This window comes from Candidatus Izemoplasma sp. (genome assembly GCF_982632705.1).
This window is the reverse complement of record NZ_CEXEES010000004.1, coordinates 1-55,665: the sequence shown is the minus strand read 5'-3', so window position 1 is coordinate 55,665 and position 55,665 is coordinate 1. Positions and strand designations below refer to the sequence as shown.

General features: G+C 32.1%; 50 protein-coding genes and 3 tRNA genes. 14 read left to right on the top strand and 39 right to left on the bottom strand.

What is annotated here, in order from left to right:
* Positions 1-1,280, top strand: a 1,280-nt coding sequence (locus AC2LE6_RS01230; protein ID WP_484477411.1) for a B12-binding domain-containing radical SAM protein, incomplete at its 5' end; no start/stop codon positions are given.
* 15 nt (positions 1,281-1,295) lie between these two features.
* Here AC2LE6_RS01230 and AC2LE6_RS01225 read toward each other — a convergent pair.
* From AC2LE6_RS01225 to AC2LE6_RS01180, 10 genes are all read right to left on the bottom strand, one after another.
* Positions 1,296-1,880 carry a TetR/AcrR family transcriptional regulator gene (locus tag AC2LE6_RS01225; RefSeq protein ID WP_484477410.1) on the bottom strand — a complete coding sequence of 195 codons (585 nt, stop codon included), beginning with the start codon at positions 1,878-1,880 and terminating at the stop codon, positions 1,296-1,298.
* The gene (locus AC2LE6_RS01220; protein WP_484477409.1) at positions 1,873-5,187 is read right to left on the bottom strand and encodes an efflux RND transporter permease subunit; all 3,315 of its coding nucleotides are present in this window, start codon (positions 5,185-5,187) and stop codon (positions 1,873-1,875) included. Before AC2LE6_RS01220 ends, AC2LE6_RS01225 begins: the two co-directional genes overlap by 8 nt.
* 132 nt (positions 5,188-5,319) lie before the next feature.
* A complete protein-coding gene (locus AC2LE6_RS01215) occupies positions 5,320-6,834 on the bottom strand; it encodes a DUF4097 family beta strand repeat-containing protein (RefSeq protein ID WP_484477408.1) in 1,515 nt (504 codons plus the stop codon).
* Complete coding sequence (locus tag AC2LE6_RS01210) at positions 6,827-7,147, bottom strand: PadR family transcriptional regulator (RefSeq protein WP_484477407.1); 321 nt, start codon at positions 7,145-7,147, stop codon at positions 6,827-6,829. Before AC2LE6_RS01210 ends, AC2LE6_RS01215 begins: the two co-directional genes overlap by 8 nt.
* Positions 7,148-7,273: 126 nt before the next feature.
* Positions 7,274-8,701: a pyruvate kinase gene (pyk, locus tag AC2LE6_RS01205; protein ID WP_484477406.1), complete on the bottom strand. Its 1,428-nt coding sequence runs from the start codon at positions 8,699-8,701 to the stop codon at positions 7,274-7,276.
* A 9-nt stretch (positions 8,702-8,710) separates the two neighbouring features.
* Positions 8,711-9,670, bottom strand: a complete 960-nt coding sequence (gene pfkA / locus AC2LE6_RS01200) for a 6-phosphofructokinase (protein WP_484477415.1) — start codon at positions 9,668-9,670, stop codon at positions 8,711-8,713.
* A gap of 66 nt (positions 9,671-9,736) precedes the next feature.
* Positions 9,737-12,754, bottom strand: coding sequence for a DNA polymerase III subunit alpha (locus AC2LE6_RS01195; RefSeq protein ID WP_484477405.1), 3,018 nt, complete (start codon positions 12,752-12,754; stop codon positions 9,737-9,739).
* Positions 12,755-12,818: 64 nt separating this feature from the next.
* On the bottom strand, positions 12,819-14,060 hold the full coding sequence (locus AC2LE6_RS01190) for a hypothetical protein (RefSeq protein WP_484477404.1): 1,242 nt from the start codon (positions 14,058-14,060) through the stop codon (positions 12,819-12,821).
* A gap of 51 nt (positions 14,061-14,111) precedes the next feature.
* Positions 14,112-15,296 carry an acetate/propionate family kinase gene (locus AC2LE6_RS01185; RefSeq protein ID WP_484477403.1) on the bottom strand — a complete coding sequence of 395 codons (1,185 nt, stop codon included), beginning with the start codon at positions 15,294-15,296 and terminating at the stop codon, positions 14,112-14,114.
* Positions 15,296-16,234 carry a class I SAM-dependent methyltransferase gene (locus AC2LE6_RS01180; protein ID WP_484477402.1) on the bottom strand — a complete coding sequence of 313 codons (939 nt, stop codon included), beginning with the start codon at positions 16,232-16,234 and terminating at the stop codon, positions 15,296-15,298. The genes AC2LE6_RS01185 and AC2LE6_RS01180 overlap by 1 nt, the downstream gene beginning before the upstream one ends.
* Before the next feature lie 113 nt (positions 16,235-16,347).
* Here AC2LE6_RS01180 and yidD point away from each other — a divergent pair, with 113 nt between their 5' ends.
* Together yidD and AC2LE6_RS01170 are read left to right on the top strand one after the other, a co-directional pair.
* On the top strand, positions 16,348-16,599 hold the full coding sequence (gene yidD / locus AC2LE6_RS01175; protein WP_484477401.1) for a membrane protein insertion efficiency factor YidD: 252 nt from the start codon (positions 16,348-16,350) through the stop codon (positions 16,597-16,599).
* On the top strand, positions 16,574-17,011 hold the full coding sequence (locus AC2LE6_RS01170) for a peroxiredoxin (protein WP_484477400.1): 438 nt from the start codon (positions 16,574-16,576) through the stop codon (positions 17,009-17,011). The genes yidD and AC2LE6_RS01170 overlap by 26 nt, the downstream gene beginning before the upstream one ends.
* A 35-nt stretch (positions 17,012-17,046) precedes the next feature.
* Here the strand turns inward: AC2LE6_RS01170 and AC2LE6_RS01165 are convergent, their stop codons facing one another.
* The 6 genes from AC2LE6_RS01165 to AC2LE6_RS01140 form a co-directional block, all read right to left on the bottom strand.
* Positions 17,047-18,411: a cation:proton antiporter gene (locus tag AC2LE6_RS01165; RefSeq protein WP_484477399.1), complete on the bottom strand. Its 1,365-nt coding sequence runs from the start codon at positions 18,409-18,411 to the stop codon at positions 17,047-17,049.
* Between the two features lie 2 nt (positions 18,412-18,413).
* Positions 18,414-19,736: an EAL domain-containing protein gene (locus tag AC2LE6_RS01160; protein ID WP_484477398.1), complete on the bottom strand. Its 1,323-nt coding sequence runs from the start codon at positions 19,734-19,736 to the stop codon at positions 18,414-18,416.
* A 162-nt stretch (positions 19,737-19,898) separates the two neighbouring features.
* Positions 19,899-20,225, bottom strand: a complete 327-nt coding sequence (locus AC2LE6_RS01155) for a DUF2188 domain-containing protein (protein WP_484477397.1) — start codon at positions 20,223-20,225, stop codon at positions 19,899-19,901.
* A 135-nt stretch (positions 20,226-20,360) separates the two neighbouring features.
* Positions 20,361-20,443, bottom strand: a tRNA-Leu gene (locus tag AC2LE6_RS01150).
* 6 nt (positions 20,444-20,449) lie between these two features.
* Positions 20,450-20,524 (bottom strand) — tRNA-Gln (locus AC2LE6_RS01145).
* A 3-nt stretch (positions 20,525-20,527) separates the two neighbouring features.
* Positions 20,528-20,603 (bottom strand) — tRNA-His (locus tag AC2LE6_RS01140).
* 178 nt (positions 20,604-20,781) lie between these two features.
* Between AC2LE6_RS01140 and AC2LE6_RS01135 the strand changes: the two genes are divergently transcribed.
* On the top strand, positions 20,782-22,695 hold the full coding sequence (locus AC2LE6_RS01135; RefSeq protein ID WP_484477396.1) for an LTA synthase family protein: 1,914 nt from the start codon (positions 20,782-20,784) through the stop codon (positions 22,693-22,695).
* Positions 22,696-22,709: 14 nt separating this feature from the next.
* Here the strand turns inward: AC2LE6_RS01135 and AC2LE6_RS01130 are convergent, their stop codons facing one another.
* Genes AC2LE6_RS01130 through AC2LE6_RS01120 form a run of 3 tightly spaced genes read right to left on the bottom strand, consistent with a single transcriptional unit; the run spans position 22,710 to position 25,164 of the window.
* On the bottom strand, positions 22,710-23,867 hold the full coding sequence (locus tag AC2LE6_RS01130) for a glycosyltransferase (protein WP_484477395.1): 1,158 nt from the start codon (positions 23,865-23,867) through the stop codon (positions 22,710-22,712).
* A 1-nt stretch (position 23,868) separates the two neighbouring features.
* Positions 23,869-24,558: a TMEM164 family acyltransferase gene (locus AC2LE6_RS01125; protein WP_484477394.1), complete on the bottom strand. Its 690-nt coding sequence runs from the start codon at positions 24,556-24,558 to the stop codon at positions 23,869-23,871.
* Positions 24,559-24,612: 54 nt separating this feature from the next.
* Positions 24,613-25,164 carry a uridine kinase family protein gene (locus tag AC2LE6_RS01120; RefSeq protein ID WP_484477393.1) on the bottom strand — a complete coding sequence of 184 codons (552 nt, stop codon included), beginning with the start codon at positions 25,162-25,164 and terminating at the stop codon, positions 24,613-24,615.
* A gap of 85 nt (positions 25,165-25,249) precedes the next feature.
* Here AC2LE6_RS01120 and AC2LE6_RS01115 point away from each other — a divergent pair, with 85 nt between their 5' ends.
* Positions 25,250-26,392 (top strand): DUF362 domain-containing protein, encoded by a 1,143-nt coding sequence (locus tag AC2LE6_RS01115; protein WP_484477392.1) that lies wholly within the window; start codon positions 25,250-25,252, stop codon positions 26,390-26,392.
* A gap of 24 nt (positions 26,393-26,416) precedes the next feature.
* Here AC2LE6_RS01115 and AC2LE6_RS01110 read toward each other — a convergent pair whose 3' ends face one another.
* The 4 genes from AC2LE6_RS01110 to AC2LE6_RS01095 all read right to left on the bottom strand — a co-directional run bounded on the left by AC2LE6_RS01110 (position 26,417) and on the right by AC2LE6_RS01095 (position 29,880).
* Positions 26,417-27,265, bottom strand: a complete 849-nt coding sequence (locus tag AC2LE6_RS01110; RefSeq protein WP_484477391.1) for a DegV family protein — start codon at positions 27,263-27,265, stop codon at positions 26,417-26,419.
* A 9-nt stretch (positions 27,266-27,274) separates the two neighbouring features.
* Positions 27,275-28,123 carry a DegV family protein gene (locus tag AC2LE6_RS01105; RefSeq protein WP_484477390.1) on the bottom strand — a complete coding sequence of 283 codons (849 nt, stop codon included), beginning with the start codon at positions 28,121-28,123 and terminating at the stop codon, positions 27,275-27,277.
* Positions 28,124-28,136: 13 nt separating this feature from the next.
* The gene (trhA, locus tag AC2LE6_RS01100) at positions 28,137-28,754 is read right to left on the bottom strand and encodes a PAQR family membrane homeostasis protein TrhA (protein ID WP_484477389.1); all 618 of its coding nucleotides are present in this window, start codon (positions 28,752-28,754) and stop codon (positions 28,137-28,139) included.
* Between the two features lie 112 nt (positions 28,755-28,866).
* A complete protein-coding gene (locus tag AC2LE6_RS01095) occupies positions 28,867-29,880 on the bottom strand; it encodes a glycosyltransferase family protein (RefSeq protein ID WP_484477388.1) in 1,014 nt (337 codons plus the stop codon).
* A gap of 76 nt (positions 29,881-29,956) precedes the next feature.
* On the opposite strand from AC2LE6_RS01095, the gene AC2LE6_RS01090 reads away from it, so the two are divergent.
* Positions 29,957-30,181 carry a (2Fe-2S)-binding protein gene (locus AC2LE6_RS01090; RefSeq protein ID WP_484477387.1) on the top strand — a complete coding sequence of 75 codons (225 nt, stop codon included), beginning with the start codon at positions 29,957-29,959 and terminating at the stop codon, positions 30,179-30,181.
* Positions 30,182-30,193: 12 nt separating this feature from the next.
* Here AC2LE6_RS01090 and AC2LE6_RS01085 read toward each other — a convergent pair whose 3' ends face one another.
* The 8 genes from AC2LE6_RS01085 to AC2LE6_RS01050 form a co-directional block, all read right to left on the bottom strand.
* Positions 30,194-32,197 carry an HD-GYP domain-containing protein gene (locus AC2LE6_RS01085; RefSeq protein ID WP_484477386.1) on the bottom strand — a complete coding sequence of 668 codons (2,004 nt, stop codon included), beginning with the start codon at positions 32,195-32,197 and terminating at the stop codon, positions 30,194-30,196.
* Positions 32,190-33,320, bottom strand: a complete 1,131-nt coding sequence (locus AC2LE6_RS01080) for a PAS domain S-box protein (protein WP_484477385.1) — start codon at positions 33,318-33,320, stop codon at positions 32,190-32,192. The genes AC2LE6_RS01085 and AC2LE6_RS01080 overlap by 8 nt, the downstream gene beginning before the upstream one ends.
* Before the next feature lie 81 nt (positions 33,321-33,401).
* A complete protein-coding gene (locus AC2LE6_RS01075; protein WP_484477384.1) occupies positions 33,402-34,037 on the bottom strand; it encodes a cyclodeaminase/cyclohydrolase family protein in 636 nt (211 codons plus the stop codon).
* A gap of 9 nt (positions 34,038-34,046) precedes the next feature.
* Positions 34,047-35,288: an imidazolonepropionase gene (gene hutI / locus AC2LE6_RS01070; protein WP_484477383.1), complete on the bottom strand. Its 1,242-nt coding sequence runs from the start codon at positions 35,286-35,288 to the stop codon at positions 34,047-34,049.
* Between the two features lie 14 nt (positions 35,289-35,302).
* Complete coding sequence (gene ftcD, locus AC2LE6_RS01065; protein WP_484477414.1) at positions 35,303-36,265, bottom strand: glutamate formimidoyltransferase; 963 nt, start codon at positions 36,263-36,265, stop codon at positions 35,303-35,305.
* Complete coding sequence (locus AC2LE6_RS01060; RefSeq protein WP_484477382.1) at positions 36,262-38,274, bottom strand: urocanate hydratase; 2,013 nt, start codon at positions 38,272-38,274, stop codon at positions 36,262-36,264. Before AC2LE6_RS01060 ends, ftcD begins: the two co-directional genes overlap by 4 nt.
* A gap of 1 nt (position 38,275) precedes the next feature.
* Positions 38,276-39,793 carry a histidine ammonia-lyase gene (hutH, locus tag AC2LE6_RS01055; RefSeq protein WP_484477381.1) on the bottom strand — a complete coding sequence of 506 codons (1,518 nt, stop codon included), beginning with the start codon at positions 39,791-39,793 and terminating at the stop codon, positions 38,276-38,278.
* A gap of 124 nt (positions 39,794-39,917) precedes the next feature.
* On the bottom strand, positions 39,918-40,853 hold the full coding sequence (locus AC2LE6_RS01050; RefSeq protein ID WP_484477380.1) for an aldo/keto reductase: 936 nt from the start codon (positions 40,851-40,853) through the stop codon (positions 39,918-39,920).
* 266 nt (positions 40,854-41,119) lie between these two features.
* Between AC2LE6_RS01050 and AC2LE6_RS01045 the strand changes: the two genes are divergently transcribed.
* From AC2LE6_RS01045 to AC2LE6_RS01035, 3 genes are read left to right on the top strand one after another with little or no spacing between them, the layout of a single operon-like run.
* Complete coding sequence (locus tag AC2LE6_RS01045) at positions 41,120-42,115, top strand: methionine ABC transporter ATP-binding protein (protein ID WP_484477379.1); 996 nt, start codon at positions 41,120-41,122, stop codon at positions 42,113-42,115.
* The gene (locus tag AC2LE6_RS01040; RefSeq protein ID WP_484477378.1) at positions 42,108-42,764 is read left to right on the top strand and encodes a methionine ABC transporter permease; all 657 of its coding nucleotides are present in this window, start codon (positions 42,108-42,110) and stop codon (positions 42,762-42,764) included. Before AC2LE6_RS01045 ends, AC2LE6_RS01040 begins: the two co-directional genes overlap by 8 nt.
* A 10-nt stretch (positions 42,765-42,774) precedes the next feature.
* Positions 42,775-43,593: a MetQ/NlpA family ABC transporter substrate-binding protein gene (locus tag AC2LE6_RS01035; protein ID WP_484477377.1), complete on the top strand. Its 819-nt coding sequence runs from the start codon at positions 42,775-42,777 to the stop codon at positions 43,591-43,593.
* A 12-nt stretch (positions 43,594-43,605) separates the two neighbouring features.
* Here AC2LE6_RS01035 and AC2LE6_RS01030 read toward each other — a convergent pair whose 3' ends face one another.
* The 4 genes from AC2LE6_RS01030 to AC2LE6_RS01015 all read right to left on the bottom strand — a co-directional run bounded on the left by AC2LE6_RS01030 (position 43,606) and on the right by AC2LE6_RS01015 (position 47,943).
* The gene (locus AC2LE6_RS01030; RefSeq protein WP_484477376.1) at positions 43,606-44,028 is read right to left on the bottom strand and encodes an acyl-CoA thioesterase; all 423 of its coding nucleotides are present in this window, start codon (positions 44,026-44,028) and stop codon (positions 43,606-43,608) included.
* Positions 44,025-44,795: an endonuclease/exonuclease/phosphatase family protein gene (locus AC2LE6_RS01025; protein ID WP_484477375.1), complete on the bottom strand. Its 771-nt coding sequence runs from the start codon at positions 44,793-44,795 to the stop codon at positions 44,025-44,027. The genes AC2LE6_RS01030 and AC2LE6_RS01025 overlap by 4 nt, the downstream gene beginning before the upstream one ends.
* A 48-nt stretch (positions 44,796-44,843) precedes the next feature.
* A complete protein-coding gene (locus AC2LE6_RS01020) occupies positions 44,844-46,403 on the bottom strand; it encodes a glycoside hydrolase family 5 protein (RefSeq protein ID WP_484477374.1) in 1,560 nt (519 codons plus the stop codon).
* Positions 46,404-46,491: 88 nt separating this feature from the next.
* Entirely contained in the window at positions 46,492-47,943 is a 1,452-nt protein-coding gene (locus AC2LE6_RS01015; RefSeq protein ID WP_484477373.1) for a M1 family aminopeptidase, read from the bottom strand.
* Between the two features lie 82 nt (positions 47,944-48,025).
* On the opposite strand from AC2LE6_RS01015, the gene AC2LE6_RS01010 reads away from it, so the two are divergent.
* Together AC2LE6_RS01010 and AC2LE6_RS01005 are read left to right on the top strand one after the other, a co-directional pair.
* Positions 48,026-49,417, top strand: coding sequence for a GNAT family N-acetyltransferase (locus AC2LE6_RS01010; protein WP_484477372.1), 1,392 nt, complete (start codon positions 48,026-48,028; stop codon positions 49,415-49,417).
* Positions 49,418-49,497: 80 nt separating this feature from the next.
* On the top strand, positions 49,498-50,118 hold the full coding sequence (locus tag AC2LE6_RS01005) for a glycerol-3-phosphate acyltransferase (protein WP_484477371.1): 621 nt from the start codon (positions 49,498-49,500) through the stop codon (positions 50,116-50,118).
* A gap of 20 nt (positions 50,119-50,138) precedes the next feature.
* Here the strand turns inward: AC2LE6_RS01005 and AC2LE6_RS01000 are convergent, their stop codons facing one another.
* From AC2LE6_RS01000 to AC2LE6_RS00990, 3 genes are all read right to left on the bottom strand, one after another.
* Complete coding sequence (locus tag AC2LE6_RS01000; protein ID WP_484477370.1) at positions 50,139-50,834, bottom strand: SGNH/GDSL hydrolase family protein; 696 nt, start codon at positions 50,832-50,834, stop codon at positions 50,139-50,141.
* Between the two features lie 51 nt (positions 50,835-50,885).
* Positions 50,886-51,647: an EFR1 family ferrodoxin gene (locus AC2LE6_RS00995; RefSeq protein ID WP_484477369.1), complete on the bottom strand. Its 762-nt coding sequence runs from the start codon at positions 51,645-51,647 to the stop codon at positions 50,886-50,888.
* 79 nt (positions 51,648-51,726) lie between these two features.
* On the bottom strand, positions 51,727-52,179 hold the full coding sequence (locus tag AC2LE6_RS00990; protein WP_484477368.1) for a GNAT family N-acetyltransferase: 453 nt from the start codon (positions 52,177-52,179) through the stop codon (positions 51,727-51,729).
* A gap of 125 nt (positions 52,180-52,304) precedes the next feature.
* Here AC2LE6_RS00990 and AC2LE6_RS00985 point away from each other — a divergent pair, with 125 nt between their 5' ends.
* Positions 52,305-53,009 (top strand): TMEM164 family acyltransferase, encoded by a 705-nt coding sequence (locus tag AC2LE6_RS00985; protein WP_484477367.1) that lies wholly within the window; start codon positions 52,305-52,307, stop codon positions 53,007-53,009.
* A gap of 64 nt (positions 53,010-53,073) precedes the next feature.
* On the opposite strand, the gene AC2LE6_RS00980 is transcribed toward AC2LE6_RS00985, so the two are convergent.
* Positions 53,074-53,619 (bottom strand): class I SAM-dependent methyltransferase, encoded by a 546-nt coding sequence (locus tag AC2LE6_RS00980; RefSeq protein ID WP_484477366.1) that lies wholly within the window; start codon positions 53,617-53,619, stop codon positions 53,074-53,076.
* Between the two features lie 243 nt (positions 53,620-53,862).
* Between AC2LE6_RS00980 and AC2LE6_RS00975 the strand changes: the two genes are divergently transcribed.
* Complete coding sequence (locus tag AC2LE6_RS00975; RefSeq protein WP_484477365.1) at positions 53,863-54,600, top strand: TMEM164-related integral membrane acyltransferase; 738 nt, start codon at positions 53,863-53,865, stop codon at positions 54,598-54,600.
* Positions 54,601-54,908: 308 nt separating this feature from the next.
* Positions 54,909-55,583 carry a lipoyl(octanoyl) transferase LipB gene (gene lipB / locus AC2LE6_RS00970; protein ID WP_484477364.1) on the top strand — a complete coding sequence of 225 codons (675 nt, stop codon included), beginning with the start codon at positions 54,909-54,911 and terminating at the stop codon, positions 55,581-55,583.
* Positions 55,584-55,665 lie beyond the last annotated feature (82 nt).

Genomic DNA, 55,665 nt, shown 5'->3' with positions numbered 1-55,665 from the left:
CTTTGATTCACGCATATAACAATAATGCTGATTTAGTGAATATACCAAGTATCTCCTATAATCTCAACAATATAGTAGTATCAAATCCTATCAAAGAAATCACAGACTTAAATACCGTTATACTGCCATATTACTACGATGAAGATAAAGAACATATCAAACATAAAATATCTTATATCGAATCTAGTAGAGGTTGTCCTTATAAATGTAGTTATTGTCTATCTAGTCTAGAAAAGACAGTTCGATTCTTTGACTTAGATAAGGTAAAGGAAGCGATACTTTACTTAATGAGCAATGGCAGTAAGATAATTAAGTTCTTAGATAGAACATTTAATGCGAATAAAAATACTCTTGAGTTATTAGACTTTATTATTAAAAACAACAATAGTAAAACAGTGTTTCAATTTGAAATAACAGGAGATGTTCTAGACCCTAAAATAATCGAGTATCTAAATCTAAATGCTCCAAAGGGACTATTCAGATTTGAAATAGGGATACAATCTATAAATGAAGCTACAAATCTGTTGGTAGATAGGTTTCAAGATACAAACAAACTATTTAGCAACATAAAAAAAATTCAAGATGGAAATATAATTGATCTCCACTTAGATTTAATTGCAGGGTTGCCTAATGAAGATTTAGATTCGTTTATCCATACATTCAATGAAGTGTTTAAATTAGGTGCTAAAGAGCTTCAACTAGGCTTTCTAAAAATGCTTCGTGGAACAAAGATCAGAATTCAAGCAAAAAAATATGATTACGAGTTTGATGAACTTCCACCATACCAGATAACAAGGAATAACGTATTGGACACTGAAGATATTGATGTAATCCATAATGTGGAGCACATGTTAGAAATCTATCATAACAAAGGGTATTTCAAAGAAAACATGCACAACATCCTATTAAACAAAAAAAATGTATTCATGTTCCTATCTTCTATTGATAGCCACTATAAAGAAAATAGTCTTGCCTTGAAGAATTATCAAATCGAGGATGTATACAAGAACATCTTCCCTTTACTAAGTGATCGAGAAACATTCCTAATAAAACAGGATTATCTAAGAAGATCTAAAATTAAACCAAAATTATTCTTCCCTGTCATTCGTGACAAGGACACTAGAAAGAAAGTATTCACCTATGTTGCAAAGAATAATAAGATAAACATAAATGAATTATATAAGAACAGTGTTGTCATTGAATTCGAGAATGAATACTTTGTAATAATTTATAAGAACGGATACCAACTTACATTCAAAATAAAAGAAGATATCAATTGATATCTTCTTTTTATATTAATTCCCTAATTTAATAATTGTTTCGTAAAGTTTATTAACTACATCTTCAGTTGGAGTTACTGTCTTAGGATCACTAAATGTAATGATTGATCCAACGATTAAGCTCATGAATATGTAACCATCTAAGAATGTTAATTGATTCGTCATTACTCCATCAGTGATTCCTTTTTCAAAGTAAGAAATAAATCTTTTTTGTAATTGAGCGCGTATTCGTTCCATCAATTCTTTCATTTCAAGTCTCATTTCGGGCGGGAACTTTTCAACAAAACCATGTTGCATAGCTTGTATTATAACTCTACTATTGCTTGCTGCATCTAAAAGTTTTGTCACTTGCCCTTTGAATAAATCTTCAAACGTCATACCTGTAACATCACCTTCTAAAGCAACATCCCTAACGTTATCTTGAATGAATTTCATTAACGAAGCTTTTAATACTTCATCTTTATTTTGGAAATACTCGTATATTGTGCTTTTACCAATGTTTACTCTTTTGGCAAGAGTAGACATTGAGAAATCTTCTCTAAAATTTGATTCTGTCAGAATATTTATAACTGCATCAATTATTTCGTCTCTTCTACTCATAAATTTCACTTCGATCACGAAGTAAGAAGTATGTAAGAACTCCAATTCCAAGTGCTACAAGTATTACCACAATACCGATAAGAACAAATCCGAAAGGAATTAAAGCGATACCAACAGCTAAGAATAATGCTGCTCCACCGAAACCAAATATTTGTTTTCCATATTCAGTAACTAAATAGTACATGATTGGTACTAAGAATAGTGTTAAAACAGTTGCGTATAGTAATCCACCAATAGTTGTTACAGCCATTGGTTGCATCATTTCTGCACCTTCACCAATACCAAGTGCCATTGTTGATAAGGCAAGGATTGTTGTTAATGCTGTCATAACGATTGGACGTAATCTAGTTTTTCCTGCTTCTAATAATGCTTCTTTTACACCCATTCCTTTTTCTCTTAACTGATTGGTGTAATCAACAAGTACGATACCATTGTTTACTACAACCCCGACCAGGATTATTAAACCAATAATCGCTACAACAGATACAGTCATATTTGTTAACCATAGTATTGCGAAACCACCAGTAAATGCTAGAGGAATTGTAAACATGATAATGAATGGATATGTTAATGATTGGAATTGTGATGCCATAATCATATAGATTAATAACACAGCAAGACCCATCGCTAATACGAGAACCATTACAGCTTCCATTACTTCTTCTTGTTCACCTAGAATTTCATATGTATAGCCCTCTGGTGCGATATATTGATCTTCTAGAATATCTTTTACTGCATTACTAACATCTGTAACATTCACACCATCTGCAAACCCTGCAGTTACCGTAAGTGTTCTTGATCCATTTACTCTGTTAATTGTTGTAGGTCCCCAATCTGGAGCAATATCTGCTACAGAACTTAATGGAACTTGGACTCCCATTGGAGTCATAATCAATAACCCAGCGATTTCAGATTCTGAAATTTCTACAGTGTTATCTATCGAATTAGAATCATAGATGTAGATATCATATAAACTACCTTTTTCATTAATTGTAGTTACAACTGATTCATGAGCAAATGCTTCAGCTACTTGACCTAATATCATTGCATTATTCAAGAATAGTGCTGCTGCATCATCTTTACGAACAGTTATTTTATATTCTAATGATTCTTTACCTACACCACTATCAATATCGATTAATCCATCAACATCTTGTAATAAGGTAACAATGTTTCCAGCTTCAGTTTGCAAATCTTCTAAACTAAATCCTTGTAATTGAATTTGAATACCTTCACCAGTTAGCATACTTGTTTGTTGCTGTGAACCTGATACAGTAAATTCAACTCTTGGATAATTTTCTGCTAATAGATTATGGATTTCAGCCATAATTTCAGATGTACTCATTTCTCTGTCATCACTTAGGATAATAGATGCACTGGCTGAATCTGAATTTGAAACTCCTAAGAACATGTTTTGAAGTGATCCTAGTGTAACACCAACAGTTTCTACATCATCAAATTCATCCATTACTTCTGCTGTGAACTCATCTAACATAGTGATGAACTCTTCGTATGAGTATGGGTTGACATTTGGATTTTCAATACTTACATTGATTTGTCCTTCATCACTCTCAGGGAAATACTCGAATCCGTTTTGCAGTGATAGTCCTATAGAACCAAAGAATAATACAACAACACCAGCAATAATGAATATTTTAAACTTCATTGCTAGTTTAAATAGTTTCTCATATCCTTTTTTAAATTTGTTTTCTTCAACAGGTTTCTCGTCTTCTGAACGTTCCCCATTTTCTTTTAATATTTTAGAACTGATCGCAGGAACTAAAGTTAATGCGATCATTAATGACGCAAACAAACTAAATGCGATTGTTAAAGCCATTTGAATGAAGATTTCTTTAATGAATCCTTCAATAAATATGATTGGTAGGAATACAGCAATCGTTGTAATTGTTGAAGCAATGATTGCTCCACTTACTTGTTGCGTACCTTTAATAGCTGCTTCTCTATTTGAGGCTCCATCTTTTTTAAGTCTGAATATGTTCTCCATAACTACAATTGAGTTATCTACTAACATACCAATACCTAAAGCAAGACCACCAAGTGATACGATGTTTAATGTAATACCTGATAAGTAGATCAATACTATCGCAAACATTAAACTGATAGGAATAGCAAGTGCAACAATCAATGTCGCTCTAGCTGATCTTAAGAATACAGCTAGTACAAGCATTGCTAGTAAAGCACCCCACATTAAATTCGTAGTTACTCCTCCAGTTGCTTGTTCAATATATTCACCTTGATCTAATAATATTGTAAAATCAACCTCTTCATCAGCGCTAATATCATCTAATAACGCTAAAACTTCTTTTGTAACGTCAGTTGTTGCAAAGTTCGAACTCTTTTGAATCGTAACGCTAATAGCTGCGTTACCGTTTAATTTTGAGTACTCTCTCTCATTTGCGTTAATATATCTAATTACTTCACCATCTCCATCAGGTAAAAGTATATCAGCCAATGTCACTGGTTCCATCATTGGTGATAAATCAAATAATATTAAGTCTTCTAATTCTGCTACTGTACCAAAGTCATCTCCAACACGTACAAGATAATTAGAACCTTCGATATTCAAGTAACCTATTGGGAATGCAAAGTTTTGTGCTTTTAATATATTAGAGATAAACTCTTTATCAAAATGCATTGCATCTTCCTCATCTAATAGTGGATTCTGCATCATTTGCATTGCTACGTACTGAGCATCAATACTAGCCACTTCGACTTCGTCTAAGACCAATCTAACTTCAGATTCATATCCGCCAGACATATCAACACTTGCTACACCGCTAAGACGTTCAAGCTGTGGTAGTACTTCTTCATTAACATATTCTGTTAATTCTAATTGTGTCATTCCTTCTGCTGAAGCCGAGAATTGAATAATTGGCATCATATCAGGATTTATTTTTATAATCATTGGATTACCTACTTGATCAGGTAATTGTGATAAAACCATATCGAGATTTTCTCTCATCTCAATTACAGCCGAATCCATGTTGGCATCGCTACCAAACTCAAGAATAATAATTGAAACATTTTCTTGTGAATTTGATGTCACAGTAGATATATTAGTCGTTGTACTAAGCACTTCCTCAAGTGGCTTTGTAACTACTTCCTCTACCTCATCAGGACTAGCCCCAATATATGTTGTTACTACGATACTAACTGGTATATTCATACTTGGGAATAAATCTGTACTTAATCTAGAATAAGATACAACCCCGAACACGATAACCAATATTACAGCCATGAAGACTGTAATCGCTCTGTCTACAGAGAATTTTGCTAAATTTTTCATGTTTTAACTTCCTTTCAATATATAAACCATTTCACTGGTTATTTTCATAAAAAAATGTACCCGACCGAACAGTCGGTCGGGTACTATAATATACCAGTTTAATAGGTTTGTCAACAATGTTGAACTAAGTTCCTAATTAACATTTCCTTCGATGTCACCATTTGAGGTGTTTCTTGAATAATCTACATCAAATGTTTGGTCATCGTTGTTGTAAATAATATCACCATTTGATGTATCTAAATCTACTTCACTTACATACACATTATGCAATGTGATTCTTCCATTACTTGTTTGAGCATCTAGTTTAACTCCATCTTTATTTAATACGTTTAATTCTTCTAATCTTATTTTACCATTTGAAGTTTCTAAATCATATCTGTTAAAGTCTGATTCTGTTACGTAAATCCTACCATTTGATGTATCTACACTTAACAGCCCAGATCCCGTTACATTTTCAATACTTATATTTGAATTAAACGATGTTATATTCACATTGCTATCTACCATAACATCTTCAACCCTAATATCTCCATTTGAATTTTCAACTATCAACTCTTCAACTGAAACACCTACAACTTCTATAGAACCATTCATTGTATATAAATTTGTAGCATTTATTACTAGTCCTTCAGGTACTTCTATTGTTAATATATCAGGTTTGATCATTCTTAGAATTTCCTCTAGGTTCCAATCGAAATTGAAATTCCATGATTCATAATCATTCTCTTGTTCAACAGTAATTGTGTTTGTGTCTTCGTTAATTTCCATTGTGAAACTTACAGGATCCTCTTGGTATTCTCTTGTAACAATAATTTCGTTTGTATCTGATACAACGAATACTATTTGCATATTATCAACGTCAACATCAATACTCCAAGGTGTTTCATCATTAATATCAGTTAATACATCAACTGTCTCTACATCTGTATAAGAAATCTGATTGACATATAATCCATAGATGTTATCCGCATTAATCGCTAATCTAAAACCAAAAATTCCAACTAACAATACAGCTGCCATAAATGTTAAGCGTTTTATCGACATTAGCTTTTTGCGTTTTTTAATAAAACTATCTACATTTATTCTATTCATTTTCTTATTAAACTCAGCTCTTCTTCTAACCTTAAATGTATCTAAATGGAATTTTAAAGATTTCTTTAAAGTCCAAATGAATAAATCTAGGATAACCAATGCAAAATTGAATAATAAGATAAACAATCCTGTTGCGAACCAGAATATCATAACGTCATATTGAGTCTTCTCACCAATGATTAATGTGAACATTGGGATATATCCTAATACTGATCCAAATAATGCAACTGTAATTCCGAATAATGTTGGAATCAACCAACTAAGGAAGAACAAGTCCACACAACCTAACCAAACAAGACTTCCTAATTTGACACCTTCATAGCGTTCTTCAGGTTTACTTACATGTTTTGGTTTAATTCCATATTGGTCTAATATGTTTTTAGCAATTACTCTAGGTGTTTCTAACTCCTCGACTACTTCTTGTTCTGATTTGTTTTCATAATAGATACCATTATAGAAACGTTCCTCATAGAAGTCCATTAATTCTTTTCTTTCTACTTTATCTAAAATACTCAACTCAATTTCAAGTCTTCTTAAAAATTCATTCTTATTCATATCGATCACTCCTTATTAATGTGTTTACTACATTTTCGAATTTCTTCCAATCTATTTTTAGATCACGAAGTCGTGTAATTCCTTGTCTTGTTATCTTGAAATACTTTCTTGGTGGTCCTTCGTTACTTTCTCGTAAGTATGTGCTACATAAACCCTCTTTTGTTAGTTTTCTTAGAATTGGGTAAATTGTGCTTTCACTTATTACCATGTAACTGTCTATATATTGATATATATCATATCCATAGCTATCTGCTTGTGCTATTTTACTTAATACAACCATTTCAAGGACACCTTTTTTTAATTGTGTACTCATATAATCGCCTCCTATACAATATGTGCTACTACACAATGTATACTAGCATACAAAATATAATAGTGCAAGAAAAAAGATGTGAAAGTTTTGTGAACAAAAAAAAGATTAGTATAAATACTAATCTTCTTATTTAATATCGATGATTCTCATACCGTTTGTTTTAGTACCAATTGGGAAACCACCAGTTATAATCACTCTGTTTCCTTCTACAATACCAAACTCTTTCTTAATCAGCTCAACTGCAGATTGGATTACTGTTTCAGTATCCGGCTCCAGTTTAAACACTACGGGTTCTACACCACTATGAAGCGCTAATCCGTGGGCTATAATCTCATTTGGACATAGTGCTAAAATACGCGCATTAGGTCTAAACTTAGATATATACTTAGCTGTATTACCACTCATTGTAGGTGTAATAATAAGATCAACTTTACTTTGGATCACTGTATACGCAACACTTATTGCGATACTCGTTTCAATTGCTCTGGTTTGATCACTATCTTTATTCGCTCTTTTTACAAGTGATTTTCTATCTAATTGGTTTTCAATTTTTGTAGCGATTCTATTCATTGTTTGAACAGATTCAATTGGATATTTCCCAATCGCACTCTCTCCACTTAACATTATTGCATCCGTTCCATCGTAAATTGCATTCGCAACATCACTCACTTCAGCTCTAGTTGGTCTTGGATGTTCAATCATAGATTCTAGCATTTGAGTAGCTGTTACACTTACTTTTCCTGCTTTATGGCATTTCTTAATAATCATTTTTTGGATGATAGGTACATCTTCTGCGGGTACTTCGACACCTAAATCTCCACGTGCTACCATAACTCCATCACTTACTTCAATGATTTCATCTATATTCTTCACACCCTCTTTATTCTCGATTTTAGAGATAATTTGAATGTGACAATCACCATGTTCTTTTAGTATTGCTTTGATTTCTAGTACATCGCTAGCTCTTCTTACAAATGATGCAGCAATGAAATCAACTTTTTGTTTGCAACCCCAAATAATATCTTCACGGTCTTTTTTACTAACAAAGTCTAAATGCAGTTTTACACCAGGTACATTAATCCCTCTTCTATCTTTAAGGGTATGAGTATTCAAGGCAAGTGCGATAATTGCATTGTCTTCAATGTCTACAACTTGTAATCCTAGGTATCCATCATCTACTAAAATAGTATCCCCAACAACAACGTCTCTTGCAAGATCTGGGTAATTTACACTAAACTCTTTGTTTGTACCTAATACTTCATCCATACGAAGTTTAACTCTACTACCTTCTTTGATTAACGCTTGTCCATCTTTAAACAGATGTGTTCTAATCTCAGGTCCCTTAGTATCAAGAAGCGCAGCTACATGCGTGTTTAAGTCCTTGTTTATCTCTTTTAGTAAAACAAGTTCTTTTTTATGTTGATCATATGATCCATGAGAGAAGTTCATTCTCATAACATCCATTCCAGCGTTTACTAACCCCTTCATGGTTTCTAGATTGTTACTCCCCGGTCCAATTGTACAAATAATTTTTGTTTGATTAAATGGTATCATAATATACTCCTAACCCAGTCTTCCAACAAGACCGTATCGTTTTTTTGGTATTTCTCTTTTTTTACTTAATGCAAAGTTAATATCGTAATCGACTAACTCCATTCCGTTTAAACCAACTGCACGTCCACCTTTTCCAGATTTCAAAAGGTCTACAGCATATTCACCCATTTCAGTAGCCAATACTCTATCAAATGCGACAGGGTCTCCACCTCTTTGGATATGTCCAAGAATGGTTGCTCTTGTTTCATATTTTGTGTAATCTTCTATCTCTTGTGAGAAGTCAGTTACGTTAAGTATGTGTTCTGTGACAACGACAATTGCGTGTCTTCTACCTAAATCATGTGATTCTTTTATCTTATCTAGTACAAGTTGTTTATGGAATCCTGTTTCGGGAGTTATTATATACTCACTACCAGCACTAATACCAGAGTAAAGAGCCAAATCACCACAGTGTCTTCCCATAACTTCAACCACACTACAACGTTTATGAGACATTGACGTATCTCTTAATTTATCTATACTATCAACAATAGTCTGTAGGGCTGTATAAAACCCGATTGTGTAATCTGTTGAAGATATGTCATTATCTATTGTTCCAGGTAATCCAATACAGTTGATACCCATTTCAGTTAACGCTTGAGCACCTCTATATGTCCCATCACCACCAACGACTACAACTCCATCTATCCCTAACTTTTCTAATTGTTTGATCGCTTTCTTTCTTACATCAATTTCTTTAAACTCTGGGAATCTAGCAGATCCTAGAATTGTTCCACCACGGTTGATAATCCCACCAACATCTTCACGAGCTAGTTTTTTGATTTCACCATTCGTCAGACCTTCATACCCATTATAGATACCATAAACCTCATATCCATTATGAAGCCCAGTCCTAACTACGGCTCTTACTGCTGCGTTCATCCCTGGAGCATCTCCCCCAGAAGTCATTACTGCAATCTTTTTCATAATTATCACCACCAAAATGATTATAACATAATCAATTATTATTACTACTGAAATCGTAATGTAAGGGCTTTACTCTCCCATTTTATGTAGTTTGTTTACGATTAATTGTACATTGCCATTTCTCTCTTCAACTTTCACCATGAACAAATAGACTTTGTTCTTAAATATACTATTTTCGTTTTCTTGATATAACGTTGAAAACAATACAGCATCTAACTTATTGTACTCATCTTGAACTGAGATAAATGCCATATTCTTATTAGTTTTTGTTTTAATTCTTCTTATTGAACTTAATAACCCTATAATTCTAAGCTCTTTACCAACATGTTCAAGTGTAATATCACTTGGTTTAAGTAGTTGATGTTTATCAATATAATCTTGATATTCCATCAATGGATTCATCGTTAAATTGAACCCAAGGACACTTTTTTCCATGTCTTCTAGAGTTTGATATGAGTATTCTTCCATATTCTCAATAAGAAATTCCTCTTTGCTTATAAATGTCCCGAATGTAGAGAAATTAAGGACTTCTTCTAATTTCTCAATCATCGTTCTCTTATTCAACTTAAATATATCACATGCTCCTGCTTTAATTAAGGATTCAATAACTCTTCTATTTAATTTTCCTTCTACTCTGCTTACAAAATCAATAAAAGATTTGAATTCACCACTCGCTTTTCGTTCCTCTAATAGTTGATTTGCTGAGTTGATTCCCACATTTTTAATTCCCAATAAAGGATAACGTAGATCGTTTTCTTCTGGTATAAAGATAAGTTCTGACGTATTAACACTTGGTTTTAATATTTGAACACCTAATTTATTAGCTTCAAATATATAGTTTCTCATTTGTGATTCACTACCAATAACACTACTTGTTAACACACTAATAAAATACTTAGGATAATTCGCCTTTAAATAAGCCATCCAATAGGAAACCATTGCATATGCAACACTATGGGCTCTGTTGAATCCATAATTTGCGAATTTAACGATATAGTTATATATCTCATTACTCACTTCATCTTTATGACCTTTGTTTCTTGCTTTTGTAACAAAGTTCTTACGCTCTTTTTCTAAAACATCACCTTGTTTCTTTGATACAGCTCTTCTTAAGACGTCTGCTTCTCCAAGACTATATCCTGCGAATAGTGATGCGATTTTTATTATTTGCTCTTGGTATATAATAATCCCATTTGTTGGGCCAAGTACTTCTTTTAAAATTGGATGTGGAAATGTAACTTCCTCATCTTTAAATCTTCTTTTTATATATGAAGGAATATTCTCCATAGGTCCAGGTCTAAACAAAGCCAAAACAGTAACAATATCTTCAAACTCTTTCATTTGCATTTGTCCGATTAGACTTCTCATTCCTTGACTTTCTAACTGAAACACACCTGTTACATCCACTTTTTTTAGTAACTCAAATGTCTTTTTATCGTCTAAAGGTACTTTATATATATCTATGTTAGTACCTTCTTTTTCATTTATCATTCTAACAACTTTATCAATTGAAGTTAGGTTTCTAAGTCCTAAAAAGTCTATCTTTAGTAACCCTAAACTTTCTAGATCTTTGGCTTCATATTGGGTTTGATACATATCTAGCAATCCATTTTGTAATGCTGTATGTTCAACAAGTTTTTTCTCTCCAATTATAATTCCAGCTGCATGAGTAGATACGTGTTTAATTAAACCTTCTACTCTAGATGCAACGTTTAAAAGTTCTTTTGCCTGTTCATTTTGCGACATAATGTTGATTATTTCCTCAGAATCAGTCATCATACTAGCTATTGTATCGTGATTATCAGTTCTTTTAATGATTTCATCTATTACAATACCATCTATATTTAATGCTCTTGCAGAATCTCTGATTGCTGATTTCTTTTGAAAAGTACCGAACGTACATATACTTGCAACTTTGTCTTTGCCATACAGTTCATTTACATATTTTATTATGTCATCGCGTTTATCATCTGGTAGATCCATATCAATATCTGGTAACGTTATTCTTTCAGGGTTTAAGAATCTCTCAAATACTAAGTCGTATTCTAATGAATCCACACTAGTTATCCCTAAACAATAAGATACTAATGATGCAGCAGCACTCCCACGACCTGGCCCTACTAAATATTTCTTTTGCTTAGCATACTTAACAAAGTCCCAAACAATTAGAAAATAATCGTTGTATCCCATACTGTTTATTACATCAAGTTCATACTGAACTCTTTTGTTATATAGATTTCGATCTACATCTCTGTTTTCGAGACGCTTATCTAGTCCTTTCAATACCAATGCTTTTAAATAGTCTCTACTACTTATATTGTTCTTAGTTGGATACTTAGGTAGATGTGTTTTGTCAAATGACAAATCAACATTACATTTCTCAATTATAAAAGAAACATTATCCAAAGCATTCTTATATTTATATGAACTTATATCAAATTCTCTAAAGTGAGATTGTTTCTCTTGATCAAACAAGTCGTCCACTGTCTTATTAAATATTTTCTTCAACGTAGAAAATATCTCTTTATCATTGTGTTCAAAGTATTCCACTTTATCTGTATAAACCAATTTCATTTTATTCTCAAAATAATCATTCAGTTCTTCACTTGCTGATACACTAACCAAATACTCCTTGAATGTATCATTCAACATATTGATTACTTCAATAAATTCCTTCTTCATATTACTGGAAAAGTAATTAAACAGCTCAGAACCATCTGTTTGGTAAACTGCCAACACACCATTCCCATATGCTTTCATTTCACTTAGTTTCAAATATCCATTTACAGCGCTAACACTAGCTATTTTTAATAGATTATGATACCCCGTATTATTCGTAGCATATAACAAAACACTATTTCTAGAATCGCTATTTACTCCCTCAACGATTACCTGAAGTCCTAGTATCGGTTTAATATCATTTTTTTTACATTCCTTATAGAATTGTATGATTCCATACATTCTATTATCTGTCATAGACAAAGAAGAAAAACCAAATTCCTTCGCCTTTTCTATCATTTTTTTAATCGTAATATTGCTTCCGTTCATCGAGTAATTGGTTTCCACAAATAAATGTGTAAAATTCATGATGTATCACCTCTTTAAAATTATATCATAGATTGTATTTCAAACATAAAAAGAAAAGCAATTACTACTTACTTTTCTTTATTATTATGATACCTGCGATTAATACTCCAACAACTATGTAAACATCGATCTTTTGAATGAAGTTAACTAGGTCGAAATTATCCTCTTTACTGACTTCAAATGTATATTCCTCACTGTACCCTTCTGTTCCAATTACGCGAAATACATATTCTCCTTCTTTTTCAATGATTAAAGGGGAAGTTACTTGGTTACTATTTAAGTATCCAGTCCCTGTAAATGTTATAAGCATTTCTTCAGAATATATATGTCCATTTATAACACCATCAATATCAGCCTTTATTGTAAACTCAATTACCTGTGAATAATTATTGTTGCCAATTATTTCTAATCTATAGTTTCCCGGTTCATTCACTTCTGTATCATTTACATATAATTCCCCGTTAAGTAGAACATTACCACCCGATACGTTGATAAAGATAGGTTCAGTATATAGCTCTTTATCAGACACTCCAGTAATAATTGGGTGTAGACTGAAATTATAAAGTTGATTATTATAGTCTAAATCATAAACACCTGGATAAGAAAGTCTAATACCGTTGATGTGTGGTTCATTATTAATATACGCTGTATTTATGTATGGTATATATATTTCATCGTAGTAATTTGAATCAAAATCAAAGATTTGCTCAATCGATACTTCTTCACCGTTTGATTTAATACCTATATCATATTCAGAGTCTGAATCATAGTTTATGACTAATAAAGACTCTTTTACTAAAACTTCGGTGAATTCCTCCATAAAGATAAATTCCTCTAACATATTAAAATCATTGTCATATAAAGTAACATAAGTGTTCAGGAATTCAGGGTCCTCGACAAATGAATGTTGTTCTGTAACAACTGCGAACACATTATCAAACCATACCACATCTACTATTTCTTCTAGTTCTCCATAATCATCATGAATAATGTGTAGTTGTTCTCCTTTGTCATTTAACACAATCAACAATGGATCATAAAATGTATCACTGTTATTAAAATGAGAATATCCATAAATAACATACGTATCACTATCGCAAATAACACCATTTACATAGTAACTACCATTTTCATGTTCCAAGTGTACTAGAAACGGGTTGTTTCCTCTCTTTACCACAGTTGCGCCCTTTGTTGATTTGTAATCTATCTCTATTTCTCCACTCCCACATTCTTCGATAACAGGGTTTGCGGAGATATTGATAGGTGTTGCGAATAACATTAAAATAAAAAAGACAATTTTTTTCATATACTACCTCCTTTGTATAAAGATAGTACTTATAAAAATTGTCTTTTACTTTTATTTAATCAATCTAACAGTATCTCTTGCGATCATTACTTCTTCATTTGTAGGAATTAGTAATAATTTTACTTTTGATTCTTTTGTAGATATTACAGTTTCTTCTCCACGTGTACTATTCTTATCTTCATCTAAGAATATTCCAAGCGCTGATAATCTGTCTGCTACTAGTTTTCTTGTTTCTCCTGCATTTTCTCCAATACCTGCTGTAAAGCAAATTGCGTCGCATCCACCTAGTGCTAAATAATATGCACCAATGTAATCCGCTATCATTTTACCTTGTTTCTCAACAGCTAAAATAGAACGCGCTTCTCCAGCGTTTGCAGCTTCCCATAAATCTCTGCTATCGCTAGATAATCCGCTTAATCCTATGTATCCTGATTTTTTATTCAAAACACTAACTACTTCATCAAGTGTTTTACCTTCTTTTTGAGATATGTACTGAACGATTGCTGGATCTATATCACCAGATCTTGTTCCCATTGCAATTCCTGCAAGTGGTGTGAATCCCATTGATGTATCAATACTACGTCCACCATCAACAGCACATAAACTTGCACCATTACCAATATGACAAACAATTACTTTTGTATCTTTAACAGGCTTATCAAGCATTGCAGCTGCTCTTAAGCTAACATATTTATGACTCGTACCATGGAATCCGTACTTACGCACACCATAATTTGTATACCACTCATATGGAACACTGTATAAGTAAGCTACTTGATCCATAGTTTGGTGAAATGCTGTATCAAAAACCGCTACTCCATTCACATTTGGTAACGCATTGCTAAATGCAGTGATACCAGTTAAGTTCGCTGGATTATGTAATGGTGCCAAATCACTTACATCTTCAATTGCATTTATAACTTCATCAGTAATGATTACACTATCGCTAAACTTCTCTCCACCATGTACAACACGGTGTCCAACACCTTCAATTTCATCTAATGAAGATAAGATGTTTAGTTTAATCAATTTGCTAAGAAGCATATCAACAGCTTGATTGTGGTTAATGATATTTGTAACTTCTTTATCCTTCTTACCGTTGAACTTAATAGTGAATATCGAGTCTTCTAACCCTATTCTTTCTACTACTCCACTAACTAACAAAGCCTCAGAAGGCATTTCTAGAAGTTGGAATTTTAATGATGAACTTCCTGCGTTTACAGCCATTATTTTCATTACAGTATTTCCTCTCTTTCACTAAACCAAAGATCAATTTGATTCACAGTGTTGTTAAAATTTTCCATATCATTGAATGATGGTAAGTCTACCAATAAGAAATCTTTAATCTCGATTTCCTTTTCCCCTTTTTTACGAATAATTAATATACTTTTAGGGTTTGCCTTAAACATACTATCAGGTAATTTTATTAGTCCAAATATGTGTCCTACTTCTGAAATCTCTTTTCTAAATACGTCACTACCAACTTGTTCAAAGAAATCATTATCAATTACAGCAAGTAAATATCCGTCATCTTTTAAAGATACTAGGTGATGGTTGATTACTTGATAAGGTAAATACGGTTCCTTTTGTTCTAGAATCGGCATATCCATAACAATCAAATCAAATCCATTATCATAGTACTTCAATGTATCTTGAAAGAAAATTTCATTCTCTGTATTGATTAAATCTCCAAGGTTTCTAGCTAGATTACATTTTATAATATCGTTATCCACACCGAAGACTTTTATCTTTTGATCAATATGATTTCCGATTGTATAAACAAGGTTCCCAGTTCCAATCAATGGATCCAGTACTGTTTCAAGTACCTTGTTTGCATATAATTTCTTAACAAGGTAACTCATAAAAATACCAATGGTATCAGGAGTTATCAATGCATTAGAACTATATGTATGCTTATATCCTTTTAATAAACCAATTTGTACAGCTTTTCTAACATCTTCACCAGAAAACTCAATTTGAATTATTTTTTCTTTTTTCTTATAAAACTCAGCGATGTCTTCATCACTGTAGTTGTCCTCTAAAGAATCATCTAACAAAAAGTTAAAGGCTTCGTTCATTGCCTCTAAATAACTTTTTTGATAACTATTAAAAAGGATCTCTGCTATTTCATCAAAATAGTCATAAAACGCTTCTATATATTGTTTGTTTATCATACTATCACCACACAAGGTATTATAAAGAAAAAGAATCTATTTGTCTAACAAAAAAACACATTTCTTGAAGCTTTATAATATAAGTGTTAAAATTTCAATGAAGAGGTGAGAGAATGAACAAACTAATGTTGAAATTAATTGGATTGTATAAGCAAAGAACAAAAAGTACGAATCCAACTTGTAGATACCATCCATCATGTTCTACATATGCTCAAAGTGCATATCAAAAACATAATTTCCTATATGCTAGCCTCTTATCAGTTTGGAGAATATTAAGATGTAATCCCCTTAGTAAAGGTGGATTTGATCCAGTTCCAAAAACAAGAAAGGAAAAAAGAGATGAACTACAAAACGATAAAACTTGATGCAAGTGATAATAATACTTATTCAATTACCGATTTTAAAGGGCAAAAAATAGTTCTATATTTTTACCCGAAAGATAATACATCTGGTTGTACTTTAGAATCTAAAACTTTTACATCACTAAAAAATGATTTTCTAGAAAAAGGTTATAAAATTATTGGAGTTAGTAGAGATAGTGTTAAATCTCATTTGAACTTCATTACGAAACAAGATTTAGATTTATTACTATTAAGTGACAAAGATGAAGAGTTAGTAAAAGCATTTGATGTCTTAAAAGAGAAGAGGATGTATGGTAAAACATATTTAGGGATTGTAAGATCTACGTTCATTCTTGATGAAGATGGTAACATAACCAAAGAATACAGAAATGTAAAGGCAAAAGGTCATGCTGAACTTGTTCTAGGTGAACTATAAAAAGAAAAGAAGCTAAATTAGCTTCTTTTTTTATATTATCCTTGCCAACCCGTATCGGCAGCATCAATTTCACCGGCTTTATTAAGAGCGTTCTTAACAATAACCAATCCAACTACTTCATAGAAGACAGTTGCGGCTAAAACAATAGCCATAATGTTTTTCCCAATATCAGCGAATCCAGCTAAGTTACTAAATCTTTGATTAGCTGTTATTGCCATATCAATTGCAACACCCGCTTGTGGAATCAAAGTCCAACCTAAGTACTTGATAACTGTAGGTGGTGCTTTTACAGCTTTAGCAGAGACGTATGATCCTCCAACTTTACCAACTACACGTACTACGATATAAATAATACCTAGCACACCAATGATTGGTATTTTAGTTAAATCTAATTCTAGACCAGCAATCATGAAGAATGACAACATGATAGGCGCTGAAAATAAATCTGTTGTTCTTGTTAGTCTATGTTCAAATGATTCATCAATTGTGTTTGTAAGTACTACACCAATAGTCATAGGTAATAAAATTGCCGAGGCATGAATTACTTGTCCAAGACCAATTCCTAAAAATACAGCAGAAATTATCATCATCAATAACATAGAATCGTTATCTCTATTAAATTTTCTAACTATTTTAGATAACACGATACCAATAATCGCCCCTAGTCCTAAACTAAGTACAATCTCTTTTACCGGTTCCCAAATGATATGTAGGACTGATAATGCTTCTCCAGAAACTCCAAGTAATGTAGTACCTAGTGATAACATTGTAGCAAATAACATTATTCCAATTGCATCATCTAAAGCTACTAAAGGTAGTAATACATCTGTTACTGGACCTTTAGTTCTATAATTCTTTACAACAGCAACAATAGGTGCTGGAGCAGTAGCTGTCGCTATTGCACCAAGTATCAATCCATATGTCAATGCATGTGGGTTTTTGGTAATCAATAAGAAGACAAATACACTTCCACCAACTAAAAATGCCGTTACAAATGCTTGTGCTAAAGTAATTACTGTTACTTGTTTTCCAGTTTTCTTTAACTTCGATAACTTTAATTCCAGACCGATTGTATACCCAATAAATCCGATTGCAACTTGTCTAATAATTTTGAAAGCATGCATCATTTCAGTTGATATTAATCCATCAAATACAATGTGATTTTCTCCAGGTAGTAAGTATTGTACATTACTTAGTACTATTCCCCAAAAACTTGGTCCTATTAAAATCCCCATTAAGATATATCCAGTTACTTTAGGGAAATTAAGTTTTTCAATTAGTTTTCCACCAATGATTGCCATAACAATCATTAGTCCAAGCATAAAGATGTGATTTGTGTAGAATGATTCAATTAACGACATTGCTTGTTCACCTGAGGCTGTACTTAATAGAATATTCATTTCTATTTAAACCTCTTTTTTCTATTGTTTACAGCGTAATCAATAAATTCTTCTTTTTGGATTGCTCTTGTATAGAAATTACCCAAGCCAATGTGAACATCTAATTCGCGAATTAATCTTGCGTTTTCAGATGAATTAACTCCATCTGATACAACAGTAATATTGAATTTCTTAGCAATATCAACAATGAACTTATAAACATTCATCATTCTTGTATACTCTTGATTGTCATCAATCTTATTCAATAACTCTTCACTAAGCTTAATGATATCTACTTTTAAATCCGCTAAGAAAGATAAACTCGCTGAACTATTTGCATAATCATCTAGTCCAACCATAAATCTTTGCCCATGGAATTCTTTTATTTTATCGTATGCTTCTTTATCCACAATGAATTTCTCTTGTGTTTGAATAATGATATCTTTTTGCGAAACACCATAGTGAGCAAGTATCTTAACCAAATCAGAAATTTCTACTCTTTTTAACGTATGTGCACTAAAGTGTACACCTACTTTAAATCTTTTGAATAAATCAATCGATTTATTTGAACTAACCGCTTTGTTTCCTCTTAACTCTTTGAGGAACTTAACTCCCTCTTCAAACATTTTCATTTCAATGTCATAAACCAAACCTGTCCACTCTGCAGCTTCTAGGTAACAATGTGGCTTCAACATCTTACCATTCAGATTCCATCTTGAAACAGTCTCGTAACCAATAATCTCATTGGTGTACGTATCAACGAAAGGTATGAACTTAGGAAAGAATTCATTATTTTGAACTCCACTAAATAAACTGAGTGCGATATCTCTTTTCTCAACATATAACTCTCTTGATTTATTACTTGCGAAAACAAGTACGTTTTTACCATTTCTCTTTTCAATATCTAGCGTTAATTGCATTAACTTAATAACACCCTTTAGCGTTGATTTTGGAAAATCATCATGATCTAAAACACAGATACTCGCATTTACCATTATCTGCAAATCATCCAAAACGATTGGTTGTCTTAGTAAACGCTGCAACTCACTTGGTTCACATATAATATGACTCTCCGTAACAAGGACAAATTGTCCTGCTCCTACTCTGTAAACTGTAGACATACCACAATAATCCTGTAAAGTGTTCGATATGATTATTAATAATCTATCAACCGCATCAATTCCAAATACAGCATTCATTTTCTTGAATTCATCTATATCAACATATATGAAGTGTTGATTTTCAAGGTTTGAATCAGCGAAATCATCTAGTAACCCATTTTTGTTCTTTAAACCCGTTAACTCATCAGTGTAAGCAATTCGTTCTAAAACTTGCTTATCAGCCATTTTCTTCACCTCTCTTGTAGTATTTACCTATAATACATAAAAAAGCAATATACATTGCTTTACGACACTTTATTGCCCGATATTATCTTGAAGTGTCTTTAACATAATATATTATACTTTTTATGTGATTTTAAATCAATAACTATTGGTTTGCACATCAAACTAATAAGTCTTTTTTCTAGTCTTCCCATCCGCTTTATGAATGATATATCCTGTTCTGGTAGTATCTTCTAATCCTTTAGCAAACTCAATTGCATCCTTTTGAGTCTTGAATCTCTTTAACGCTCTATCAGATCCAGATTTCTTAATTTGCCATCCACCTTGTGGATGTTTTGTAATATGGTTTGAAGCTCTTCTTTTCTTTTCAACTTCCTTTTCCACAGGTTCTTCTACTACTAGTTCTTTTGCTACTGGTTCTTTTGCTACTTCGGTTTTCGCTTCTACAACTTCTGACTTATTACTTTTTTTCTTCTTGAACAATTTAAACATATCAAAACCTCCAAATATTCTTTTCTATATTATATCAAAAAAATGCGATGGATTGTATTTAAATGATTTGGAGGGCTATAATACTTAAAAAAAGCATAAAAAAAGCATAATAAATTATGCCTTTTTATTTTATCATGGTGCGGGTGACAGGAGTTGAACCTGCACTCCGAAGAACTAGAGCCTAAATCTAGCGCGTCTGCCAGTTCCGCCACACCCGCACATAATGGCTGGGCTAGAAGGAGTCGAACCTTCGGTCACGGAGTCAAAGTCCGATGCCTTAACCACTTGGCCATAGCCCATTATGGGGCGACTGATGGGAATCGAACCCACGAATGCCGGCGCCACAAGCCGGTGTGTTAACCACTTCACCACAATCGCCAAATGCTTCTCTTAAAAAGAGACTAATATTATTCTATTCTTTTGAGTATCAATTGTCAAGTTAAAAATACCATAAATCTCATTGTTTTGCTTATTATTTTTTTATTTATTTTTATTTATGCTTTGTTTGATTAAATAAATTGTTGTAGTATAATAATTTGAGTAGAGGTGTGGACTTATGAACAAAAATTTAAGAAACTCATTATTATTATTTTCAATCTTTTTATTTACAATTACATATTTTGAATTAATCTTCAAAATTAGAATACTAACCATCAATTCAGAGATGGCTGTATTTAGAATACTATTATTTACATTATCTTATACTGTTTTGATAATGTTCTTCTTGAAATTCTTTAGTCCTAAGACTATGAAGATATTAACATATGTTATTTTATCATTTGTTACATTCTTATATGTGAATCAAGAATTATATTTTTCATTCTTTAAAGGTATTTTTTTAACAATAAGCACAGCATCAGATATAGGACTTGGATGGTCGTTCCTAAGTAAGTACTTACGATCTATGAATTTTGGACAATTATTGTACTTGTTACCAATCATTATAACAATTGGATTAAGCAAATATAAAATGATTAGTTTTGATATATCATACAAGAACTTGAAAATGCCTCTTTACTTCTTAACGGCATTTATATTTACATATTTTATAAGTATTAATACTATAAATGAAGTTCCACCACATCCGGAAATAGAATTATCATATAGTGAAATGGATATCTTCACTAACCTATATGATTCTCAAGCAGCAATTAAAAAATTCGGACTGTTGACGTACTCGCAAAGGGATTTCTTCAATATATTTAAATTAGATAACGATCCTCTAACAGAGGATCAAAGAGAAGATTTAATCAACGCATTCTTTGAAAGTAGAACAAAACATCAAAACAATGCATATACAGATCAGTTTGAAGGTAAAAACTTAATACTTATTACCGCTGAAAGTTTAGATACTTTTGCAATCAACGAAACTTTAACACCAAACTTATACAATATGATGGAGAATCATTCATATTTTGAAAACTACTATTCTCCATTACACTATAGATCAACAGCTGATACTGAATTCCAAGTACAGACTTCATACTACCCTGACAAGAACGTTACACTAAGCATGAGTGCTTATATGGATAATGCTTTCCCATATACAATGCCTAAGATGTTCGAAGAACTTGGATATGAAACATTTAGTTTCCATAATTATACCGATTACTTCTATCCTAGAACAAAATTTCATGAAGAAACATTAGGTTATAACTACTACTTTGGTGGTGTTGACTTAGGAATGTTTGCTGAAGAACCAACTGGGATCGTTAATAATCATGCTTGGCAAAGTGATTTAGAAATGATGGAAAAAGCGATACCTTACTTTATTGAAGAAGAACAATTCTTTGTAAATATGTTAACAGTATCAGGTCATCTAAATTATACATCTGGACATGAAATAGGTTCACAACATGAAGACACAGTTAGACAATACGAAATTGACAATGGAATCACATTAGACAATGAAATGTTCTGGTATTTAGCTGCAAACATCGAACTAGACCTAGCTCTTGGACATTTGCTAACTGAGTTAGAAAATGCCGGTAGACTAGAAGACACAGTAATTGTTATCTTCGGAGATCACTATGCATATGGAATTGATGATAATGTAATTTGGGATTATGATGATATCAAAGAAGACAATGACGATATGGATTTACATAACGTACCATTTATAGTTGTCAATAATGATCCTGCCATAACGATATTTGATAATAACAAAGAAGCATTTATGAGTAGTATCGATATTATGCCAACATTAGCAAATTTATTTAATCTAGATTTGGATTATAGTAAAGTGTTTGGACATGACGCATTATCGAACACACAAAACGTAGTCCGATTCGCAGATTTAAGTTTTGTTTCAGAAGGATTTAAATATCATTCTATTAGTGAAGAATATGAGATATATTCTGGAAATGTAGACGATTTGTATTTATTGAAATTAAAAGAAGATTTCATGATTGAATACTTCAATAATGTTTCAATTCTACAAAATGATTACTTCAAAGAAGATGATGAATAAATAAAAAGGCTAACTTAGTTAGCCTTTTCTAATGTGTTTTTATATACTCTTTCAATATTCAAAGCAAAGTTTTGCGCACTAAATTGCTCAATAGCTTTTGAGGCATTATTAGTAATTTCATCAAATTTAACTTTGTTTTCGGTTAACTCATAGAATGTATCTCTAAACTCAGAGACTTCATTAAATGTTAAACCGTTATAATGATCTATAATTACACCTTCTAAGTTATCATCATACTTTGCAATTACAGGTAAACCAGCAGCTAGAGCTTCTATGAAGGTTAACCCTTGTGTTTCTGTATCACTAAAGTTAATGAACAAGTTTGCCAAATGATAGTAAATAGGTACAAGATTAGGTTTTATCATACCAGTAAATAACACCTTTTCAGTTAATCCAAGCTTGATAACTAACTTCTTGAATAACTCTATATCAGGTCCGCCTCCAACAATAAGTAGCTTATTATTTTTAGGTAAATTCAATTTACTGAACTCTTTTATCATTGATTCAATATTTTTCTCTCTTGATAATCTACCTAAGAATAACCATACAAAGTCGTCTTTTGACAACCCTACACTAATTTTTAAGTCCAGGATTTCAGATTCCTTAAAGTTAATTCTTCTAAACCTGTCTAAGTATATACCAGTTGGAATAATCTCTGAATGCTTCTCGAATCCATAACGATCAAATGTTCTCTTCACTTTAATCGTTGGAAAAATAACTTGATCAGCACTATTGGCAAATCTTTTTGAATATATCTTTGAAATAAACCTTAAAGGTCTTGCAAATGTTTTTGTTATATGGTGACAATAATCTTCATACATTGTGTGATACGTGTGAACAACAGGAATACCTGCTCTACGAGCTGCTTTTCTTCCAAGTCTTCCAATCGAAAACTCGGTATGACAGTGGATAATATCAAGGTTAAAACTTAAAACACGATTAATGTTTTTATTTGTAACTTTTGATACTTTATATTCTTTCATACTCTTCATTGGAAGAGTTTTCCCTTTGCATCTAATAATAGATGGATCTTCCGTTTGCATAGGATGCTCATGGGTGAATATAAAAACTACATGTCCTAATTTCTCTAATTCTCTTTTAAGTATTTCTAACGATACACTGACACCTGAAACAATTGGATGATATGCATCAGTAAATAATCCTATTCTCATTTTATTCACTTACCTTTAAGTCAAAATTTTTAAACATTCTATAATACCAATAAAAGAATATTGTTGCAGCTAAGCAATGTACTAGTATAAATACAACGACTGTACTGTCTGGGAATAGCTCCCCAAAAATGCTTTGATTTGCTAAATAGAAATAATCCGAATTCCATAATGCATTTAATGGAACAAATGCAAAAAGCATAACAAACATCACTCCTACAATAGCGAACAAACCTTTAATTGTTGGTCTGTACCCTTTGTAAACGATAATAAAAAATGGAATCAACGTTAACAGAAAATGATCTATGTAGAATGTTTCTGTTAAATTCTCAATATTATTAATCGGACCATTTGGATATATTATACCTGCTAATCCTAATGCACCCCAGTAAAACAGGAAGCCCTCTACTCGTTTGTCTTGAGTAATTGTATAATATAACAAAACAACAGCACTAACTCTACAAATATAGAATGGTAAATGTGCACCAATTTCGAACTTAGATTTAAAAATCAAAACATCAAAATATCTCACATACTGTGTCCATAACAATAAAAAAGTAGCAACAATAAGTATTGTCTTCATATGTTTTCTAACGAAAACTTGTTTTGTAAATATAACATGAATCGCAAAAGCAGTTAGCAATACAAAAAATGCATAAATCAAATAAGGATTCGCAAAATCAAAAAACATCATATTGTTCACCTCTCAAGTGTTAATATTATACCATAAAACAATGTAAATAAACCATCAATTTTCAAGAATTATGTCGGCTATCTTTTCAATGTTCTCCTCTTTGAAATAGTGGTTTTCTAAAGGTATCCACTCTTTAATAAAGCGGTTTAACATAAATTCACCAGATCGTTCTTTGATTCTGTTTAACTGAACATCTGTTGGTATTGTGAGTAAAATTTTAAGATCGTAAAAATCACGCAGATTCCTATGAAATGAATACACACCTTCTACTATAATCACCTTATTATTGCTACATACTATTGAATCTTCTAATATATTTGTCATACAGTTGAATTTTCTTAAATTAAATGTAGCGTTAGATAGATTCTTAAATAGTTCCTCTTTTAATCTCTCATGATGTACATTTCCACCACTTTGAGATAAACGAGCATTCGTTTTCATCGCAGGGGCTAAGAAATAATCGTCCATATGGATTAGTAGCCCATTGAAATAATCTGCTAGTTTCTGACCAAGTGTAGATTTCCCACTACCGCTTTGTCCATCGATTGCTATAACTATGTTATTCTTATTCTCCAACAGTTTCTCTATTCTTCTTATAATTGTCATAATATCACCTATAAAAACATTATATTATAAAACATATTTTTTATTGAGTGATTTTTTGATATAATTTTGTCAAGGTGGTGTTTTTATGAGCAAGGTAGTAGTTTTACAGTGTAATGAATATGATCCAGAGAAAATCTATCAGAAATTAAAATGGGGGTTAGATCAATTAGGTGGTATTGAATCTATAATTCCGAAACAAAAGAAGACATTATTAAAACCAAACATGTTAGTAGCATCCGCAAAAGAAAAGGCAGCCACTACACATCCAGCTGTATTTGAAGCAGTTGCTAGAATAATGAAGGAAAACGAATATAATACTACATTTGGAGACAGTCCTGGATTTGGTAATCCAGAAAAAGTTGCACAAAAGACTGGAATCTTAGAAGTAGCCAATAAATACGATATTCCAATTGCAGATTTTGTGAATGGTAAAAAAGAATCATTCCCAAATGGAACTGTTTGTAAGCAGTTTGATATCGCCAATGGAATATTAGAAGCTGATGCAATTATAAACCTACCAAAAATGAAAGCACATGCTCTACAAAGAATTACAGGTGCTATCAAGAATCCTTTTGGTGCAGTTATTGGATATAACAAAGGAGCAATGCATAGTAGGTTTACTAACGCATTCAACTTTGCTGAAATGATTATAGATTTAAACAACTATCTTAAAGTGGATTTACATATTATGGATGGAATCATCGCAATGGAAGGTAATGGACCTAGAAATGGTGATCCAGTACCAATGAATGTATTACTTATCTCAACAGATCCAGTTGCCTTAGATACAGTATTCTGTAAGTTAATAGATATTAGTCCTATGCTGATTCCAACTATAACTTTCGGACAAATGTATGGACTAGGTAGTTACGAAAATATCGAAATCATTGGAGAAGATATTGAACCTCTTGTGAATAAGGAATTCAACATTGAGAGAGTAGAACTTAAAAAAGAGGATAGTATGAAATTATCATTCTTAAAATCAGTAATAAGAAAACCATATATTATAGAGGATATATGTAAAAAATGTGGGATTTGTGTTGAAGTTTGTCCTTTAGAGGATAAAGCTTTAACATTTAAAAACGGAGATAAAACCAAACCTCCCGTTTATGACTATAAAAAATGCATAAGATGCTATTGTTGTCAGGAAATGTGCCCTTACGAAGTAATCAAAGTAAAAACCCCTACAATTGGAAAAATATTGTACGGGCTAAAATTACTAAAATAAAAAGACCAAATTTGGTCTTTTTTTTTATTCGTAACACCAGCTAATTCCATATCCTTTTCTACCAACATGAATACTAAATACTGGTCCAAGATATTTTGTATATGTGATTTTAGCATTGGGAAATTCAGTTTCTATTAATGCTTTAACTGCTTCACTGCTATCATCTGAGAAATGGCTAGTTATATAAACGTATAATTTTTTATGTCCTTCTGTTGTCTTCTTCATTTCATTGATAAAGTATCTATGAAGTTTCTTGTACGTTCTTTCACTATGAACATTCTTAAGTTTTCCATCAACAACTCTTATAACTGGTTTTAATCTTAACACAGTTCCAATTGCCGCTTTTGCCAATGTTAGTCTTCCACCTTTTACAAGCGCGAATAAGTTTTCAACTGTGAACATTTGCTGTGAATTTGCGATTAACGTATTAATTCTACTTATAATCTCTTCTTCAGGCAACTTGTTGTTCACCAACTCTAATAACTCAACACCAATCATTTCTGTCCCATAAGCACAAAGCATTGTATCAAACAGATAAACTGATTCTGGATTTTTTAACATATTTTTTGCTAATAAAGCACTTTGGTATGTCCCTGATATGTTTCTACTTAGTCCAAGAACAAATATTTTATCATATCCTTCTTTCAAAGCATCTTCATATAGATTTAAAAATTCACCAGGTGCAGGTTGAGACGTTGTCCATGATTTACCTTTATCTTGTTCGCTAAAAATAAATGGGACTTCAACTTCTGATTCTTTGTACGAGTTATCTCCTTCAATAACGTTTAGTGAAGCCACTCCTACGTTGTGTTTCTTTAATACTTCCCCATCAATATAAACTGTACTGTCAAAAATAATTTTAATCTTTCCCATAGCTATCTCCTATTCAAACATCCATGATAGTCCATATCCTTTTTCACCAAGGTGAACATTGAATACTGGTCCTATATAATCACTATATGTTATTTTTATATCTTTAAATGTTTCTTCGATACTTTGTTTTAAATCCGCTGCTGCTTCAGGACTGTTAAAACTACATACTCTAACGTACAGTTGTTTATAGTCCATAATTTTTTTCTGCATATCTTGTAACATTGCTGCAAGTACTTTTTTATGAGTTCTAGCTGCTTTGTAAAGATCTAATTTACCATCTACCATTTGAATAATTGGTTTAACTTTTAAAACACTACCAACTAAAGCTTTTGCTTTACTAAGTCTACCACTTCTCATGATTGCAGTCAAATTCTCGATAGAGAAGAATAACCCAGTTGATGGAAATAAATTTTCCACCGAAGATACGATATCCTCAAAAGATAATCCTTGATCTATAAATTCCATAAGTCTCAGAATTAACATCTCATTCCCAAATGCAGCCATATTACTATTAAATAAATGAACTTTCTCTGGGTTATCTAACATATTGATTGCTAGTTTTGCTGATTGGTATGTACCGCTTAATTTCTCAGAGATTACCATAACAAATATTTTCTCGTATCCTTCTTTAAGAAGTTCCTCATAGATATCAAGATACTCTCCTGGTGCTGGTTGCGATGTAGTTAATCTAAATCCATCTTTAAGTAATTTGTGAACAAATGGGTTATCTACATCATTTTCTTTAAATGTTTCTTCACCCTTAATAATGTTTAAACTTGCACTTTTAATCCCAAACTCTTCAAACTGTTCTTTTGTAAAATAGGTTGTACTGTCTGTAACTATTGCGTATTTTTTCATAAATACTCCTCCGTTAATAGATTAGAATCACACTTACAAAGTGACATACACTTCCAGCTAAAACAAATAAATGCCAAACAAAATGTTGATATTTGAACTTAGATATATAGAATATAACTCCTAGTGTATAACATAACCCTCCAATGATTAATAGAATCAAGGCATCACCCATAAGTGAAAACGCCTGATCATAAATAAACATTATACTCCAACCCATCACCAAATAGATGACGATATGGATTCCCTGAAACTTCGATATCCAAATGGACTTAAATACAATACCAATAATGGTTAACGTCCAAAGGAATGCGAATAAATAGTAAGCCTCTTTTGTTCCGATTAAGACAATAAGAAACGGTGTATAGGTACCACTAATTAACAAGAATATACTTGAGTGATCCAACCTCTGAAACACTGTAAATACACGTTTCATCTTCTCTGGGAACGAATGTAGTAGAGTGCTAGAGGTATATAAAATTACTAATGAAATACCATAAATCAAGCTAGCGTAAACCTCTACTGTTGTGTCTGAAAGTACTAGTAAGGTTACCAAACCTGCAATTGCAAGTAGTATACCTACTCCATGAGAAACCGCGTTAGCAATTAATTCTCCAAGTGATGTTCTTCTCATTTTATCAATCCTTCCAATTACTCTATCACACATAATAATTTATCAAAAATTACTCTATCTGTCAAGGTAATTAATCGATTATAAAAAAAAGCCTATTATATAGGCTATTTTTTTAATCGAAAAAATGTGATAAATGTGGAACATATGTCTTGTAGAATTGATACTTCTCATCTTCAAGCATTTTTGCTATAAAGTTATACAATCTTCCTAGTTTCCTATGTTCTAATAAACCTTCGACCTCATCACACATTTTTACATATGTATGATACCAAAGTTTATAATCGTCAAACTTACCAAATGATTTTATACTATTGTTCTTAATACTCCAAGGCTTTAATCCGGCAAAGTGAGTACCATAAAGATACTCTATTTCAGGATACCCATTAAATGATGAATATCTCAAATCCATATTATGCCATTTACCACTAAGTTTATTGGACATATATTGCATCTCAGGCCAGTTATAAGTGCTAATCTCGTTTTGGATATTAACATCTTCAAGGTCGTCCATTATTGAGTTGAAAAACGTCATTGTAGGTTTATACAAACACATTGATGAATGTACGCCAAGATTGGTCTTATCAGTTTTGATTCGTTCCGTAATCTCTAACGGTATTTTTGCTCCATGAGGTATGTCTTTATATATCTCATGCCAATTCCATGTACTATTTATGTGAGCACTCTCTGGTGTTATATATTTTCCGTTTTCATATACCATACAGTGTTCCTTTTTTTCGTTAATAATACCTGCTGGAGCTGGTAAATCAAATAACTCATCATAATTATGAAGAGGTAATATATCACAATCAGCAATTATTATTTTATCATAGGAAGTTCCCAAATCACCGTCTTTTCCTAATCTAAAAGCATTAAATCTAGAGAATAAAAATGGGCGATCCTGTCTTTCATGTCTCCTGTCGTGTGGTACATAGACTTCTGGTATGGTGATTACTTCATTATATATTAACCCAAGGGATTTCTTTGCCATTTCACTAACATTTTCAGACACAATACAAACCAAATCATTCTTTGTTTTTTGCAATCTTAAAGCGTATCCAAATACTAGTGCTCCAGGTAAAAAAGAATCATTTCTTATTATAAATGTTACATATGCATTTTTACTCATTATAAATCTCCTTATTAAACTGCTTTCATTTCAACACACTTTATTATACAATATATAAGTGAAAAAGGTGATAAAAATGGATAAAAGAGAAGGATATTTATTATTGAAAAAACATCTGGCAGATGAAGACGGTGTCCTTTGTTATTGTAAGCAAGTCACTGAGCGGAGAATTAGAAAAGAAGTCCGTAATGGTAGAAGACGTTTTGTGAGTGTCAAACAGGCCACAGATGCTGGTAGTGGTTGTGGATTATGTCAACCTTTTGTAGAAGATATAATAAATGATGAATTAAAAAAAGGCTAAATTTAGCCTTTTTTATTTTATGGTATCCAGAAATACATTTACAACATCAGGATCAAACTGTGTCCCAGAATTTGCTTTTAATTCTATAATTGCGTCTTCTTCTGACAATGCTTTTCTATATGTTCTATCATTTGTCATAGCATCATATGCATCTACAACACTTATAATTCTGCTTAATAATGGAATATCATATCCAGATAACTTTTGTGGGTATCCTGTCCCATCAAATTTTTCATGATGATACAAAATAAGCAATGCTACAGCCTTTAACTCTGGAATTGCCTGAGCAATTCTAAATCCAACCTCTGAATGTCTTCTCATTTCAATCCATTCTATGTCCGTAAGAGGACCTGTTTTCTTCAAAATAGAATCATCAATCCCAATTTTTCCAATATCATGTAACATGCATAGCAATTCTAAATCGCTATGTTCTTCATTTGAGATGTTGAATTTCTGAGCGACTATCTTTGCCATTTTATATAGCCGATTTGTATGTTCTTCTGTTTCATTACTTTTTTCAAATAAAACAGTTTTCATTGAAGTAATAGCTCCGCTATAAACACTACCTTTTGACAGCATTTTACGTTTATACATGTTCTTTTCAGCGATAGAAATCAATTCGTTGATTTCCTCATCTTCTTTCACTTTGACACTGTAACCAAGAGAAATACTAGGTGAGAATCCTCGTTTTGATAATGAAAGTTCAGTACCAAATTTTCTACTAATTCTATCCATGATTACTCTAACAGATTCCTCGTTTGTTTTTGGAAGAAGTATGATGAACTCATCCCCTCCCCACCTTGCAAGAATGTCTTCTGATCTAGTGGCTTGTTTTAGAATCTCGGCCGATCTTCTCAACAATTCATCTCCAGCATGATGTCCGAAAATGTCATTGGTAAGTTTTAATCCATTTAAATCTCCCATTATTATTGATAGCGGAAGACTTCTAGACGTGTCTAATCTTCTGATTTCTTCTTCAAAGAATGTTCTATTGTAAGCTCCAGTTAATACATCGTGATAACTCAAATATAAAATTTCTTCTTCTCTTCTTTTGGATTCTGATAAATCAGTAAGTACTAGTACTCTTCCAAGTACTTGATTATTTACACTAGTAATATTTGAAATACTCAATTTCAAGTTTCTCATTAGCCCATCATCTGCTAGGGAATATCCTTCAATTGTTGAATCCTCTTTATTTGTTAAGTCTATCTTTTGAAATGTGCTGTCGGTAAAGACAAGAACATCATCTATGTTCTTATATAGAACTTGTATCTTTGATTTTGAAAGCAGTGAGGAAGCAACTGAGTTGAACAATGTTATCTTGTTTTGAAAATCAAGTATTATTATTCCTTCACTTATAGATTCGAGTGTTCTATCAAGGTATTCCTTTTCTGTAATTGCTTTTTCTTCATTCCGCTTCATTTCTGTTAAATCAGTTACAGATATTATCAGATACGTATTTCCTTGAAACTGAAATTCGCTTGAACTAATTGTTATATATATTTGTTGTCCTGTATTAAATGTTACATAAATATCTTGTGGAGAATGTACACTCTCTTCTACTGCCTTGGCCAATTTTTCTCTATCTGCTTCAATTACTGTACCAAACAAAGGATTAGTATCTTTCTTTTCATAACTAACACCTAGTAAATCAGCAGTGTATTTATTTCTATAAATTATCGTTCCATTTCTAGTTATTCCAATTGAATACGGAACATCATCAAACATAAATGCTACTCTATTCAAGAATGGATCATCAAATCTTACTTGGTCCTCAACATTCTGACATGAGAATAGTCTATACTTTTTATTTTCAAAAATGAAAGGCTTGATACGTAGCATTTTGTTTCTCTCATATTCTACTTCAATGTCACTATCAAGTCTCATCTTCATCTTCTTTATAATGTCATCTTCTATATCTGAAACATAAATTAACTTCCCAATATCATCAAAGACTGCGAAGTGACTCCCAACAATCTCACTGAAAGTGTCGAAGAGTGAATGTAGTTTAGACATTTCCTCCACCAACTTTCTTTCCGAAACCTAGTATTGTTGTGTCTCCTTTTATATCTTTAATAGGGTACAGATTAATAGCCACTTTGGCTCCATTTACATCAATTTCAAATTCTACTTCTATTCCTTTCAAGGCAATTTGAATCTTCTCGTCAAGATGAGGATTTTTTTGTTTCTGGATAAAAAGTTTTGCTGCATTTTCCTGATTAACATCTATGTCGAGTTCATTCTCTAACTCTCCTGATACGTAGAGAACATTACCCTTACTGTCTACCTCAAACACTAAATCACTTAATTGCTGAGATAATTTCTTATACTTTTGTTTGTCTATTTTATGTATGGTTTCTAGCTTTTTATGATCGGAAATATCTTTACTGTATCCAATTATCCCGATATACATTTTATGTTTGTTAAAAACAGGTATCTTTGTAACTTCTGTCCATGTCAATAATTTATCACTTTTAGACTCAAAAACATAGTTCAACTGCTCTTTAGACTCAATCGCAGTGTTGTCTGATGTCTCAAATTCTTTTGCTATTTGAGGTTCAAACAACTCAAAATCATTTTTTCCCTTAATGTAGTGATTATCATGTCCTGTATGTTTTGAAAATGTTTTGTTCACATACACATATTTCCCATACTTATTCTTTACCCATACATCAAGAGGTAAAGAGTCCAATATAACCTTAAATGCTTCACTTTCAAAACCAATTAATTCACTTATATTATCAGCTTCAATATCAATCAGATAAGTATTGTGCAAGTTATCCAACTCAGAATGATAGTCATAACCAATGAAATCTTTTTTTATCGAATTTCCTAAAATTAAGAAACAGTCACCAAAAGTCTGAACTACAATTGAAAAGAATCTGAATGCACCAGTTTTTGTGTATAGCTTAATCGTTATATCTTGAGTGATCAGACTATCATATAACACATCATAAAATATCGATTTATCTGCCGGAAGTATTAAATCAACAAACTTGATTTTACTTAACTCTAGATCAGAATAACCAATTAAGTCTGAAAAATTTTTATTAGACTGCAGAATATTTAGATCCACGTCCAGAACAATTACAATACCTATGTATGAATCGTCTTTGAGAAATGTTTCAATTGGGTTCATAATATCACCTCATGTATCTATTTTACTAAATTGATACGCTATTTGAAAGGAAACAACAAAAAAAACTCCAAAAGGAGTTTTTTATAATTTACCATGTACCGTTTTTAATACTTCATTTCTCAAAGTTGAACCTTCATTTAATATAGATTCAGAGTTTGATATATAGTATTCTCTTGTTTCTTTATTGCTGATTCCAGGGATATTAATCTTAACGTTAAGAATTGCTCCCTCTAACCCAGCTTGTAACATAAGTGCACTTACACCTAAGTCACTTAAGGTGTTTTTGTTTCCGTATTGTAAAACAAAATCAAGGTGCTTTAACCCTTTTAGACTAAGCTCTGCAACTCTAAACGGAACTTTTATTGCTTCAAGAGTACCTTCTTCAATTTTTTGTCCTCTTAATGATTTTTCATCATCTGTTTCTTTTGGCAACTTAAAAGCAGCCATTATCAGATTAAATGCATCTGTATCTTTATCAATCAATTCTATCATTTCTGTTTTCATTGATAAGAATTCCTCGATAATAGCATTGAACTTATCTTGAATTTCTTGATCCAATGCTCTAAATTTTTTCTTACCACTACTTAGATGTCCTACCATTCTTGTTAATCCGAATCCAAGACTTGATGCAAGTGCACTTACACTTCCACCACCAGGTGCTGGACTTTTAGAGTCTACTTCATTAACAAAGTTTTCTACTGTTAGTTGTTTTAACATAATATCTCCTTAGATGTATTGTTTGTTTGAATAAATTAATATACCGTTCTTGAAAATGTGTTCTGTATGTTTAATACCGTAATGATAATAAATATATTCTAAATTTGGTGCGTCCATTATTACGATATCTGCATTCTTTCCGATTTCTAATGATCCGATTTCCTTTTGCAACCCAAGATTATATGCAGCATTTATTGTTGTTGCTGTTAGTACTTCTTGTGGAGTCATTCTAAGTTTAATACAACCTAGTTGAGCCATAAACATGAAGTTCTCACTTGGACTTGAACCTGGGTTAAAATCACTACTTAATGATACTATAGCATTGCTGTCAATCAACTTTCTAGCTGGAGCATATGCTTTGTTTAAGTAAAACGAAGTGCTAGGTAATAGATTTGCTACAGTGTTACTATTACTTATTTTTGTAATATCCTCATCGCTAATTGCCATAAGATGATCCGCACTTTTTGCTTCGAGATCCACTGCAAGACCTGCACCACCTAAGCTAACTATTTCATCTGCATGGATTTTTATCTCTAGTCCAAGATGTTTCGCATATGAAAGAATACGTTTTGAATCCTCAACATTAAATACACTATCCTCACAGAAGATATCCACAAACTTTGCCTTACCAGTTTTAGCTATATCGTCCATATCTGATAATAGTGATTTTATGTATACTTCCTTGTCGATATCTTTTGGAACTGCATGTGCACCTAAATATGTTGGAATAACTGTGAATGGTGTGTCTGTATTCAGTTTGTCTACCACATCTAATTGCTTTAATTCTGTTTCTTTGTTTAATCCATATCCACTTTTTGCTTCAATCGTAGTAACTCCATATGAACCAAGTTCACGTAATGACGTGAATGATTTGTCATATAGTTCTTCGAATGAAGAAGCTCTAGTCATCTCAACTGAGCTCAAAATACCTCCACCTGATTTTAGTATATCTAAGTAGGGAACTCCTTGGATTTTTTTTGAGAATTCATGTTCTCTAGATCCACCAAACACAAGATGTGTATGTGAATCAATAAATCCAGGAACTACTGTTTTTCCATCAGCGTTGAAAAGTAATGTGTTTGATTTTTTGTATTTATCGAACTTATCTGTACCTATGCACACTATTTTGTTGGCTTCTATTACTATAAATGCATTCGTAAGATGAAAGATATTATTCATATCTTTCCCTCTTTTGAATTCACCTACTGGTGAATATAGATTTCCAATGTTATAGATGATTGTATTATTCATAAAGCACCTCCGAATTAAATGTTAGCCTCAATGATTTTCAGAACATCAAAATCTCTGAATCCCATGTATTTTATCGCTTCTTTTGTTAATTCTTCTAAAGAAAGACCTTTGATCCATTCTTTACCTTCTACTGCATAGTAGTATTTTAAACTGTTGATGATAGTTCCTTTTGGCATTAATCCTACTAATTCACAACTTGGTACTTCTATATTATAACGCTTTGCTTCCATTTTAACAGTCTCTAATATTCTATAGATAGGGTTTTTCTTATAATCAAGAATATTCATCGTTACTTGCGCATGTCCCCTTGTATCTAAAAATACAGGCCCTGCTTGTACATGTCTAAATCCACCACTACTGAAGCGAATTGCTTTTGCGATATTGTTTGCTAGTTTTGTATCATCTGTTGCTAAATCAATGTTATAAGCTATTAAAGGGATACGAGCTCCAACTCCGATAACTCCAAATGTCGGATGAATTTCTGGTTGTCCATAATCAGGTGCCCATTTAGGATCTTGAATTTTTTCTTTCATTCCTTCAAACTCACCTTTTCGGATTGTAGGTAGTTTTACTCTTTTCTTTTCATTAGCTGCTTCTGCGTACATGAAAATAGGGATGTTGTATGCTTCGTTTATTTTCTTAGCTATTGTATTTGCGTATTCTACACATTCTTCCATAGTCACATCACTTATTGGAATAAATGGAATTACGTCAACAGCGCCCATTCTTGGATGTTCTCCAGATTGGTTGTTCATATCGATTTCTTTTTCTACAACTCCAGTAAATTCTACTACAGCTTCAATGATTTTATTTGGATCTCCTAATAACGTTACTACTGTTCTATTGTAGTCGCCATCTGGTTCATAACTTATAAGATTAAATCCTTCTTTGTTTTTAAGTACTTCTACGATTCGTTCAATTTTCTCTAAATCTCTACCCTCACTGAAGTTAGGGACACATTGTACTATTTTCATTATAATCCGCCTTTTTTGTATGATTTATTAACTAATTCTTTTATGTAATCTTCATCTGTTAGATGAGGGATTGTAATATGTGAATTGTTGTCTTGTTTATTGTATTCTTCTGACGTTTCAATTGCATGTTCGTTTGTTGCCCAAGCACGTCTACTTACTCCACCCATAACATCAAATAACATAGCAGATTTCAATATCTCATCTACACGTTCTGAGCCATCTAATACCATTCCATATCCACCATTGATTGATTTAGATATTCCAACTCCTCCACCATTGTGAAGTGCTACTAAGCTCATTCCTCTTGATGCGTTACCAAGAGCAACGTGCGTTGCCATTTCTGCCATTACGTTTGAACCATCTTTGATGTTCGCTGTTTCTCTAAATGGAGAATCTGTACCTCCGGTGTCGTGATGATCTCTACCAAGCATAATTGGTTGTACAATATTGTTTCTAACCATATCGTTGAATTTCAACGCTATTTTTAATCTACCGTATGCATCTTGGTATAGTATTCTAGCTTTTGTACCTACAACAAGTTTGTTTTTCTTTGCATCTTTAATCCAGTTGTAGTTATCTAAATCTTGGAATCTTCTGTCTTTATCAATGCAGCTCATAGCTGCATTATCTGTCTTCTCTAAATCTTCATCTGTTCCACCTAGACATACCCATCTGAATGGTCCATAACCATAATCAAATAAGATAGGTCCCATAATGTCTTCTACATAAGAAGGCCAGATAAATCCATCTAAATCATTTGAACCGTTTTTACATATTTCGATAACACCAGCATCGTATATTGATTTCATAAAACTGTTTCCATAATCGAAGAAGTATGTTCCTCTATTAGAAATCTCTTTGATTGCGTAATAGTGTCTTTTCAATCCTTCGTCTACCAGTTTCTTAAAAACTTCTTTATCAGTATTAAGTAAATTCGTACGCTCCTCAAACGAGATACCAACTGGACAATAACCACCCTCGTAAACTGCGTGGCAGCTTGTTTGATCACTTAATAAATCTATATGTTTGTGTTCTTTAACTGCATATTCAAGAAGTTCAACAACATTACCATGATAGGCAATTGCGATTGCCTTTTTGTTTTTCATAGACTCTTCAGCTTTATTGAATGCTTCTTCAGGAGTGTATGCTACAAACGAAACCCATCCTTGTGAATGTCTTGTTTCGATTCTTGATAAGTCTACTTCTGCGATGATACCAACCCCACCACTAATTTCAACAGCTTTACCTTGTGCTCCACTCATTCCACCAAGTCCACTAGTAATGAATAGTTTTCCAGCTAAATCTTCGTTTTCTGGAATTCCTAGTTTTGATCTTCCTGCGTTTAATAAAGTGCTATATGTTCCATGAACAATTCCTTGAGGACCGATATACATCCATCCTCCAGCTGTCATTTGTCCATAACTGGCAACTCCTAATTGTGCAGCTCTATTCCAATTGTCAGAATCATTAAACTGCCCGATCATTAGTCCATTTGTTAGGATGACACGAGGTGATGTTTTTGTTGATTTAAACAATCCAAGTGGGTGTCCACTCATAAGAACCAATGTTTGTTCATCATTCATTTCTTTTAAATATTCTTTTACAACATGATACTGCATCCAGTTTTGTAATACTCTTCCTGTTTCACCGTATGTTACTAATTCATATGGGTATAAGGCAATATCAAAATCTAAGTTATTATCAATCATTACTTGGAATGCCTTTCCTTCTAGTGTCATTCCTTGGTATTGATCAATAGGTAACCCTTTTATCTTATAGGTAGGTCTAAAACGATAACCGTAGATTCTACCTTTTGTTAATAACTCATCTAAAAACTCAGGGGCAAGTGTATCATGCCACTCTTTTGGTACATATCTTAAAGCATTTTTAAGTGCTAATTCTGTTTCATCTTGTGTTAGTACGAATTCTCTTTTAGGTGCCCTTCTAATTCCTTCTTGAAAAGTAGGGTAATCAGGTAGTTCTTGATATATATTACCTAAATTAATTTCCATCCTATTTTCCTCCTTCAAAGATATACTCATACAGTTCATCTGATTCAATTAAATCATTTACTGTATGAATAGAGGGATACATGATTTGATCTTCATCAATAAATGCAACGTATTCTCTAATTTTAGTATAGGCTTTTTTTGTTAATTCTCCAAGTCCGTTATCTCCTCTTAGATCCATAGCTTGACAACCAGCCAATAACTCCATGGCGATAACTTGTTTTGTATTCTTTAAAATCTCTTTTGCTTTTCTTGCTCCAATAGTACCCATTGATACATGATCTTCTTGATTTGCACTACTTGGAATACTATCGACAGAAGCAGGGTGAGCAAGTATTTTATTCTCACTTACCAAAGATGCTGCGCTATATTGCACAATCATAAACCCGCTATTGATACCTGGTTTATTTACTAAAAAGGCAGGTAATCCATCACTTAGGTGAGGGTTTACTAAACGTTCTAATCTTCTTTCAGATATATTAGCTAGTTCAGCTATAGCAATACCTAAATAATCAAATACCAAAGCTAGCGGTTGTCCGTGGAAGTTTCCAGCACTTATCGCCATACCATCTTCAGTAAATATAATTGGATTATCAGTTACTGCATTCATTTCAATTTCAACTTTTTCTTTAGCAAACATCATCGCATCTAAACTAGCACCATGAACTTGAGGTGCACATCTAATACTATACGCATCTTGAACGTGTAGTTCACCTTGATGAGTTGTATTTTTACTTCCTTTTAATACTTCTAAAACTTGTTTAGCAATGATTTGCTGTCCGATTTGTCCTCGTACCTCATGAACTCTATGATCAAAAGCATCAACAATTCCTCTTAAGCTTTCCATTGTCATACCTAGTGAGATATTACTTAACTTTATTAAGTGCAAAGCATCATACAATGTGATAGCCCCTACACTTGTCATTGCTTGGGTACCATTAATTAAACTTAATCCTTCTTTTGCTTTTAAACCTTCAAGTGGTAAAACTTCAGCTTTGATAAAAGCATCAATAGTACTCATTCTTTTCCCTTGGTAATACACTTCACCTTTTCCAATGATAGGCAAACACATATGTGATAAAGGTGCTAAGTCACCAGATGCACCTAAACTACCTTTTTCAAACACAACAGGATTTATGTCTTTATTTAACATCTCAACCATTTTATTAAGTGTTACCATACGGATACCACTGTATCCTTTAATAAGTGCATTGATTCTTAGAACCATCATCCCTCTAACTATTTCATCACTAAAAGGTGATCCAACACCACAAGCATGAGACATTAATAGGTTTTCTTGTAATTTGGATACATCCGCCTTACTTACAGAAACATCACTTAACTTACCGAATCCAGTATTAATTCCATATACTGGTTGTTCTTTTTCTACAACTTCTTCCACAAATTTTCTAGCAGTATGTACTAGTACTTTGCTGTCTTCAGATATTGATACTTCTTCTTTGAATCTTGCAACTCTCATGAACGTATCTAAATCTAAACTCTTTCCATCTAATATAATCATAAAATCACCTCTTAAATATTATGATTATATTATACTTTAAAGTAAGTAATAAAAAAAGCCAATCATGGCTTTGTTTAGCGCTTTACTGTTTTAGTGCTTCACAGTAGTAAAGTGCCCTTGAATCCTACCAAGGTGTATCTTTATCTTTGATAAAGGATTCATAAAGATTTTCAAGTTGTGTTTTCTTGGAAATCTGAAATTCAACTTTACTCGCTTCAATACTACCTTCTAAGTGTTTTATTGTTCTTGTACCAGGGATGATTGTAGATATCGCATCATAGCAAAGGATATATCCCAAAGCATCATTTATCATATTTTTACTGCCAATTTCTTTTGAAATTATATCAATAATTTCACTTCTTGTCTCTTTAACTTCTGAACTCCAGCGTGATCGTATTCCATTAAAAGTCGAATTCTTATTGAATCTACCTGTTAGCCACCCTGAATCAAATGGGATTTTTGCAATTAGAAGAATACCTTTTTCTTTAATCTTGTCAAATAAATATCGAGGTTCCTGGTGAATAATATTAAACATGATTTCTATAACATCAACATCAATGTTATCCAGTACAGTTTGAAGTTCGTGTAAGGAGTCTATTGATACACCAAACCCCCGAATGATACCTTTTTCTTTATACTCACTTAGTATATCAAAAAGGGTACTTTCACCTCTTAATATGGACATATCTGGATTGTGCAATATCACTGAGTCTAGATATGAGGTTTGAAGTTTGGTTAATGATCTATTTATTGAAGTGCTGATTCCCTTTTTTGTAAACTCATATTCACCGTTTGGACCGTGTCCAATCTTGGTGTTTAAATAGACATTTTCTCTTAAACCTTTTAAAGCTTTACCTAGTATTAGTTCACTATTCCCAGAACTGTATCCTGGTGCTGTATCAAAAAATGTAACTCCTTTTTTTACAGCTTCTCTAACTAGCTCTATACCGTCTTCTTCACTCATAGAACTCCAGTTATCTCCTTTGGAACCAAGTTGCCATGATCCAAATCCTATTTCTGAAACAGATGTATTCATTTTCCTAGAGTATCGTTTGTTCATATAATCACCCAAATAAATTATAACATATATGTTATAGCTAAGTATGAAAACACTTTCAGTTTGACATATTTTTAAAATTGAAATATAGTTGTGGCAAGGGATACAATCATTAAGAGTCACTGAGGTCAGATAACCGTTGAAGTGACAGCAACCTATTAAATTAGGTGCTTTTATCAAGGGGCGAAAGCCTATCAATGAGAAGACTTTTTTTATATCTAAATAAAGACGACTTTCATTGAAAAGTCGTTTTTTTATTGGAGGAAATTATGATTACTTTAACAAATATCTCAAAAACATTTAAAACAAAACAAGGTGAATTTAAAGCACTAAAAGATATTTCACTAACCATTAAGCCAAACACAATACATGGAATAATAGGACCAAGTGGTGCGGGTAAAAGCACATTAATCCGAGTTATAAATCAGTTGGAAGTTCAGGATTCAGGTTCTATAAGTGTATTTGATTACAAGGACTTAAGAAAGATAAATAAGGAATCAACACGAATGTACAGAAAGAGAGTATCAATGATATTCCAGAACTTTAATTTATTAGAACAAAAGAATGTCTATGATAACATCGCTTTACCTATCACTCTTCACAAGTCATTGAACCAAGAGGAGAATAAACACATTAGCAACTTGATAAACCTAGTAGGTTTGAATGGTTATGAGAAAAGCTATCCATCTGAACTGAGTGGTGGACAAAAACAAAGAGTTGGAATTGCGAGAGCTTTGGTGTCAAAGCCGGAAATACTACTATGCGATGAACCGACAAGCGCTCTAGATACTCAGACTATTAAAACGGTTCTAGTTTTAATCAAAGAGATCAAGGAAAAATTACAGCTCACAGTAATTCTTGTAACACATGATATGAATGTGATCAAAGAAATTTGTGATGATGTCACAGTTATGGACGCTGGTCTAATTGTAGAATCAAACGATATAGACAATATCATTTTTAATCCTCAATCTCATATTACTAGTGGGTTACTTGGAACCATCGGTCTTAACATAAATCAGTTTACATCAATCCAGGAAAATAAAGAAAATATGTATGTATTACTTTTCAACAAAGAGATCATAGATCAGTCTGTGATTAGTAATGTAATCAAAATGAATAATGCGAACATAAATATTCTATACGCAAATATAACTCCCAACAAAAAGGGGATAATGCTTATAGAGATAAACAGTAACCAAAGTACAAAACAATCAACAATCAAGGAACTGCAAAAGAGGGGAGTTGAGGTAAGACATGTTTGATAATATCGATATCGAAGCTTTTACAAATGCATTCAATGAAACGATATACATGTCGTTTATATCAACACTATTTGTTTTTCTATTTGGTTTAACACTTGGTCTAGTACTTTTTACAACAGGTAAAAAAGGACTGAATCCAAACAAGAGTATTTATCAGATAACAAGTGTATCAACTAATATACTTAGAAGTATTCCTTTCTTAATACTCATCGTACTATTAGTCCCATTTACAAAAATACTTGTTGGTACTATTCTTGGTGCAAAGGCAGCATTACCGGCCCTTATCATTGGAGCTACTCCATATTATGCAAGGTTAGTTGAACTAACACTAAATGAAAAGGGAACCCATCTTATCGAAACAGGTAAGGCATTCGGAGCAAGTAATATAAAAATAATAACTAAGATAATTATTCCAGAAAGTCTAATTGGAATAATCAGAGGTATAACGGTTACTTCAATAATGATCGTTGGTTACACATCAATCGCTGGAGCGATAGGTGCTGGTGGTCTTGGTAACTTAGCATACTTATATGGTTTCACTAGAAATCAAATTGATGTCACCATTTTAGCTACACTATTGATCGTAGGTATCATATTATTCATTCAGCTATCCAGTGACATTTTAATTAAAAAAATACAGAAAACATAGGAGAAAATAAATGAAAAAATCATTAATTATATTAAGTACAGTACTATTAGCATTCGCATTAACAGGGTGCAAAAAAGATGAAGCGAAATACAAAGTAGGTGCAACACCTATACCTCACGCTGAGATATTAAGACAAGTCCAACCAATACTAGAAGAACAAGGATTTGGATTTGAAATCATTGAGTTCACTGATTATGTATTACCGAATCAAGCTTTGGATTCAGGTGAAATCATTGCAAACTTCTTCCAGCATGTCCCATACCTTAATGCTCAAATCGGTGAGTACAACTATGACTTTGTAAGTGCTGGTGGTGTACATGTTGAGCCTATTGGTTTATATTCCAAAGAATACTCAACACTTGAATCTTTACCCACAGATTTAGAACTAATAATCTCAAACAGTCCCACTGATCGCCCACGTTTGTTTGGAGTATTAGAAGAAAATGGAATCATTGAAATAAACAGTAATGTAACAAGTGAGGATATAACTAACTCTAGTGTTTCTAATCTTCCAACTCTATTTACATCGACTAGAAACATAACTTTTATTGAAGTTGATTCAAGTTTGTTATTCCTGAACTATAATAACGAATCTGGAGATGCAGTTTTAATCAATGGAAACTATGCTCTTGATAATGGACTAAATCCTTTAACAGATGCACTTGCTTTAGAGGGTAGTGCAAGTCTATATGTAAACATACTTGTTTGCAATACAGCTGACTTGGATGACCCATTTATTCAAGCTCTAATAGAAGCATTACAAAGTGAAGAAATCCAAAATTGGATTGAGACTGAGTATGAAGGTAGTGTTGTACCAGCCGCAGAATAAAAAAAAGGACGATTATTCGTCCTTTTTAAGTACCTTTACATACGCTTCATACACTTCAGGAATCCTATCACTCATTCTCACAGGTAAAAACGTTTCCTTATCCACGCATACAACACTTGTATATGCAGTGCATTTCAATTCTCCGTCACTATTCTTGATTTCATGATAGTACGTTGTTTTAACTTTCGAGAACTTATGAATTTTAGTTTCTAAGAAGACATCTTCACCAAAACGTATACTCTTTAAGTAAGTGCATGAAACATCTCTTACAGGGTAGATTATCCCGTTCTCTTCAAATTTGTAATACTCGTATCCTACATCTCTTAAGAACTGAGTTCTTCCTTGTTCAAAAAAACTGAAATAGTTGGCGTGGTAAATCACACCCATTTGATCTGTGTCACTATATCGCAATTCTAGTTTCTTTATAGATTTCATTTTTTCACCTCTAATTCAATGTATACTCCAAAATGATCACTGACAGGGTTATCTTGAAATACAATTCGTCTGTCGATTATAACAAACTGTTTGTTTGAGAAAAAGTAATCAATTCGCTTTGCTTCTTTTTTTACATCGATATATGCTTTATGTGTTATATCATGAAAATACTTAATGTCACCACTGAAGTATAAATCAATCAATCCCAAGCTAGTGATGTACTCATACTCATTACTACCTTCAAATACATTGAAATCACCAGCGACTATATTTATCTTATCATTGTTTAGTTGATTCATTGTTCTAGCAAGTTGATCCTCAAACACTTCTTCACCTTCGGTCCATCCAAGGTGAACTGATGTGAATGAATATAACTGATTTTGAATCAATGTTTCACATGAAACATTCATTCTAGTATGCCAATCATTGTAGTCCACTTTCTTAGAAACATGATAACTACTTGAACTGGTAAAGGGTGTTCTTGATAATATAGCTAGTCCTTCGTCATATACACCATACCCTCTTTTAGAGTAATCATAGTATATATAATATGTTTCTCCTTTTGAAACTAGCTTTTCCTGTAAGGTGAGTACATAATTATCCTTTTTTATTCTGTTTATCACTACTTCATTTTCAAAATGTTGTGCCACTTCTTGAAATAGACAAACGTCTATTTTGTTCTCAATTATGAATTCAACGATTCTCTCTTGATTGTCTTCAATATTGTCTTCTGCAAAACAATGTAGATTCAATGTTAATAGTCTCATGTTATCACCCAAATTTATTATATCAAAAAAAGAAGCAATCGCTTCTTTTTATTTGAAAGTTATTATTTTTATAACCCCATTATTTACAGGTTCTATTGTTAGTCTGTTTAAACCTTTTCTACCTTTAAACTCTAATGTATATATCCCATCTGCATTCTCAACCTCTATTATTTCACCGTTAATATAAAAATCAGCATCTAAATCTTTGTGTGTGATTGTTATTGTTTTTGTTTCTTTGTGATTTTTAGTGATTTTAAAAGAGTATTTGTATATATCACCAGGGTTTCCTTTTACATATGGGAACAACTCTAGTTCTTGTTGTTCTTTATTATGACAACCCCACACACCTTTGAACTCATTTCCATCAGCATTACATATATGTGTTTTGTCCCCTTTTCTAATTGTAGATGACTCAAACTCTTCAGAAAGCATAAAACTCTTTCCTCTGCCTAGATAATCATATATACCACCAGATGTGAAAAATTCATCCTTGTAGAATAATGAATTAGTAACATCGTTATTTACTTTGCAATTCTCAAACTTAATGTTTTCTAGAAAACTATATAGTAGTTCTCTTCCTTGTTCTTTTGGAATTCTATTTTCTTTATCAAATATGTTTCTCCAGTTTTTAGGTAAATCAAAACTGATTATTGAATTGTGGTTTTCTCTTTTTTTGTATGCCCAGAAGTTCCATGAGATATCTAATTGTTCATACATCTTGAAGTTTGAACTATACCAGTATAAATCGTTTTCTCCACCTTCACCCATAAACAACGGTAAATCAAACTCTTCTCTTTTATCAAGAAAACGTTGGATTTGTTCTATTGATGGTGGGTTCCAATATTTATGAAAATGTAGAACCATGTTCTCGTCTAGTTTCTTAGTAATAGTTTCGAACTGGCTAGCCCAGTTATTTCCTTCTATACAGATAATGTGGTTAGTATCAATTGCTCTTATAGCATTGATTGTTTTTTCATGAAGTGGTTCTAGTAAATCATTTAAGTGTTTAAATTTTTCAGGAATTGGTTCATTGATTAGATCGTACATACAAATCGTTTCATTATCTCTATATCTTCTAGCGATTTCTTCCCAAAGTGTAATGAATTGTATTTGATATTTTTCCTCTTCAAACAGATGTGGATAATCATCTTTCGAGTCATCAATGTTTGCTCCTGTTTGTCCTCCTGGTGCTCCATGTAAATCTAAAATTAAATATAGTCCATTTTTTTCACATTGCTCGATTGTGTAATCAATCATATTAAAACCATACTCATTTAGAGTAACTGTTTCATCACTATCATTCTCATTCATTAACAACCGATAGTTCATTGGTAAACGAACACTATTGTATCCGTGTTCTTTGATTAAGTTAAAGTCTTGATCACTAATCCAAGTTTTATAGTATGTGTTCCACCAACTTGATGCTTCAGTATCCAAGTAGTATGATACTAGTTCCTCGAACCTTCTAGGTCTGTTATAGTATCCGTGGCTTCCCCACATATACCCCTCAGGCAACATCCAACCTCCAAGGCCAACACCTCTTAATAAGATATCATTTCCATCTTTATCTTTTATCTTTTTACCTTCAACATACATATAATTAGACATATAAAATCCTCCTATAATGGTTTCGGTTATATTGTATCATATGAATAAAACATAATATAGAAAAAGAAGCGAAAACTCGCTTCTTTATTTAGGGTTGGTTTGTTAAATCTTGCATCCCATTTAACTGCAACAAAAACCACTCTTTTGTTTGCTCAACACCACTTTCGGTTTCAAGTAAATCTAAGAAATTATCTAGCGTTGCAATTTCTTTTGCATAAGTATCATAATATGTTTGTAGAATTTCAAGAAACTGATCTACATCTCCACCTAGAAATTGATCAACATATGATCTAACAATAGTTGGACCATGGTAATAAATAATGTAACCATATTCTCCGCTGAATTCATCCACTCCTTGAAGTAAGCTCGTTCCCTCTAACTGAGAAAATCTATAGTCAAACCTTGAAGCTGTTGAATCTCTAGAGTCTAAATATCCGTCATATCCATCTATCGGGTACAAATCTCTAAAATACATTGCGGTTATATACGTTGTCATTGATTCATCTAAGAATGAAAAATCATATTGATCATTCCCTATCATACTAAAGAACCACATATGCGCAACTTCATGAACAACTGTTTCCTCACTTATATCAATATCACAATATACTATCCCAGTACTTTCCATCCCATATATTAATCCATATTCCAATACAAAGTTATCAAAGTAATACTCTCCGACTCCAGCTTCAAATGAATTAAAACTATTTTCTAGGTAAGACCAAGATTGCATTAGTTGTCCATTTGATAATTCTTCTATGGAGTAGATTTCAAAATTCTTTCCATTGATTTCTTTTGTATAAACTGAATATAGTGTAGATGCACTAAAGCTATAATCTCTAGCATCTTCCATATAGTATCTGTAATTAGTAATACCTTCCCATTCGTAACTATATTGCAAGTCTCCACCCGAAGCCACAATAAATTCACTTGGGATGTGTAATGTAACGTCATAGTCTCCTACTTCGTTATAATATGTTTCTCCACTAAATGTGTAACGTTCTATGTTCCATCCAGACTCATCAAACATCGCTACATGTGGATAAAAGAACATTGTAACAAAGTAATCTTCATCTTGAGAAGCAAAAATTCTGTCCCATTGCCAATATGTAAAATCATAATCGAATGTGATTATAAACATATCATCATTTTGATATGTTTCTTCTAAATCAATATGAAGTGCTGTTTCATCCGGACCAGTCCATGTGGCACTATCCAAATAATCCACACCATCAACTGTGAACTCATTTAAATCAAATGTGTTTTGTCGAGTGGCAAAATCTATTGCCTTTGGATAAAAATTAACATATAGTTCATCCAAATCAGGTATTTCATTATAGTAAATAATTTGTCCTTTTACACTTGCCTTTCTATCTTCAGGATGTAATGTAACATCTAGCTCATAAAAATGGTTTCCCGTTTGTGGATCTGGTTCAAACAAAAAAACTGGTTCTTGTGGTTCTGGTTCTTTCTTTTCTTCACAGCCTGACATCAATAATGTAAGTGACAATAATAATATTAGTGTTAGTATTCTTTTCATTGTAACACCCCTTTGTCCTATATTATATCACATTGATGTGTGTTATAATATGGGTGAAATCGTTATTTAGGGGGGATTTAAAATGATTAAGAGAAGTCGTATTTATTATGTATTCAGCTACATGTTCTTTGTTTATCCACCTTTTATTTTAGGTGTTGTAAATATTTATTGGCCAAACATTGATTACCAACATGTCACATCTTCATTGGTGAACATTTTTGTTGTTCTTGTGATTACTGGTATCGTATCAATGCAAATTAAAACAAATAGACTACATGTTCCTTCAAGACAAGAAATCAATTATCTACTGTTTGGTCTTCTTGGTAATGTAATTGTTTTTATTTACACTTTCCAATATAGTTTAGAAATCCAAAATATAGTAAATGTATATATCTTACTTCTTATTATTTTGGGATTTAACTATATATTAATTACACGAAAACTAATACCAAAAGAACTATGGGTAATCTTACCTGTATTTGCAGTATTTGATTATTTAGTATTGGCACTTAGAGGGTGTGGTTGGGAATTCTTAAGTTATTGTAATGCTAATACGACCTATGATAGTATGCTCGGTATTCTGATGAACTTGATTATATTATTTGTGGTTTTCTATTATGCGTATCGTATTATGCTATACAAGTTATTCGACTTCTTCAAGATAGCAAACATTGTCCTTGTACTATTCTTGTCATATTCAGCAGCAAATGATTTCTTTGGTGGTAGCGAGTTAATTCTTACACTTACGATTTTGTATCCATTCTTGATTGTTGTTGATTTTGTAATAAAAATAGTTAATAAGAGATACAGCCATTTAATGCTGCTGTTCTATATTAGAACATTTCTAATCTTTCTTCTGCTATCAGCGCTTGGTCTCTTCACTTACGGAGGTAGTTTTGACTTTGAAAATGAGTTGCTATCATTGTTAGTAGTAACAACATATTTTTCTTTAGGTATATCAATTCTAAAAATAATCTTAAACATTAAAATTAAAGAGGAGTCTCCAATAACTGCGATTAAGAATATAATGCAAGGTCCAAAATTTATTGAAGCAAAAAGATTTCACATTGTCAGAATCCAAGAACAGTATAATGAAAAACTAGCTAGTCATGTGAAGATAGGCCCAAAAGCTTATTCACTCATTGCAACAATAGATGATGAGATCATAGGATTTATATCAACTTATATAAAAGACCTAACTCCTCCATTATCAGATGATGAAGAAGCATTCATAAGCGTTATTGAAGTTCATACAGACTATAGAAACCAAGGCATTGCAACTAAATTAATACAAATGACAGAGAACCATTTCAAATCAATTGGCGTAAAACAAATTAGAGCTTGGTCTAGTGAAGACAAGTATGAAGCAATTCATCTTTGGGACAAGTTAAAATACACAATGTCTCCTACAACAATTACGTTCAAAGAAGGTAATATAGATGTTGAAGGTTACTTTGTAACTAAACGATTTTAGAAAAGGAGAATATTTCTCCTTTTTTCTTTTATTAAAATCCTTATCTTGTATAATTAGTATAAATACAAAGGAGGAATATTATGTATTATTTCATTACATTTCTTGTATCATACTTAATAGGAACCATTAATCCCGCTAAAATAACTGCTAAACGGGTTAAAAATATAGATATTTCAAAAGTTAATTCAAAAAATCCAGGTACATCCAATATTGCGATAACGCTTGGAATGAAGTATGCAATTATTGTTGGTTTTCTTGATATTTTCAAAGGGGCTTTACCAGTAATAATCGCAAGGATTTTATTTCATGATAATGACATATTTTGGTTTGTAGCTGGTTGTAGTGCAATCTTAGGGCATATGCATCCATTCCACATGAAGTTTAAAGGTGGAAAAGGAACCGCTACATTTGGTGGTATGGTTTTAGCTATTGTTCCACTTATAAGTCTAGGAATGGCAGTTCTATTCACTATCATACTGTTTAGAACAAAATTCATGGCACTTGCAACATTGTTTGTAATAGTCTCTTACCCAATCATATTCCTACTACTTGATTATCACTATATATCTGTATTACTAGTTACAGCATTTAGTATAATATCATTTGCAAAACACACTCCTAACTTCATTAAGATCTATAAGAAAGAAGAAATGAGTTTAGACGCCGTAGGAAAAGATAAAAATAAAGAAAAAGAAGCCTAATTGGCTTCTTTATTTTTTTACTACGTATTATTCCTATTGATATACTCTATTATCATCTTGCTAATCATACTAGCACCCTTGCTATTTATGTGTACACCGTCCAAAGTAAGATGCAATTTTCTTTGTTTGCTTTTTGAATCAATCATTTCAGTTGAAGTTAAACTTTTAACATCCTTCAATAACTCTGACACTTTCATTGGTAAATAGTCTGAAGGTGATTTCTTAGTAATATAAGACCTAAACTCATTATATAAATCAAGATAACAAATACTGTATTGCCTCACATATTTGCCTACTATATCCACTAAACTTTTTACTTCCTTGTTCCATCGATTATTATAGTCTTCACCTATTAGTAAAGGTGGTATGACAACGATATCATTATTTACTTCTAGAAGTTTCTGAATTAATGTCTCATAGTGTCTTTCAAATAGTTGAATTGTTTTTGCTGATTTTTGCCTAGTAATCACTTTAATTATTTTATACGGGATTGATATTCTACCAAAGACATCGTTTACCCCAACAAAGAGAAAAATTTTATCAAACTGTTCCAAATCATTCATCTTTAAAATTCGTTTATATAAACTGCGCGCAGTGTCTCCACCTTTACCTCTATTAACTATATCCCAGTTTTGATATTCTTCTTTAATGATATCTACATAGGAAACACCTGGAACACCTTCTGTTATACTATCGCCTAGAAATAGAATTCTCATTTTATAATCATCCTTTGTTTTTTATTTTTCTATATAGAATATTGAAGATTTCTAGGTACCTTCTTCGTCCTCGAGATGATATCCACCTTTAATTGTTAAGAACTTTGATATGTATGGTGTGATTGATCCTTCAGGGCAATCATAGATACATCTCATACACATTGAACAAGAGAACCCAAACTTTGGTTTGTTCTTTTTATTTGGTTTAATATTCAACTCAGGACAGTTATTCCAACATGTACCACACGATGTACATGTTTTCCTAGCATGTAGTTCCAATCCAAATAATCTTGCTGCAGGGCTTTCTGCTTTCCCAATAAAATTGATTACCTTTGATTTTAACTTGATTTTCCTAGTAGAAGCATTGTTATCTTTGATTCGTTTTGATAATTCTACTATCTTATTATTAGCTTCTTCTATTGTTTTTTTCTTTACATCTTCAGGAAATTTCATTACAAATGTTAATGGCATTGCAAGAATTTCATCAACAACTATTTCAGTTCCGATCTTCTTGAAGTATTTCCTTAGTTTTAACGACACAGCATCATTCAACCAAAGTTCATTACATCCAATAGCTAATAAACTAACTTTTTGAAACAAGCCCTCTGGTAGATATTTGATAAATCTCTTGACGGTTCTTGGTGGATTAAAACCATGAATTGGATACATCAAGACAAGGTGTTCACTTTCTCCAATTTTATCATAATCAGTTTTGTCTAACTGAAACACATTTTCCGTTTCTAGTAATTCTGATAGTTTAACTGCTAAATGTTTTGTATTTCCTGTAGGGCTAAAATAGATTATTGTATACATAACAATACCTCCGAATTTAAGTCATCACATTATAGCACATAATGTTTTATATCTAAGTGTTCGTTTTAATCTGGCGTGCTTATTTAATTAGTTTAGAAGCTCTTTCTATTGTATTAATATCAATATCTATTTTTTTATAGAAACCTTGTGCTTCTATGTTTTCTGCCACAAATAGGTAATACAACACACAATCTAGATTTCTAAAATATTTTTCTGCTTCTTTGAAAAGTTGCTCTGCAACACCTTGTCTTCTATATGGTTTCATAACATAAACCCAGTCCACATAACCAACCTTCTTAAAATCCATGAAACTTTGTTCAAACATTAGATCAATTCTCGCAATCAGCTCACCATCTTTAAATCCCAAAATGGTGTCATAGTTTTCTAAATCTTCGATGTTTCTAGATTGAAAATTCAATGTAAAATCAGAATCATTGAACTCTTTAAAGACACCAGGGTCTGTGATTCTCATCTTAACTTCCATATCTCGAATAATGTCTATATCGTTTGAATTCATAAATCTATATTTCATATAACTCAACTCCTGTTCTTTATTATATCATTAAAATGAATTATGTTGATTATTCTCATAAAATTACCATTTTTTGATTTTAGTAAAATATGATATAATCCTAATGAAAAGAGAGGATGATAATATTGAATTTTTTTAGTGATGAAATTGGGAATACTATTCCTTGGTTTGGATTAACTCATTTCTTAATTATTTTTGGTTTTATATTTTCATTGGTTTTAATTTGGTGGTTTGCACCAAAGATTAAGAATAGTAAATATGAGAAAGTGTTTAGATTTATATTAGTTGGATTGGTTATATTATTTGAATGGAAGGTGTTCGAAAGCAGAATGCTTAAAGGTTCGATTTTTAGATTACCGCTTTGTGCATTGTCTTTATATGGATTAACATTTGCGGTTGCTTTCGGAAAAGAGAAAGCATTCAAGATTATTTACTTCTATGCATTTGGTACATTCCTAACAATACTATTCTTTGATACCTTATGGGGTCTTGATAGATGGAGTGGTTGGACATTCTTTGGCGCGCACGCTAGCATTGGTTGGTTAGCGGTATACGGTGTTGCTGTATTAGGATACCGACCTACTAAAATTGATTTATATAAATCAATGACATTATTAGCTGTATATGCCTTCATATCAGGTTATGCATTCCATAAGTTTGGTGGTTCAGATGAGCTTTTCTTATTCCACCCACCACTTGCAGAAGCACAATCAATAATTGATACTAGTTTATTGTTGTATCAAATAATCTTTTGTTCTTTAGCAGCTGCACTTATGTTATTAATGTATCTACCTTTATACCTTTCAAATAGAAAGAAGAATAACACATAAGAAAAGAAGCCTTGATGGCTTCTTTTGTTTTATTACTGTTTAGATATGCTTTGAAACTATACATCTATGATTTCCTGATTACAAACATGTGATACTCACAATTTGCTTCAGGATATTCTGCATAATCATCAAACAGAACATCAAATGAAAAACGAGAATTGTTGATAATTGATTTTAGGTATTTCTCATTGGATTTTGATTTCATTAATAAATTGCAAAGTATGCTACCTTGATTCATTTGTAAAAGGATACCCTCAAGGAAATCAGTTTCTTTTTTCTTATCGTTTTTATAGAAATGAAGCATTGAATCTAATAATACTATATCGAATTCACCTATCTTATTAAACTCATATATATCGGCAGCAATTCCAGTAATGTTTAAATATAAAGAATCTGCTTTCTCAATCATTTGATTGATTCCAACTTTAGAAATGTCGACTCCTGTTACAGTGTATCCAAGTTTTGCCAACTCAATACTGTCTCTCCCTTGTCCACAACCTAGATCTAAAACTGTTCCTTTATGCTTATATTGTTCAAAGAACTCAATCAATTGCTTGTATGCTTTTCCAAAATAATTCTCTTCCTTATAATACTTATCGTATATAACCATTACTTCACTCCTTTAAATATTTATAATGATGATACCTTATATAAAATTACTATCAACATAATATAAATTATATCAAATGAAAACCTAAAAATACAGTTTAGAGCTCTTATATTCATATATACAATCAAAAAAAGTACCCAGAAACTAAAGTTGATAAAGAAGTTAAATGAAACTAAACACATTTATTGTAAATGTTAGTAAAATATGTGTTAAAATATATTATGTTTTGAAGGGGGCGGTTGTATGTCATTTAATAAGTTTTTTGGTCACGACATAGATTTTAACAAAGCAGCAACGATGTTTACAGGACATCATTTACTATTATTTATATGTGCAGTAGCAGCTATTGTATTAACATTACTTTTTGCACAAAAGATAAAAGAGCATCCAATGGAAAAGAAACTCAAAATATATATAGCGATACTATTAATTGTATTAGAAGTTGGCTATCATATACATAATTGGACTTATCCAAGAACTTCAATACCACTACATTTAAGTAGCATGGCAACTATGCTTTGTATAGTGTTATTGTTCACAAATTCTAAAAGAGTATTTCAATATGCATTCTTCTTTGGTGTCTTAGGTGGTGTAATGGCATTAACATTCCCTAATAGTTTAGGATACACTTATTTAAGTTTTAGATATTATCATTTTATCTTACTACATGTATTAATTCTTGTTGTACCGCTTTATTACTACAAAGCTTATGGATATAGAGTTGTAAATTATAAAAAGTTACTAGAGATATACGGTGTTGTTTTAGCATTAGGTGTTGTCGTTTACTGGATCAATTCAATCTTAGGAACCAACTATTGGTTTATTTATGAGATACCTAAAAACGTTGGGTCGGTATTTAAACGATTCCCAGTATATATCTTATCATTCTTTAGTTTAGTATTTGGAACTATGAATATGTTGTACTATATTTCGCATTATAGATTTCGATTCAATGAATCTCAATTAGTTGAACAAACCTAAGTATTTAAATAAAACCCACATTCATAATGTGGGTTTTTCTATTACTTAAATTTACAAGAAGATTAGGACATGCAAAAAGGTAAGACAATTGTCTTACCTACAACCTTTTAAATAGAAGGGGCGATAAGAGAGGAACGAACTCCTATAGAAGATGTTGGAGACCTATAAATTTATGGTAGAACCAATAGATATTACTTTCTTTCAACAATGCTTTTAAACTTCACTCCTATAATCAACATTGTATCATTCAGTTATGTTCTTACTATTGAATTAAGGTTTTGATATGCTATAATACAATCGGTGATAATATGAACTTTAAGGTAATCAAAATCAAGAGAAAAATCCCCTATCAAGAAGCATTAGAAATTCAAATGAAACTATTTGATTTAGTGGATCACAATTTAATTGACGGGGCATTACTTATTTTAGAACACACTCCTGTTTTAACAATGGGTATCCGTACAGAAGAACAAAACTTACTCGTTAGTGAAGAATACTTAAAAAAGAAGGGTGTCGAACTATATAAATCTGACCGTGGTGGAGATATAACATTTCATGGTCCAGGACAAATAGTAGCATATCCTATTTTAAGATTTAGAAATTTCAAACTCAAACTTAGTGAATATATGCATAAGTTAGAAGATGTTATTATCTCAACATTAGATGACTATAACATCGAAGCATATAATAAAGAAGAATTCCCTGGTGTATGGATTGAAGATACTAAAGTATGTGCAATTGGTGTTAGAGCAAAGAAGTTTATTGTATATCATGGCCTAGCATTCAATGTGAACGTAGACAAGGACTATTTTAACCTAATTAACCCTTGTGGCATTACAGACTACAATATAAGCTCAATGAAAGACTTCACCGGAGAAACAAATATCGAAGAAGTAAAAGACAATGTTATCAAAAATTTCAACAAACACTTCAATGTAGAGTTTAGAGAATCAACATTATCAGATATTCTAAAGTTAAAATAAAAAAGAAGCCAATTTTGGCTTCTTTATTTTATTTAATGGCAGGGGCGGAGAGGATCGAACTCCCGTAGACGGTGTTGGAGAC

Excerpts from the sequence above, each read along its gene's own strand:
- AC2LE6_RS01225 (WP_484477410.1), bottom strand. The coding sequence starts at position 1,880 with ATGAGTAGAAGAGACGAAATAATTGATGCAGTTATAAATATTCTGACA.
- AC2LE6_RS01220 (WP_484477409.1), bottom strand. The coding sequence starts at position 5,187 with ATGAAAAATTTAGCAAAATTCTCTGTAGACAGAGCGATTACAGTCTTC.
- AC2LE6_RS01215 (WP_484477408.1), bottom strand. The coding sequence starts at position 6,834 with ATGAATAAGAATGAATTTTTAAGAAGACTTGAAATTGAGTTGAGTATT.
- AC2LE6_RS01210 (WP_484477407.1), bottom strand. The coding sequence starts at position 7,147 with ATGAGTACACAATTAAAAAAAGGTGTCCTTGAAATGGTTGTATTAAGT.
- pyk (WP_484477406.1), bottom strand. The coding sequence starts at position 8,701 with ATGATACCATTTAATCAAACAAAAATTATTTGTACAATTGGACCGGGG.
- AC2LE6_RS01195 (WP_484477405.1), bottom strand. The coding sequence starts at position 12,754 with ATGAATTTTACACATTTATTTGTGGAAACCAATTACTCGATGAACGGA.
- AC2LE6_RS01190 (WP_484477404.1), bottom strand. The coding sequence starts at position 14,060 with ATGAAAAAAATTGTCTTTTTTATTTTAATGTTATTCGCAACACCTATC.
- AC2LE6_RS01185 (WP_484477403.1), bottom strand. The coding sequence starts at position 15,296 with ATGAAAATAATGGCTGTAAACGCAGGAAGTTCATCATTAAAATTCCAA.
- AC2LE6_RS01180 (WP_484477402.1), bottom strand. The coding sequence starts at position 16,234 with ATGATAAACAAACAATATATAGAAGCGTTTTATGACTATTTTGATGAA.
- yidD (WP_484477401.1), top strand. The coding sequence starts at position 16,348 with ATGAACAAACTAATGTTGAAATTAATTGGATTGTATAAGCAAAGAACA.
- AC2LE6_RS01170 (WP_484477400.1), top strand. The coding sequence starts at position 16,574 with ATGAACTACAAAACGATAAAACTTGATGCAAGTGATAATAATACTTAT.
- AC2LE6_RS01165 (WP_484477399.1), bottom strand. The coding sequence starts at position 18,411 with ATGAATATTCTATTAAGTACAGCCTCAGGTGAACAAGCAATGTCGTTA.
- AC2LE6_RS01160 (WP_484477398.1), bottom strand. The coding sequence starts at position 19,736 with ATGGCTGATAAGCAAGTTTTAGAACGAATTGCTTACACTGATGAGTTA.
- AC2LE6_RS01155 (WP_484477397.1), bottom strand. The coding sequence starts at position 20,225 with ATGTTTAAATTGTTCAAGAAGAAAAAAAGTAATAAGTCAGAAGTTGTA.
- AC2LE6_RS01135 (WP_484477396.1), top strand. The coding sequence starts at position 20,782 with ATGAACAAAAATTTAAGAAACTCATTATTATTATTTTCAATCTTTTTA.
- AC2LE6_RS01130 (WP_484477395.1), bottom strand. The coding sequence starts at position 23,867 with ATGAGAATAGGATTATTTACTGATGCATATCATCCAATTGTTTCAGGT.
- AC2LE6_RS01125 (WP_484477394.1), bottom strand. The coding sequence starts at position 24,558 with ATGATGTTTTTTGATTTTGCGAATCCTTATTTGATTTATGCATTTTTT.
- AC2LE6_RS01120 (WP_484477393.1), bottom strand. The coding sequence starts at position 25,164 with ATGACAATTATAAGAAGAATAGAGAAACTGTTGGAGAATAAGAATAAC.
- AC2LE6_RS01115 (WP_484477392.1), top strand. The coding sequence starts at position 25,250 with ATGAGCAAGGTAGTAGTTTTACAGTGTAATGAATATGATCCAGAGAAA.
- AC2LE6_RS01110 (WP_484477391.1), bottom strand. The coding sequence starts at position 27,265 with ATGGGAAAGATTAAAATTATTTTTGACAGTACAGTTTATATTGATGGG.
- AC2LE6_RS01105 (WP_484477390.1), bottom strand. The coding sequence starts at position 28,123 with ATGAAAAAATACGCAATAGTTACAGACAGTACAACCTATTTTACAAAA.
- trhA (WP_484477389.1), bottom strand. The coding sequence starts at position 28,754 with ATGAGAAGAACATCACTTGGAGAATTAATTGCTAACGCGGTTTCTCAT.
- AC2LE6_RS01095 (WP_484477388.1), bottom strand. The coding sequence starts at position 29,880 with ATGAGTAAAAATGCATATGTAACATTTATAATAAGAAATGATTCTTTT.
- AC2LE6_RS01090 (WP_484477387.1), top strand. The coding sequence starts at position 29,957 with ATGGATAAAAGAGAAGGATATTTATTATTGAAAAAACATCTGGCAGAT.
- AC2LE6_RS01085 (WP_484477386.1), bottom strand. The coding sequence starts at position 32,197 with ATGTCTAAACTACATTCACTCTTCGACACTTTCAGTGAGATTGTTGGG.
- AC2LE6_RS01080 (WP_484477385.1), bottom strand. The coding sequence starts at position 33,320 with ATGAACCCAATTGAAACATTTCTCAAAGACGATTCATACATAGGTATT.
- AC2LE6_RS01075 (WP_484477384.1), bottom strand. The coding sequence starts at position 34,037 with ATGTTAAAACAACTAACAGTAGAAAACTTTGTTAATGAAGTAGACTCT.
- hutI (WP_484477383.1), bottom strand. The coding sequence starts at position 35,288 with ATGAATAATACAATCATCTATAACATTGGAAATCTATATTCACCAGTA.
- AC2LE6_RS01060 (WP_484477382.1), bottom strand. The coding sequence starts at position 38,274 with ATGGAAATTAATTTAGGTAATATATATCAAGAACTACCTGATTACCCT.
- hutH (WP_484477381.1), bottom strand. The coding sequence starts at position 39,793 with ATGATTATATTAGATGGAAAGAGTTTAGATTTAGATACGTTCATGAGA.
- AC2LE6_RS01050 (WP_484477380.1), bottom strand. The coding sequence starts at position 40,853 with ATGAACAAACGATACTCTAGGAAAATGAATACATCTGTTTCAGAAATA.
- AC2LE6_RS01045 (WP_484477379.1), top strand. The coding sequence starts at position 41,120 with ATGATTACTTTAACAAATATCTCAAAAACATTTAAAACAAAACAAGGT.
- AC2LE6_RS01040 (WP_484477378.1), top strand. The coding sequence starts at position 42,108 with ATGTTTGATAATATCGATATCGAAGCTTTTACAAATGCATTCAATGAA.
- AC2LE6_RS01035 (WP_484477377.1), top strand. The coding sequence starts at position 42,775 with ATGAAAAAATCATTAATTATATTAAGTACAGTACTATTAGCATTCGCA.
- AC2LE6_RS01030 (WP_484477376.1), bottom strand. The coding sequence starts at position 44,028 with ATGAAATCTATAAAGAAACTAGAATTGCGATATAGTGACACAGATCAA.
- AC2LE6_RS01025 (WP_484477375.1), bottom strand. The coding sequence starts at position 44,795 with ATGAGACTATTAACATTGAATCTACATTGTTTTGCAGAAGACAATATT.
- AC2LE6_RS01020 (WP_484477374.1), bottom strand. The coding sequence starts at position 46,403 with ATGTCTAATTATATGTATGTTGAAGGTAAAAAGATAAAAGATAAAGAT.
- AC2LE6_RS01015 (WP_484477373.1), bottom strand. The coding sequence starts at position 47,943 with ATGAAAAGAATACTAACACTAATATTATTATTGTCACTTACATTATTG.
- AC2LE6_RS01010 (WP_484477372.1), top strand. The coding sequence starts at position 48,026 with ATGATTAAGAGAAGTCGTATTTATTATGTATTCAGCTACATGTTCTTT.
- AC2LE6_RS01005 (WP_484477371.1), top strand. The coding sequence starts at position 49,498 with ATGTATTATTTCATTACATTTCTTGTATCATACTTAATAGGAACCATT.
- AC2LE6_RS01000 (WP_484477370.1), bottom strand. The coding sequence starts at position 50,834 with ATGAGAATTCTATTTCTAGGCGATAGTATAACAGAAGGTGTTCCAGGT.
- AC2LE6_RS00995 (WP_484477369.1), bottom strand. The coding sequence starts at position 51,647 with ATGTATACAATAATCTATTTTAGCCCTACAGGAAATACAAAACATTTA.
- AC2LE6_RS00990 (WP_484477368.1), bottom strand. The coding sequence starts at position 52,179 with ATGAAATATAGATTTATGAATTCAAACGATATAGACATTATTCGAGAT.
- AC2LE6_RS00980 (WP_484477366.1), bottom strand. The coding sequence starts at position 53,619 with ATGGTTATATACGATAAGTATTATAAGGAAGAGAATTATTTTGGAAAA.
- AC2LE6_RS00975 (WP_484477365.1), top strand. The coding sequence starts at position 53,863 with ATGTCATTTAATAAGTTTTTTGGTCACGACATAGATTTTAACAAAGCA.
- lipB (WP_484477364.1), top strand. The coding sequence starts at position 54,909 with ATGAACTTTAAGGTAATCAAAATCAAGAGAAAAATCCCCTATCAAGAA.